This is a genomic window from Sphingomonas mollis (genome assembly GCF_016427505.1).
In the GTDB taxonomy this organism is placed as follows: domain Bacteria; phylum Pseudomonadota; class Alphaproteobacteria; order Sphingomonadales; family Sphingomonadaceae; genus Sphingomonas; species Sphingomonas mollis.
Genome location: NZ_JAELXS010000012.1, coordinates 1 through 56,891 on the forward strand (window position 1 = coordinate 1; position 56,891 = coordinate 56,891).

The 56,891-nt window shown below is 67.1% G+C and carries 41 protein-coding genes; 26 read left to right on the forward strand and 15 right to left on the reverse strand.

All coding sequences use genetic code 11. The features are described 5' to 3' along the window. Positions 1 to 318: 318 nt before the first annotated feature. From JAO74_RS16660 to JAO74_RS16670, 3 genes are all read right to left on the reverse strand, one after another. The gene (locus tag JAO74_RS16660) at positions 319 to 921 is read right to left on the reverse strand and encodes an anthrone oxygenase family protein (protein ID WP_199040796.1); all 603 of its coding nucleotides are present in this window, start codon (positions 919 to 921) and stop codon (positions 319 to 321) included. 317 nt (positions 922 to 1,238) lie between these two features. Beyond that, positions 1,239 to 2,369: a CaiB/BaiF CoA transferase family protein gene (locus JAO74_RS16665; protein WP_199040799.1), complete on the reverse strand. Its 1,131-nt coding sequence runs from the start codon at positions 2,367 to 2,369 to the stop codon at positions 1,239 to 1,241. Next, positions 2,366 to 3,478, reverse strand: coding sequence for a type 2 periplasmic-binding domain-containing protein (locus JAO74_RS16670; protein WP_199040802.1), 1,113 nt, complete (start codon positions 3,476 to 3,478; stop codon positions 2,366 to 2,368). The genes JAO74_RS16665 and JAO74_RS16670 overlap by 4 nt, the downstream gene beginning before the upstream one ends. A gap of 121 nt (positions 3,479 to 3,599) precedes the next feature. Here JAO74_RS16670 and JAO74_RS16675 point away from each other — a divergent pair, with 121 nt between their 5' ends. From JAO74_RS16675 to JAO74_RS16730, 12 genes are read left to right on the forward strand one after another with little or no spacing between them, the layout of a single operon-like run. Further along, complete coding sequence (locus tag JAO74_RS16675; protein ID WP_332908836.1) at positions 3,600 to 4,793, forward strand: CaiB/BaiF CoA transferase family protein; 1,194 nt, start codon at positions 3,600 to 3,602, stop codon at positions 4,791 to 4,793. Then, positions 4,790 to 5,242, forward strand: coding sequence for a MaoC family dehydratase (locus JAO74_RS16680; protein ID WP_199040805.1), 453 nt, complete (start codon positions 4,790 to 4,792; stop codon positions 5,240 to 5,242). The genes JAO74_RS16675 and JAO74_RS16680 overlap by 4 nt, the downstream gene beginning before the upstream one ends. A 2-nt stretch (positions 5,243 to 5,244) precedes the next feature. Further along, entirely contained in the window at positions 5,245 to 6,240 is a 996-nt protein-coding gene (locus JAO74_RS16685; RefSeq protein WP_199040808.1) for a sugar ABC transporter substrate-binding protein, read from the forward strand. Continuing rightward, positions 6,240 to 7,712 (forward strand): sugar ABC transporter ATP-binding protein, encoded by a 1,473-nt coding sequence (locus JAO74_RS16690; RefSeq protein ID WP_233151121.1) that lies wholly within the window; start codon positions 6,240 to 6,242, stop codon positions 7,710 to 7,712. The genes JAO74_RS16685 and JAO74_RS16690 overlap by 1 nt, the downstream gene beginning before the upstream one ends. After that, positions 7,709 to 8,845 carry an ABC transporter permease gene (locus JAO74_RS16695; protein WP_199040811.1) on the forward strand — a complete coding sequence of 379 codons (1,137 nt, stop codon included), beginning with the start codon at positions 7,709 to 7,711 and terminating at the stop codon, positions 8,843 to 8,845. Before JAO74_RS16690 ends, JAO74_RS16695 begins: the two co-directional genes overlap by 4 nt. Next, entirely contained in the window at positions 8,842 to 10,032 is a 1,191-nt protein-coding gene (locus tag JAO74_RS16700; protein WP_199040827.1) for an extracellular solute-binding protein, read from the forward strand. Before JAO74_RS16695 ends, JAO74_RS16700 begins: the two co-directional genes overlap by 4 nt. Further along, on the forward strand, positions 10,032 to 11,090 hold the full coding sequence (locus JAO74_RS16705) for a Gfo/Idh/MocA family protein (protein WP_199040829.1): 1,059 nt from the start codon (positions 10,032 to 10,034) through the stop codon (positions 11,088 to 11,090). Before JAO74_RS16700 ends, JAO74_RS16705 begins: the two co-directional genes overlap by 1 nt. Beyond that, entirely contained in the window at positions 11,087 to 11,815 is a 729-nt protein-coding gene (locus JAO74_RS16710; RefSeq protein ID WP_199040832.1) for an SDR family oxidoreductase, read from the forward strand. Before JAO74_RS16705 ends, JAO74_RS16710 begins: the two co-directional genes overlap by 4 nt. Positions 11,816 to 11,817: 2 nt before the next feature. After that, on the forward strand, positions 11,818 to 13,869 hold the full coding sequence (locus tag JAO74_RS16715) for a beta-galactosidase (protein WP_199040835.1): 2,052 nt from the start codon (positions 11,818 to 11,820) through the stop codon (positions 13,867 to 13,869). Continuing rightward, a complete protein-coding gene (locus tag JAO74_RS16720; protein ID WP_233151122.1) occupies positions 13,866 to 15,467 on the forward strand; it encodes an alpha-L-fucosidase in 1,602 nt (533 codons plus the stop codon). Before JAO74_RS16715 ends, JAO74_RS16720 begins: the two co-directional genes overlap by 4 nt. 2 nt (positions 15,468 to 15,469) lie before the next feature. Then, the gene (locus tag JAO74_RS16725; protein ID WP_233151123.1) at positions 15,470 to 17,527 is read left to right on the forward strand and encodes a beta-galactosidase; all 2,058 of its coding nucleotides are present in this window, start codon (positions 15,470 to 15,472) and stop codon (positions 17,525 to 17,527) included. Next, the gene (locus JAO74_RS16730; protein WP_199040840.1) at positions 17,527 to 18,717 is read left to right on the forward strand and encodes an SGNH/GDSL hydrolase family protein; all 1,191 of its coding nucleotides are present in this window, start codon (positions 17,527 to 17,529) and stop codon (positions 18,715 to 18,717) included. Before JAO74_RS16725 ends, JAO74_RS16730 begins: the two co-directional genes overlap by 1 nt. Positions 18,718 to 18,739: 22 nt before the next feature. On the opposite strand, the gene JAO74_RS16735 is transcribed toward JAO74_RS16730, so the two are convergent. After that, positions 18,740 to 19,864, reverse strand: a complete 1,125-nt coding sequence (locus tag JAO74_RS16735) for a glycoside hydrolase family protein (protein ID WP_233151124.1) — start codon at positions 19,862 to 19,864, stop codon at positions 18,740 to 18,742. 152 nt (positions 19,865 to 20,016) lie between these two features. Between JAO74_RS16735 and JAO74_RS16740 the strand changes: the two genes are divergently transcribed. From JAO74_RS16740 to JAO74_RS16760, 5 genes are all read left to right on the forward strand, one after another. Then, a complete protein-coding gene (locus tag JAO74_RS16740) occupies positions 20,017 to 22,713 on the forward strand; it encodes a TonB-dependent receptor (RefSeq protein WP_199040842.1) in 2,697 nt (898 codons plus the stop codon). Positions 22,714 to 22,836: 123 nt separating this feature from the next. Further along, positions 22,837 to 23,655 carry an IclR family transcriptional regulator gene (locus JAO74_RS16745; protein ID WP_233151125.1) on the forward strand — a complete coding sequence of 273 codons (819 nt, stop codon included), beginning with the start codon at positions 22,837 to 22,839 and terminating at the stop codon, positions 23,653 to 23,655. Positions 23,656 to 23,776: 121 nt separating this feature from the next. Beyond that, complete coding sequence (locus JAO74_RS16750) at positions 23,777 to 27,838, forward strand: glycosyl hydrolase (RefSeq protein WP_332908837.1); 4,062 nt, start codon at positions 23,777 to 23,779, stop codon at positions 27,836 to 27,838. Then, entirely contained in the window at positions 27,835 to 28,665 is an 831-nt protein-coding gene (locus JAO74_RS16755; protein ID WP_199040849.1) for a GDSL-type esterase/lipase family protein, read from the forward strand. Before JAO74_RS16750 ends, JAO74_RS16755 begins: the two co-directional genes overlap by 4 nt. A 93-nt stretch (positions 28,666 to 28,758) precedes the next feature. Beyond that, a complete protein-coding gene (locus JAO74_RS16760; RefSeq protein WP_332908838.1) occupies positions 28,759 to 29,484 on the forward strand; it encodes a FadR/GntR family transcriptional regulator in 726 nt (241 codons plus the stop codon). On the opposite strand, the gene dld is transcribed toward JAO74_RS16760, so the two are convergent. Further along, on the reverse strand, positions 29,441 to 31,216 hold the full coding sequence (gene dld / locus JAO74_RS16765) for a D-lactate dehydrogenase (protein WP_233151126.1): 1,776 nt from the start codon (positions 31,214 to 31,216) through the stop codon (positions 29,441 to 29,443). The genes JAO74_RS16760 and dld overlap by 44 nt on opposite strands. Positions 31,217 to 31,361: 145 nt before the next feature. Between dld and JAO74_RS16770 the strand changes: the two genes are divergently transcribed. From JAO74_RS16770 to JAO74_RS16780, 3 genes are read left to right on the forward strand one after another with little or no spacing between them, the layout of a single operon-like run. Further along, positions 31,362 to 33,149 carry a beta-L-arabinofuranosidase domain-containing protein gene (locus tag JAO74_RS16770; RefSeq protein ID WP_199040855.1) on the forward strand — a complete coding sequence of 596 codons (1,788 nt, stop codon included), beginning with the start codon at positions 31,362 to 31,364 and terminating at the stop codon, positions 33,147 to 33,149. Then, positions 33,149 to 34,417, forward strand: a complete 1,269-nt coding sequence (locus JAO74_RS16775) for a ribulose-bisphosphate carboxylase large subunit family protein (protein WP_199040858.1) — start codon at positions 33,149 to 33,151, stop codon at positions 34,415 to 34,417. The genes JAO74_RS16770 and JAO74_RS16775 overlap by 1 nt, the downstream gene beginning before the upstream one ends. Beyond that, positions 34,414 to 35,703: a four-carbon acid sugar kinase family protein gene (locus JAO74_RS16780; protein WP_199040861.1), complete on the forward strand. Its 1,290-nt coding sequence runs from the start codon at positions 34,414 to 34,416 to the stop codon at positions 35,701 to 35,703. Before JAO74_RS16775 ends, JAO74_RS16780 begins: the two co-directional genes overlap by 4 nt. 18 nt (positions 35,704 to 35,721) lie before the next feature. Here the strand turns inward: JAO74_RS16780 and JAO74_RS16785 are convergent, their stop codons facing one another. The 6 genes from JAO74_RS16785 to JAO74_RS16810 all read right to left on the reverse strand — a co-directional run bounded on the left by JAO74_RS16785 (position 35,722) and on the right by JAO74_RS16810 (position 44,080). Then, a complete protein-coding gene (locus JAO74_RS16785; protein ID WP_199040864.1) occupies positions 35,722 to 36,984 on the reverse strand; it encodes an MFS transporter in 1,263 nt (420 codons plus the stop codon). Then, complete coding sequence (locus tag JAO74_RS16790; RefSeq protein WP_199040867.1) at positions 36,981 to 37,649, reverse strand: aspartate/glutamate racemase family protein; 669 nt, start codon at positions 37,647 to 37,649, stop codon at positions 36,981 to 36,983. The genes JAO74_RS16785 and JAO74_RS16790 overlap by 4 nt, the downstream gene beginning before the upstream one ends. Before the next feature lie 16 nt (positions 37,650 to 37,665). Continuing rightward, positions 37,666 to 40,800 carry an alpha-L-rhamnosidase gene (locus JAO74_RS16795; protein WP_199040870.1) on the reverse strand — a complete coding sequence of 1,045 codons (3,135 nt, stop codon included), beginning with the start codon at positions 40,798 to 40,800 and terminating at the stop codon, positions 37,666 to 37,668. Beyond that, positions 40,797 to 42,188, reverse strand: coding sequence for a glycoside hydrolase family 140 protein (locus JAO74_RS16800; protein ID WP_233151127.1), 1,392 nt, complete (start codon positions 42,186 to 42,188; stop codon positions 40,797 to 40,799). The genes JAO74_RS16795 and JAO74_RS16800 overlap by 4 nt, the downstream gene beginning before the upstream one ends. A 30-nt stretch (positions 42,189 to 42,218) precedes the next feature. Next, a complete protein-coding gene (locus JAO74_RS16805; RefSeq protein ID WP_199040876.1) occupies positions 42,219 to 43,199 on the reverse strand; it encodes a sugar phosphate isomerase/epimerase family protein in 981 nt (326 codons plus the stop codon). Positions 43,200 to 43,267: 68 nt separating this feature from the next. Beyond that, entirely contained in the window at positions 43,268 to 44,080 is an 813-nt protein-coding gene (locus JAO74_RS16810; RefSeq protein ID WP_199040879.1) for a DeoR/GlpR family DNA-binding transcription regulator, read from the reverse strand. A gap of 338 nt (positions 44,081 to 44,418) precedes the next feature. On the opposite strand from JAO74_RS16810, the gene JAO74_RS16815 reads away from it, so the two are divergent. From JAO74_RS16815 to JAO74_RS16830, 4 genes are read left to right on the forward strand one after another with little or no spacing between them, the layout of a single operon-like run. Further along, positions 44,419 to 45,207, forward strand: a complete 789-nt coding sequence (locus JAO74_RS16815) for a transketolase (RefSeq protein ID WP_233151128.1) — start codon at positions 44,419 to 44,421, stop codon at positions 45,205 to 45,207. Further along, a complete protein-coding gene (locus tag JAO74_RS16820) occupies positions 45,204 to 46,151 on the forward strand; it encodes a transketolase family protein (protein WP_199040882.1) in 948 nt (315 codons plus the stop codon). The genes JAO74_RS16815 and JAO74_RS16820 overlap by 4 nt, the downstream gene beginning before the upstream one ends. Continuing rightward, positions 46,151 to 47,617, forward strand: a complete 1,467-nt coding sequence (locus JAO74_RS16825; RefSeq protein WP_199040885.1) for an FGGY family carbohydrate kinase — start codon at positions 46,151 to 46,153, stop codon at positions 47,615 to 47,617. Before JAO74_RS16820 ends, JAO74_RS16825 begins: the two co-directional genes overlap by 1 nt. A 57-nt stretch (positions 47,618 to 47,674) precedes the next feature. Further along, positions 47,675 to 50,794 carry a TonB-dependent receptor domain-containing protein gene (locus JAO74_RS16830; protein WP_199040888.1) on the forward strand — a complete coding sequence of 1,040 codons (3,120 nt, stop codon included), beginning with the start codon at positions 47,675 to 47,677 and terminating at the stop codon, positions 50,792 to 50,794. 72 nt (positions 50,795 to 50,866) lie between these two features. Here JAO74_RS16830 and JAO74_RS16835 read toward each other — a convergent pair whose 3' ends face one another. Beyond that, positions 50,867 to 52,204 carry an MFS transporter gene (locus tag JAO74_RS16835; RefSeq protein WP_332908839.1) on the reverse strand — a complete coding sequence of 446 codons (1,338 nt, stop codon included), beginning with the start codon at positions 52,202 to 52,204 and terminating at the stop codon, positions 50,867 to 50,869. 77 nt (positions 52,205 to 52,281) lie between these two features. On the opposite strand from JAO74_RS16835, the gene JAO74_RS16840 reads away from it, so the two are divergent. Further along, positions 52,282 to 53,889, forward strand: coding sequence for a DUF5060 domain-containing protein (locus tag JAO74_RS16840; RefSeq protein ID WP_233151129.1), 1,608 nt, complete (start codon positions 52,282 to 52,284; stop codon positions 53,887 to 53,889). Between the two features lie 393 nt (positions 53,890 to 54,282). On the opposite strand, the gene JAO74_RS16845 is transcribed toward JAO74_RS16840, so the two are convergent. Together JAO74_RS16845 and JAO74_RS16850 are read right to left on the reverse strand one after the other, a co-directional pair. Next, positions 54,283 to 54,990: a transposase gene (locus JAO74_RS16845; RefSeq protein WP_199040893.1), complete on the reverse strand. Its 708-nt coding sequence runs from the start codon at positions 54,988 to 54,990 to the stop codon at positions 54,283 to 54,285. A 286-nt stretch (positions 54,991 to 55,276) separates the two neighbouring features. Beyond that, the gene (locus JAO74_RS16850; RefSeq protein ID WP_233151130.1) at positions 55,277 to 56,026 is read right to left on the reverse strand and encodes a Crp/Fnr family transcriptional regulator; all 750 of its coding nucleotides are present in this window, start codon (positions 56,024 to 56,026) and stop codon (positions 55,277 to 55,279) included. A gap of 163 nt (positions 56,027 to 56,189) precedes the next feature. Here JAO74_RS16850 and JAO74_RS16855 point away from each other — a divergent pair, with 163 nt between their 5' ends. After that, positions 56,190 to 56,498 carry a hypothetical protein gene (locus JAO74_RS16855; protein WP_199040896.1) on the forward strand — a complete coding sequence of 103 codons (309 nt, stop codon included), beginning with the start codon at positions 56,190 to 56,192 and terminating at the stop codon, positions 56,496 to 56,498. A 50-nt stretch (positions 56,499 to 56,548) separates the two neighbouring features. Here JAO74_RS16855 and JAO74_RS16860 read toward each other — a convergent pair whose 3' ends face one another. Continuing rightward, on the reverse strand, positions 56,549 to 56,761 hold the full coding sequence (locus tag JAO74_RS16860) for a hypothetical protein (RefSeq protein ID WP_199040899.1): 213 nt from the start codon (positions 56,759 to 56,761) through the stop codon (positions 56,549 to 56,551). Between the last annotated feature and the right edge of the window lie 130 nt (positions 56,762 to 56,891).

Here is a 56,891-nt window from a genome sequence, read left to right on the forward strand (position 1 = left end):
GTCGGGATCGAGCACCTCTTGTGCCCACAGCGGAGTGGCCGTGTGAAGCAGCAGAACCGCAGTAATGACGCGGAGCAGCACCTTGTTCAGCACGCCGAACGTCTTTCGTTTTCCCATGGACTGCGCGTGCAGCATCCTCACACGCGATGCCAGCCTCAACCTTGCAGGCGGCTGCTATCGGAAGGCCGGAAGGGGCAAAAAGGGCTGCGACACCAAAGTGAACGAACGGCGGAAGTTGGGAGGGCTCGGCGGCACCGAGAACGGCCGGTTGTGGGTCGTCCTGCCGAGATGTTGCCGAGCAGGCGTCTCTCGGTGCAGTCATAGATTCGACACGAACCACACGACGAAAGCGGCCACTCCGAGAAATGCGAGCGCGAGCGCAACGCGCACTAGAGGCGGGTCTTTCGGAGCGGCGTCTTGCGGCCACGGCAAGGTGAGCGCTCGCAGGGGCGCCACGAAGGCAGCTGTCGCGCCCGCTACCCGAACCCAGTCCAGCGTCACCCAGCGTTGCGCCATCGCGATCGACTGTGCGTCCGTGATGGTGTCTTTTGTGGACGCGATGCCGTGATAGTAGAGCGCGGCGTTCATCGGCCAGAATGCGACAACTGTCAGGATGAGTAGGAGCAAAATGCCGAGCGAGGGGAGACAGAGCAGCCATCGGTAACGCCACGGAGTTCGCCAGCCGCCTATAAGTGCCCCGAACCCGGCGACCAGCATTCCTGCCGAGAACGGAATGAAGAACATGCCCGTATCGACCGGCCAGGCCTTGCCGTAAGGCATCATCGCAAGAGAGGCAGGCGGGTGGGCACTCCACGCGCCAGCAAGAACGAGAAGGTCGAACAGCTTGGCGCCGAGCAGTGGCCCTCCAACCAGCACGGCAAGCCACAGGAATGCTCGCGTGATTCGTTCCCTGCTCGCCATGCCGGCCCCCGTCGAGCGCGAACATTACGTTCGCTTCCTTCGGACCATCTCCTGAAATCGGCGAGGCCGCAAGCCACCCCCTGACGCGTTCCGAGGGCTTGGCGAGACCTAATCCCTGTTCACGCCGAGATGAACGAGCGGCTGCTTTCGGGAAGCGACCCCAGCAGCTCGAACGACCGCAACTGTGGGTCAAAATGTGCGGGAACGGGAGCTGCGGAGGTCGAAAACGGGCCCTGCAACGCGTGGCGTTCTCCCGCCGTCCTGTATCACGGACTTCCAACCTTCTATCCAGAGAAAGCCGGAGACCGGCACGCGTGTCAAAGCAAACTAAACTCGGTAATAATGTCCATGGTGTTCTGCCCAATACTTGGCGCGCTGATGCAGCTCTCGGCACGATGCCCATCGATCCGGATCGGTGTGCGGGTGGTGGTAATCGCGGCACCGTTGCGATGAACGCGCTGGATCATGTCCAGTCTCGCAAATCCTTCCTGCGCCAGCAAGGTCGGCCAGTCCTGAACCGCAACGCACCATACATCCTCGATGCGTAACAGCGCGAGCCAGTGGGCGGTGACGTTCGAGGAGAGTCGGTCCGCAATAAGCGCTTTCACGCCGTCACGCTCTGCGAAGGCGTCATGGCCGGCGATCGGCAGGTCGAGTATGCGTCCGAGGACGGGCAGGGGGGTCATCGCCAACGCGAGCCAGCCATCTGCGGTGGCATACACGCCATAAGGAGCGCCAAGATAGGCGTGCGCGCTGTCGTTCGACGCCCGCGGTGGCATACGACCACCGTCGTTGAGGTGCGTCGTTAGTACCTCGAACTGGAGATCGACCATGGCCTCCAGCAGGCTGGTTTCCACATGCGCACCTTCGCCGGTCATGCCACGTCGGATGAGCGCGGCAAGAATTCCTTCGACCAGAATGTGGCCCGCCAGCATATCGGCAACCGACAGGCCGAACGGAACGGGGCCGTCGCCATGGTCGCCGTTCAGCCACATCGCGCCGGACATGGCTTGGGCGAGGAGGTCCTGACCCGGCAACCGCGCCCATGGCCCATCGCCACCATAGCCCGAAATCTCCGCGACGATGAGGCTGGGGAAATCGCTACGAAGCCGGGTCGCGCCGAACCCCAGTCTATCGGCGACGCCCGGACGGAAATTCTGGATGACCACATCGGCCTGGGCGATCAGCCGCCGCAACAGCGCCGCATCGCCGACATCCTTCAGATCGACTGCAAAGCCTTCCTTGTTGCGGTTGATCGCGTGGAAGAGCGTCGAATCGCCCGCGACGTCGGTGTCGCTGAGGTATAATTGCCGGCAGATGTCGCCGCTGCCCGGCCGCTCGACCTTGATGACTCGCGCGCCCAGATCGGCGAGACGCAACGCCGCCGACGGGCCGGACAGGAACTGCGCCATGTCGATCACGAGCAGCCCGGCCAGCGGCGCGGTCATCGCGACTCTCCGTACAGGCGGTTGAGTGCGGCGATCACCTCTTGCGCGGACTCGTGGGCGCGCAACGCCTGTTCCAGCCGCTCCGATGCCGCACGCTGGAACTCCATGTAACCATCGTGGCGCGGGCGAAGCCAAGCCAGATCGAGCGTCCGGCGCGTGGCCGTATAGAAGTCTCCGGCGATCCGGTTCACCGCTACGCTGTCCCACGCCGCCGCATGGGCGGGCTGCCCGCCGGTCGTGCCGACCAGATCGCGCTGGACCGCGCCGCTGGCAATCCAGCCGGCGAACCGCGCCGCCCCGGCGGGATCGGCGCCGAAGCGCGATACCGCGATGCCGGTGCCGCCCAGCGCCGAGCCATAGGGCACAGTGCTGGCATCGGGGCCGGCATGGGGAAGGTCGCCGAAGCGGATGCGGGTGTCGCGAAAGCCCGGCTGGGCGTAGCTGACATAGCCGTAGATGAAGGGGGCGACGGCGACGGGGGATGCGGGTTGGGCCATCGCCTCGAACACGTCGATCGGGTCCATCGCCCATGCGCGGTCGTCCGCCGCATCGGCGAGGACCGACAAACGGTCATAGGCGACGGCCGCATCGTCGGGGAACAGCGCGTCCGCCGTCACGTCCAGCGCGATGCCGCCGAGGCCACATAGGGTGAACAGCGTCATCAGCGCGTGGGGTGCGCGCAGCGGGATCAGGGCGGTGCCGTCGCGGACCAGCGCGGGCAGCGCCGCGGGATCGGCCGGCGGGGCACCGATGCGACCCGGCACCCACGCCATCACCTGCGCCGCGGCATCGATCGGCAGGGCCCATTGCCGCCCCGCCCAGCGATAGCTTTCGTACGAGCCGCCAATCGACCCCCGCGCCACATCGTCCAGCACATCGCGCCCCAGCACCGTATCGAGCGGGACGAGGCAATCGGCAGCGCAAATCTGCCCGACATGGGGATGATCGATCACGATCAGGTCGTAGCGGCGGGCGAGGTCCTCCACCGGATAGCTCTCGAAATCCTGTAGCGAGCGGCCCTCCCATTCGATGGCGACGCCGGTCAGTTCCTGCCACCGCGCCGATGCGGCGACGAGGGGATCGACGCCGCGGGGGTGGTTCCATGTCATGCCGCGCAAGGTTCGTCCTTCATGCCCGTCGAGTCGATCGCGATGGTAGCTGTTGACGTGTCATAATCAGGCTCATAACGTTTGCCAACAAACAACGAATCAATATGCAAACAGGAGAAGGGTGTTGGTGCCGATCGGTGGCCCGGATCATGCGGCGGACGGACCGCCCCCCGACGGCCTGCCCCTTCACGGGCTGACGGTGCTGGACCTGAGCCAGTATCTGGCGGGGCCGTCCTGCGCGCTGCGGCTGGCCGATCTGGGCGCGCGGGTCATCAAGGTGGAACGCCCGCAGGGCGGCGACGCCAGTCGCAGCCTGTATCTGGCGGGACTCGATTTCGACGGCAGCAGCGCGTTGTTCCACGCGATCAACCGCAACAAGCAAAGCTATACCGCGGACCTGAAGGACGCGGACGACGCGGCGGCGGTGCGTCGGTTGCTGACGATGGCGGACGTGGTGATCCACAATTTCCGGCCCGGCGTGATGGACCGGCTGGGTCTGGGCTGGGAGGCGGTGTCGGCGATCAACCCCCGTATCGTCTATGCCGGGGTCAGCGGCTATGGCGAGGCCGGACCGTGGCGCGACCGGCCGGGTCAGGACCTGCTCGTGCAGTCGCTGTCGGGCATGGCGTGGCTGTCGGGCGATGCGGGTGACCCGCCGGTGCCCGCGGGCCTGTCGATCGTCGACATGACGGCGGGCGCGCAGCTGTGTCAGGGCGTGCTGGCGCTGCTGGTGCGGCGCGGCGTATCCGGGCGGGGCGGCCGGGTCGACGTCAGCCTGATGGAGGCGGCGATCGACCTTCAGTTCGAACATCTCGCGGTGTATCTGAACGGCGGCGACGCCATGCCGCCACGCAGCGGGGTCGCCAACGGAAACGTCTATCTGGCCGCGCCTTATGGCATATATGCTACCGCTGATGGCTATCTGGCGCTGGCGATGACACCGATTGACCGACTGGGTGCGCTGATCGGGATGGAGGACGGGGCGGCGCTGCCCGCCGCCGACGACCTCGATGCGCGCGACGCGATCAAGACGGTGGTGGCCGACATCCTGATCCGGCGCGACACCGCGCACTGGCTGGCGATCCTGGAGCCGGCGGGCGTATGGGCGGCGCCCGTGCTCGACTGGCCGGCGCTGCTCGCGCATCCGGGGTTCGCCGCGCTGTCGGCGACGCAGCGGATCGCCGCCCCGGACGGCGCGACGCTGACGCTGACGCGCTGCCCGATCCGGGTCGATGGCCGGGTCCTTACCTCGTCCAGCGCGGCACCCCGTCTGGGTGCCGATCGCGCGGCGATCGATGGAGACATGGCGGCATGATCGTCGAACAATATTTCGAGGATTACGAGATCGGCAGCAGCCGGACGAGTTTCGGGCGCACCATCACCGAAACCGATTTCGTCGTCCACGCCGGCCATACCGGCGATTTTTTCCCGCATCACATGGATGCCGAATGGTGTGCGGGCGAGGAGATCGGCCAGCGGATCGCGCACGGCACGCTGGTGTTCTCGGTCGGGATCGGCCTGACCGCGACGACGATCAATCCGCATGCCATGTCCTATGGCTATGACCGGCTGCGCTTCATCCGCCCGGTCCATATCGGCGATACCATCACCACCGTCACCACCATCCGCGATATGCGCGATCACCCGAAACGGACGACGCACGGCGTCGTGACCGAGGGGGTCGATATCCGCAACCAGCGGGGCGAGACGGTGCTGGCGTGCGAGCATCTGTATCTCGTCACCCGGCGCGGGGCCGCAGGCTGACGATGCGGTGGCGGCCGTTTCCCGTGACGTGCTGGACGCTGGTGGTCGCGGTGGCGATCGTCTCGCTGGCGACCCTGCGCGGCACCGCGCGGGCGACAGCGGCGGCACCGCCCGTGGCGGTGGCGGGTGCGCCGCGATACGGACTGTCGACGGTCGGCCTGAGCTATCCGTTCGCCGCCGCGATCGCCAAGGGCTTCGCCGATGCAGCAACGCGAGACGGCGCCGCCGCCGTCGTCCTCGATGCGCGGGGCGGCGTGCAGAAACAGGCCAACGACATCGACGACTTGGTCGCGCAGGGCGTGAAGGGCGTGGCGATCATGCCGCTCGATTCGGTCGTGGCGCAGGGGTGGGTCGATCGCGTGCGCCAGGCCGGAGTACCGGTGGCGGCGGTCGCGGCACAGGTCGGCGATCCCCGCACCCGCCGCATCGACGACGTCTATCCGGGCCTGACCGCGCTCGTCTCGCAGGACGAGACGATGGCGGGGGAAGCAGCGGGCCGGCTGTCGGCATCGCTGCTGCCCGCCGGACGGACGGCGACGGTCGCGGTGATCGAGGGGGCGGCGGGCTTCCCCGAGGTGGAACAGCGCGCGCGTGGTTTCCGGCGCGGGCTGGACCGGGCGGGCGCCCGTTACCGGATCGTCGCATCGCAGCCGGGCAACTGGACCGCAGAGGGCGGCGAGGCGGCGTGCCAGAACATCCTGGCGGCTCGGCCCGATATCGACCTGTTCTTCAACGAGGCCGACGACATGGTAATAGGCTGCGCGCGCGCGGTCCGCGCCGCCGGGTCGGCGGCACGGCTGGTCGGCGTCGGCGGATCGAAGCTGGCCATCGCGTCGATTAGGGCAGGGGCGGTGGACGGGACGGTGTGCTTCAAGCCGGAGGCGCTGGGTGCGCTGGCCTTCGCGGCGCTGCGGGGCGGGGCAGGGTCGCGGTTCCGCACCTATGCCATCCCCGCCGTCACCCGCGACACGGTATCGCAATGCGTGGGGCAGTGGTGATGCTGACGCTCAGCGGGATCGAGAAGGTCTTCCCCAACGGCACCGCCGCGCTGCGCGGTGTCGACCTGACGCTGGTGCCCGGCCGGGTCCATGGCCTGCTGGGCGCGAACGGGGCGGGGAAGTCGACGCTCATCAAGATACTGGCCGGGGCGACGGCGCCGTCCGCCGGCACGATCATACTGGGCGACCGGCCGTGCCGCTTCGCCAGCCCGCGCGATGCCAAGGCGGCCGGCGTCGCCACTATCTTCCAGCATATCCCGCTGGTGCCGACGCTATCGGCATTCGAGAATATCGTGCTGGACGAGCGCGGCTGGCGGCGCGGTGGCGACCGGCGGCGGATCGCGGCGCTGGTCGCCACGCTGCGCGATCCGTTTCCGCTCGACGCGCTCGTCACCGATCTGCCGATCGGCGCACGGCAGATGGTCACGATCGCGCAGGCGCTGGCATCCGGTGCCGATGTGGTGGTGATGGACGAGCCGACCGCCTCGCTGGCGGGGCACGAGCGCATCGCGGTCTACGACACCGTCCGTCGGCTGGCGGCGGAGGGGAGGGCGGTGCTGTTCGTGTCGCATTTCATCGACGAGATCGTCGCCCTGACCGACGACGTCACCGTGCTGCGCGACGGGCGCGTGGTACTGGAGGCGCGAACCACCGACCTGACCGAGGGGCTGATCGCCGAGGCCATCGCCGGCCGTGCCGTCGCCGTGCTGGAACGGCCCGCACAGCCGCGGCGGCGTGGCCGGCCGCTGCTGACGGCGCATGGCCTGACATCGCCCGGCCGGCTCGCCCCCACCGACCTGACACTGCACGAGGGCGAGATACTGGGGCTGGCCGGGATGCTGGGATCGGGACGCAGCGAATTGCTGCACGCGATCTTCGGCGCGGACCGTGCCGCCGGGGGCGAAGTGGTGCTGGACGGCAAGCCGGTCGGTCGGTGGCCGGACGAGGCGGTCGCCGCCGGCATCGCGCTGGTGCCCGAGGATCGCGATACGCAAGGCTATGCCCCGCAACTGGGCATCGCCGCCAACATCGCGCTGCCGCAGACCGGCCGGCTGCTGATCGACCATGCGGCGGAGGCCCGCGCGGCGGCGGCGGCGATCGTGCGGCTGGGGATCAAGGCGACGGACGGCGACGCGCTACCCGTCGAACTGTCCGGCGGCAACGCGCAGAAGGTGGTGATCGCGAAGTGGCTGCGGCCGGCGACGCGCGTGCTGCTGCTCGACGAACCCACCGCGGGCATCGATATCGGCGCGCGGACGGACATATTGCGCCTGATCCGCGATCTCGCCGACGAGGGGCTGGCCGTCATCCTCGCCTCATCCGAGTTTTCCGAACTGGTCGCGGTGGCCGACCGCATCCTCGTGCTGCGCGACGGCCATGTCGTCGCGACGGCCGATCCCGCGACCTGTGACGAGGCTGGTCTGATCGTTCTGGCCGGCGGCGGGCGGCCTGCGCTGGAGAATGCGGCATGACCGACCGGCAACGGATATTCGGGCTGCGCGCGGCGGGGGTCTATTATGCCCTGCTGCTGCTGCTCGTGACGCTGGCGGCGATCGCCGCGTCGCGCGGGCTGCCCGCCTATCTGTCGGCCCAGAACCTCGGCAACATCGCCTATCAGGCGTCGCTGGTCGGGATCATGGGCGTCGCGATGACGGTGATGCTGATTACCGGCGCATTCGACCTCTCGGTGGCGTCGGTGGCGGCGCTGGCGGCGGCGGTACTGGTGGGGCTGGCAGGGCGGATCGGCTTCGCGCCCGCGATCGTCGCGGCATTGTGCACGGCGGCGACGGTCGGGCTGGTCAACGGCGTGATCGTCCAGTTCGTCGGGATCAACGCGTTCATCGTTACGCTCGGCACGCTGACCGCGGTGCGCGGGCTGGTGTTGATCCTGACCGACGGCCGGTCGCTGATGGTGGAGGACCCGGTGGTCCTGCAACAGATGCTTGCCTTCGAGAGTACACGCGTGCCGCTGTTCTGGCCGTTGCTGGCCGTCGCCGCTCTCCTGCTGGCCGGGGGCGTCGCGAAGCGGAGGACGCCGGCGATCATGGCGGGCGGCATCGTTGCCGCGCTGGCATTCCTGGGCGGGCGGGGGGCGAGCGTGGCGGCGCCGGTCGTCTATCTGGCGCTGTTCACCGCCGCGGTCGGCTTCATGCTGCGCTTCACCGTGATCGGCCGGCGCCTGTATGCGGTGGGCGGCAATGCGGAGGCGGCGCGGCTGTCGGGCATCAACGTCCATGCCTACCGTCTGGGCGCGTTCGTGCTGTCGAGCGTCGCGGCGGGCTTTGCCGGCGTGCTGTTCGGGTGTCGGCTGGGCGCGATCAACCCGACCGCGTTGCAGGGGACGGAACTGACCGTGATCGCCGCCGCCATTCTGGGCGGTACGTCGCTGTTCGGCGGCGCGGGCAGCGTGGTGAAGACGGTGGTGGGCGCGCTGCTGCTGTTCACGCTGACCAACGGGTTCAACATCCTGAACCTGGGGGCCAATTACCAGGGGCTGATCGAGGGGATCGTGGTGGTCGCGGCGGCGGCGATCTACACCGTCGGCGGCCAGCGCCGACGGGCCTTCACCCGCGTCGACACCGCCCCGGCGGAGGCGACGGCATGACCGATACGTTGCGGATCGCCGTCCGTGCCTTCGTCCCGTTCGAGCGGGCGATCGCGCGGCAGTTCGACGATTTCGTCCGCACCACGGGCGCCGATGCCGCGCTGGACGCGGTCGCGATGGACCTTAACCCGCTGCATCACGCGACGATCGGCAGCTGCGGGCTGGCGAATGGCGAGTGGGATATCGCGCTGCTGGCGACCGACTGGCTGGCGGAGGCGCAAGCGGCGGGTGCCTTGGAGAATCTGGTGCCGCATCTGGCGCGCGCGCCGATCCAGGATTTCCCCAATGCGTGGAGCCCGTCGCTGCTGACGATGCAGCGGTTCGGCGGCGGATTCTGGGGAATGCCCTATCACGACGGGCCGGAATGTCTGGTCTATCGACGCGACCTGCTGGCGGCGGCGGGGCTCGCGGTGCCGACGACGTGGGACGATTTCCATGCCGCCGCGCGCGCGCTCCATGCGCCGCAACAAGGGCGGGCGGGCACCGTGCTGGCGCTGTATCCAGACGGGCACAACGGCTTCTACGATTTCTGCATCCAGATCTGGTCGCGCGGCGGCGAGCCGTTCGATGCCGCCGGCCGGCCGGCGTTCACCGGCGATGCGGCCATGGCGGGTCTGGATTTCCTGCGCGCGCTGGCCGCGGATGGCGATGCGATCATGCCGGGATGTCGTGGCCTGGACAGCGTGAAATCCGGCATGGCGTTCGCGCAAGGCAAGGTCGCGCTGATGGCGAACTGGTTCGGCTTTGCCGCCTATGCCGATACCGCGCCGGACAGCCGGGTGAAGGGGCTGGTCGATGTGGCGCCGCTGCCGGCCGGGCCGGGCGGCCGCAGCGTGTCGCTCAACGTGTTCTGGGTGCTGGCGATCGGCGCGGGGTCGCGGCGCAAGGAACTGGCATGGGAATTCCTGCGCCACTGCGCGACCGCGCCCATGGACCGGCTGACCACGACCGAGGGGGCGATCGGCGTGCGGCGATCGACCTGGGCGGACCCGGCGGTCAACGCGCTGGTTCCCTATTCCCACCGGCTGGAATGGCTGCATGACCATGCGCGCCAGATGCCGCTGACGCCGACGCTGGCCGCGATCTCGCACATCGTCGACGATCTGATGACGGCCGCGACCACCACCGACCGGCCGACGCGCGACCTGCTGGCCGAGGCGCAAGCGCGTGCGGAGGCGCTGTCGTGATGGTGGAGGCGCGCCACTGGCCGATGCCCGCCACGCCGCGCCCGATCGTCATGGTCGGCACAGGCGGCATCGTGCGCGACGCGCATCTGCCCGCCTATCGCAAATACGGCTTCACCGTCGCCGGCCTGTACGACACCGATCGCGATCGGGCGGTGGCGCTGGCGGGGGCATGGGGCATCGGCACCGTATTCGGATCGTTGGGCGAAGCGGCGGCGGCCGATGCGGTGTTCGACATCGCCGCGCCCCCCGGCGCGCATGACGCGATCCTCGCTACGTTGCCGAGGGGGGCGACGGTGCTGCTGCAGAAGCCGATGGGGCTCGATCTGGCGATGGCGACCGCGATCCGGCAGCGGTGTCGTGATCGCGGACTGATCGCGGCGGTCAATTTCCAGCTGCGCTATTCGCCGATGATGCTCGCGCTGGCCAATGCCGTGGCGCAGGGGCGGCTGGGCGATCTGGTCGAGATCGAGGTGCATCTGAACCTCGTCACGCCGTGGCACCTGTTCCCGCATCTGAAAAACGACACGCGGGTCGAGATGGTGTCGCATTCGATCCATTATCTCGATGCGATCCGCGCGATCGCGGGCGATCCGGCGGGGGTATTCGCGCGCAGCTTCGGCCATCCGCAAAGCAAGTTGGCCGACACGCGCACCACCGCGATGCTGGATTACGGGGACACGCTGCGCGCGACGCTGTCGATCAACCACCATCACGATTTCGGCCGCCGCTTTCAGGATGCGTCGTTCCGCGTGGAGGGCACGCGCGGCGCGGCGATGCTGAAGCTCGGGCTGCTGCTCGACTATCCGGCCGGCGAGCCCGACGAACTCTGGCTGGCCGAACGTGGTGGCGACTGGGCGCCGGTGCCGCTTGGCGGCGGCTGGTTTCCCGACGCCTTTGCCGGCCCGATGGCCAATCTCCAGCGCTTCGCCGCGGGCGAGGACGCCGTTCTCGCGACCCATGTCGAGGATGCGTGGAAGACCATGGCGCTGGTCGAGGCCGCCTATGCATCCAACCGGGCGCCGATGGCGCCGATCCCGACCGAAGGACCGACCCTGTGATCGACTTATCCGGCAAGACCGCCCTCGTCACCGCCGCCGCGCAGGGGATCGGGCGCGCCGCCGTCCTTGCCCTGGCCGAGGCGGGCGCGCGCGTGATCGCCACCGATCTGAACGCTGCGGCACTCGACGACCTCACGGTGCCCCGCGTTACCGCACAGGCGCTCGACGTGCTCGAACCGGATGCGATCGCGCGGGTGTTCGGTGCGGCGGGGCCGATCGACATCCTGTTCAACTGCGCCGGTGTCGTCCACGGCGGCAGCGTCCTGGAGGCGAGCGACGACGATCTCGACTTCGCCTATGCGCTGAACGTCAGGGCGATGGCGCGGACCTGCCGCGCGGTGCTGCCGGGCATGATCGACCGCGGCGACGGCGCGATCATCAACATGGCGTCGGTGGCGTCCAGCGTGAAGGGCGTGCCCAACCGCTTCGTCTACGGCGTCACCAAGGCGGCGGTGATCGGGCTGACCAAGGCGGTGGCGGCCGACCATGTCGGACAGGGCGTCCGCTGCAACGCGATCTGCCCCGGCACGGTCGAGACGCCGTCGCTGAACGAGCGGCTGGCTGCCGGCTGCGATTACGAGAATACCCGCGCCGCCTTCATCGCGCGCCAGCCGCTGGGGCGGATGGGCCGGCCGGAGGAGATCGCCGATCTAGTCGTCTATCTGGCGGGGGCGACCTACACGACCGGGCAGATTCACAATATCGACGGGGGCTGGTCGCTGTGAGGATGCTTGCCGCCGCCGCGCTGGCGTTGTCCGCGCCCCTGTCCGCCCATGCCGCGCCTGCTGCGGCGACCAGCGCGCAGCAGCAGTCGGAGCGGCTGTGGCTGGGGTCGGCCTGGTATCCCGAGCAATGGCCCGAGGAACGCTGGGCGGAGGATCTGCGCCTGATGAAGGCGCACGGCGCCAATGTCGTGCGCATCGGCGAGTTCGCGTGGAGCCGGATGGAGACCGCCGAGGGCGCGTACGACATGGGCTGGCTGGTCCGCGCGACGCGGCTGGCGGCGAAATACGGGATCAGCGTGGTCGTCGGCACCCCCACCGATACGCCGCCCGCCTGGATGACGCAGCGCTACCCCGATGTGCTGCGCGTCGACGGCGACGGCCGGCGGCTGGGCCATGGCGGGCGGCGGCAATTTTCGATCTCATCGACCCGCTACCGGCAATTGTCGCGCGCGGTGGTCGCCAAGATGGCCGAGGCACTGGGGCAGGAGCCCAACGTGATCGGCTGGCAGATCGGCAACGAATATACCGACGAAAGCTACGATCCCGATGCCAGGACCGCCTGGGTCGCCTGGCTGAAGCAGCGTTACGGCACGCTCGACAAGCTCAACGACGCGTGGACCACCGCCTATTGGTCGCAGACCTATGGCGGCTGGGAACAGGTGCCCTTCAATACCGAAAAGGGCAATCCCGGCCTGATGCTGGAGCAGAAGCGCTTCATCACCAGCCAGTGGATCGCGTTCCAGAAGAACCAGCTCGACGCGATCCGCGCCACCGCAAGCCCACGCCAGTTCATCACCACCAATCTGGGCGGGCTGGGCTGGGCGAACCGGTTCGACCGCTATGCGATCAACCGCGATCTCGATTTCGCGTCGTGGGACAATTACGTTGGGACGGGTCATCTCCAGCCCTATCGCAACGGCGCCACCCACGATCTGGTCCGCGGGTGGAAGCGCAAGAACTTCTGGGTGATGGAGATCCAGCCCGGCTTCGTGAACTGGGCACCGGTGTCGAACATGCTCAGCCCCGGCGAGACGCGGGCGATGGCGTGGCAGGCGATCGGCCACGGCGCGGACGGCATCCTGTACTGGCAATGGCGCAACGCGCTGAACGGGCAGGAGACGATGCACGGATCGATCCTGGGACCGGACGGCACGCCGCTGCCTGTCTATCCCGAAGTGACGCAGATCGGGCGCGACATGGCGAAGGCGAGCACGGCGGTGGCGGGCACGCAACCGGTGTCGCCCGTTGCGATCCTGCAGGATTATCCCAGCCGCTGGGCGATCGATTTCCAGCTGCACCACAAGGATTACGACCAGATCGAGGTGCTGCTGGACTATTACCGGCCATTGAAGGACGCGCTGGGCGCGGTCGACATCGTCGAGGCGGCGGCGGCACCGCTGGCCGGATACAAGCTGGTCGTCGCGCCCAGCCTGAACGTCATCACCGACGACATGGCGGCGCGGCTGGCGGCCTATGTCCGTGGTGGCGGGCACCTGATCCTGGGGCCGCGATCGGGCATGAAGGACGGGTTCAACCGCCTTGCCGTCCAGCGCCAGCCGGGGCCGCTCGCCGATCTGCTCGGCGGCCGGGTCGAGCAATTTTATGCGCTCGACGAACAGGTTGCGGTCGACGGCGGCACCGCCTCGATCTGGGCGGAGGACCTGTCCACCGCCGCGCCCGATACGCAGGTGCTGCTGCGCTACGGCAAGGCGAATGGCTGGCTGGACGGGCACCCCGCCGCGATCACCCGCGCTGTCGGCAAGGGGCGCATCACCTATGTCGGCGCGCTGTTCGACGATGCGGTCATGAAGGGGCTGATCGACCGCGCGATGGCCGATGCCGGCATCGCGCGCGAATTCGCGATCCCCGCCGATGTCGAGTTGATGACGCGCACGGGTAAGGATCGCGAGATCGTGATCCTCATCAACCACGGCCGTGAACCGCGCGACGTGGCGCTGCCCGGCGCGATGACCGATATCCTCGCCGGCGGCCGCAAGACCGCCCTGACGCTGGCGCCCGAGGGCGTCGCCGTGCTCGAACGGAAGGCCCGATGATGAAGACGTTGCTGCTCGCCGCCACCGCATTGATGGCGGCCACCACCGCCACCGCGCAGACCAAATCGCCATGGCCGATGGATTATCAGGCGAAACCGGTCGAGGCGCAGCTCGCTAAGGTGCGGCAGGGCGTGGCGAACGGCCCGTTCCGTGCCGAATGGGCATCGCTCCAGAAGTTTCAGGTGCCCGAGTGGTTCCGCGATGCCAAGTTCGGCATCTTCATCCACTGGGGCGTCTATTCGGTGCCGGCCTTTGCCAACGAATGGTACAGCCGCAACATGTACGTACCCGGCAACGCCGCGTACGAACATCACCTGAAGACCTATGGCCCGCAGTCGAAATTCGGCTACAAGGATTTCATTCCCCAGTTCAGGGCGGAGCGGTTCGATCCGGCGGCATGGATGCGCCTGTTCGGCGAGGCGGGGGCGAAATATGTCATCCCCGTCGCCGAACATTGCGACGGTTTCGCGATGTACGCGTCCGACTTCACCAAGTGGGACGCGGCCGACATGGGGCCGAAGCGCGACGTGACGGGCGAGATCGCCAAGGCGGCACGGGCGGCGGGGCTGCATTTCGGCCTGTCGTCGCACCGGGCGGAGCATTGGTGGTGGTATCACAAGGGCCGCAGCTTCCCCTCCGATGTCAGCGACCCGCGCTATGCCGGGCTGTACGGCCCCGCCGCGCCGACCGGGCTGCCCGCCGATGCGCCCGATGCGTGGCCGGACAGCGACCTCCTCCAGAACTGGGGACCGCCCGATCGCCCGTTCCTGAACGACTGGATGGCGCGCACGTCGGAACTGATCGACAAATACCGGCCCGAGTTGATCTATTTTGACTGGTGGACCTCGTCACCGCTGTTCGAGCCGCTGATGCGCGACACCGCCGCCTATTACTACAACCGCAGCGCCGGCTGGGGCGCGCCGGGGATCATCGCGTACAAGGGGTCGCAGTTCGCCGAAGGGTCGGCGATGTTCGATCTGGAACGCGGCAAGATGGATGCGCTGAAGCTGACGCCGTGGCAGTCTGACACGTCGGTCAGCATCAAGTCGTGGGGTTACACGAAGAACGACGAATACCGGACGCCCAAATCGCTGACCGCCGACATGATTGACATCGTGTCGAAGAACGGCAACCTGCTGCTGAACGTCGGTCCGAAAGCGGACGGCACGATCCCGGAGGAGATCGCCACCGTGCTGCGCGGCATGGGCGGCTGGCTGAAGGTGAACGGCGAGGCGATCTACGGCACCCGGCCGTTCAAATATTTTGGCGAGGGGCCCACCAAATCGGGCCATATCCGCCAGGCGGGCCAGTTCACCGAAAAGAACGTCAGTGCCTTCACCCCCGCCGACATCCGCTTCACGACCAAGGGCGACACGCTGTACGTGCTGGGGCTGGAACGGCCCGCCGACGGCGCGGTGCTGGTCAAGACGCTGTTCGCGGGCACGCCCTATCTCGATGCGCCGATCGCGGACATCGAGCTGCTCGGCACGGGGGCGGTAAAGTGGCAGCAGACGGCGAAGGGGCTGTCCGTCACCCTGCCGGCCGTCAGCGGCGATACGATGCCCTATGCCCTCAAGGTCAGGTTCCGGAAGGCATGACGATGCGGCGCTGGATCGTCGCGCTCGCCCTGTCGGCGGCGATGCCCGCTGCCGTGCCCGCCGCCGATTTTCCGCAACGCGCGCCCGCGTTCGCCGATCGCCCCGCGATCGCGGTCGGCGTGTCCTGGTATCCCGAACAATGGCCGGAGGATCGCTGGGCGACCGATCTCGACCTGATGAAGGATACCGGCTTCAACACCGTCCGCGTCGCCGAATTCGCGTGGAGCCGGATGGAGCCGGCGGAGGGGCGGTTCGATTTCGACTGGCTCGACCGCGCGATCGCCGCGGCACAGGCGCGCGGCTTCATGGTGGTGATTGGAACCCCCACCGCCGCGCCGCCGGCATGGCTGACGCAGAAATATCCCGATACGCTGCGCGTCGACGAGAACGGCACGCGCGCGGGGCATGGCGGGCGGCGGCAATTCTCGTTCGCCAGCGCCCGTTATCGCGACTTCGCCCGCCGGATCGCGACCGAGATGGCGAAGCGATACGGCCATCACCCCGCCGTGGTCGGCTGGCAGATCGACAACGAGGTCGGCCCCGCCTCGTTCGATCCGGAATCGGTGGCGGCGTGGCATCGCTTCCTGAAGATGCGTTACGGCAGCATCGCCGAACTCAACCGCCGCTGGACGACACAGTATTGGAGCCAGTCCTACGACGATTTCGATCAGGTGCCGTTGCACCAGACGGGCCAGCAGAATCCGGGCCTGCTGCTCGATTTCCGCCACTTCACCACCGCGACCTGGGTCGATTACGTCCAGAACCAGACGCGCGCGATCCGGCCGCTGGTCGATCCCCGGATGTGGATCACGACCAACACGATGTTCTGGAACGCCGGCTTCGACCATTTCCGGATGCACCGCGATCTCGATATCGCCGCGTTCGACAATTACATCCCCGATGGCCGGCCCGACTGGGTGGCGAACGGGGCCAACCACGATCTGGTGCGCGGGTACAAGCGGCGCAATTTCTGGCTGATGGAGACGCAGCCGGGCCGGGTCGACTGGGTGCCCGTCAACCGGGCGATGGACCCGGGGCAGGTGCGCGAACTGGCGTGGCAATCGGTCGCGCACGGATCGGACGGCGTACTCTATTGGCAATGGCGGCCGGCGCGCAACGGGCAGGAGACCTATCACGGTGCGGTGCTGGGTCAGGACGGCACGCCCAACCCCGTCCATGCCGAGATCGCCCGCGTCGCCGCCGATCTGACCGCCGCGGCGCCACTGCTGGCGGATACGGCGCCGGTCGCGCGTGTCGCGTTCCTCTATTCCTATGACAGCCGCTGGGCGATCGACCTGCAACGGCATCACCGCGATTTCGATCCGGTGCGGCAGTTCACCGATTTCTACCGCCCGTTCCGCATCCGCACGCAGGGCGTGCACGTGATCGCGCCCGATGCGTCGCTTGGCGCCTATCCGCTGGTGGTGGCGCCCAGCCTGAACGTCGTCACCGCCGATCAGGCGACGGCGCTCGCCGCCTATGTCCGGGGTGGCGGGCATCTGGTGCTGGGGCCGCGATCGGGGATGAAGGACGATGCCAACGCGCTGTGGCCGCAACGCCAGCCGGGGCCGCTCGCCGATCTGCTCGGCGCGCGTGTCGGGCAATATTATGCGCTGGATCAGGAGATCGGGATCGCCGGCATGGTGACCGGCAAGGTCCGTATCTGGGCGGAGGCGCTGGAGCCGCAGGCGCGCGACGTGCGGACGCTGGCGACCTTCACCGATCCCGGCGGCTGGCTGGACGGCAAGCCCGCGATCGTCACCCGCAAGGTTGGGCGCGGCACCATCACCTATGTCGGGGCATGGCTGGAACCGGCGGCGATGGAGGCGCTGGCGACGCGGCTGCTGGCCGATGCCGCGATCCGCCCGGTGGTCGCTGACGCGCACCCCGATTTGGAGATCGCGGAGCGGGCGGGCGGCGGACGGCGGGTGCTGATCGTCATCAATCATGGTGCTGAGGTACATTCCGTCGCACTGCCCGCCGGAACCGTGCCGGCGGGCGGCGACTGGCGGGACGGCCGGATCGCGGCGCACGGTGTCGCCTGGTTCAGGATGAAGTGATGCGTCTGCTCCCCCTTACGGCCCTGCTGCTCGTCGCTGCCAGTCCCGCGCCCCGCTGGGTGCCGGGGTGGAGCGCGCCACCGATCGGGTATGAACCCGCGATCCGCGACGGCCTCGGTCGCCCGTTCCGCGACGAGACGGTGCGGCAGGAAGTGCGGATCGGTACCGCCGGCCGTCAGGTGCGCCTGCGCCTGACCAACGAACTGTCCGACGATCCGCTGCGGATCGGCGCGGTATCGGTGATGCGGCTGGATGCGGCGGGTGCGCCGGTGCCGGGCAGCCTGACGCCGCTGCGCTTCGCCGGGGCGGCGGCGACGATCCTGCCGCCGCGGGCTGCGATGCTGACCGACCCGCTCGACTACCGCGTCGCCGCCGGCGAGCGCCTGGCCGTGTCGATCCATTATCCGGGCGAGGCGGCACCACCCGCCCATGCGCAGATGGTCGGGATCGCGGGCGGCAACGCCACCGGACAGGCAGCATGGTCCGCCCCGCGCCGTGCGCGCGCGGCGGGCGTCGTCAGCGCGGTGGACGTGTCGGGCACCGCCGCGACACGGGTGCTGGTGACGTTCGGCGATTCGATCACGGAGGGGGCGGGGTCGTCGCCGGGCAAGGCGATGAACTGGCCCGACCAGCTCGGTCGGATGCTGGCGGCGTCGCCGAATGGGCGCTGCTGGGCAATCGCCAATGCCGGGATCAGCGGGAACCGACTGTTGAGCAGCGGCCGTGGTCCGGCGGCACTGGCGCGGTTCGATCGCGACGTGCTGGCGGTGCCGGGCGCGACGCATGTCGTGCTGCTGGAGGGGATCAACGATATTGGCAAGGTCGCCGATCCCGCCACCCAGCGCCAGCCGGCCGCCGCCGAGCTGATCGCGGCCTGGGACCAGCTGCTCGTCCGCGCGCACGATCGTCGCCTGAAAGTGATCGGGGCGACGCTGCTGCCCTATGAGGGCGCGGCCTATGCCGATGCGGCGGGGGAGCAGCGCCGCCAGACCGTCAACCGCTGGATCAGGACGAACGCGGCGCGGTTCGATGCGGTGATCGACTTCGACACCGCGATGCAGGAACCCGGCCGGCCGACGGTGATGCGCCTGTCCGACCAGATCGGCGATCACCTGCACCCCAACGACGCGGGCTACACCCGGATGGCGCGGGCGGCGCTGCCCGTGGTGCTGGGGCAGGGGTGCCGATAGGCTCCACCGCGCCGCTACGGCATCACCACGGTGTCGACCGGGCCACCGCCAGTCCACGCACGTCGTTCGGCCATTTGCCGCTGACCGCGCAGTAGAAATGGTACAGCGCGCCATCGTGCCAGATCACCGACGGCTTGTGCGCGAACTTTTCGTCGATCGTGCCGGGCGCGCCGACATCGACCAGTATCTCGGGCACCTTGGTGAACGCGGTCGGCGTCCGCCCGATCGCGAGCAGGTCGCGCGCGAACCCGTCCTGCCCCAGCCCGAAATAGAACATCCCCCACCGGCCGCGATGCGACACGACGACGGGGTCGCTGGCGAAGCGGAAATCGGGCGATCCCGCCGGGCCGTTGCGCAGCAGCGGACTGGCGGGGTGGCGGGTCCATGTTTTCAGGTCGGTGGAGGTGGCGAGGCCAGTCTGCTCCTTCCACGGCGTGCCGGCGGTCTTGGCATTGTAATAGAGGTGATAGACCCCGCCGATCCGCACCAGATAAGGCTTGTAGAGGCCGCCGCGCTCCCATTCCGCGCCGTCCTCCGCACGCAGGATCACCGGGCCGCGCTGCCAGTGCATCAAGTCGTCGCTCCACGCGAGGCCGATCACCGCCGGGCCTTCCTCGTACCCCGCGCTGGGATAGGCGTGCCAGGCGGCAACGTAGCGGCCATCCACCTTCACCAGCCGGCCGGGTGAGGTCAGCTCGTTCTCGCGCAGGATCGACGCACAGGCGATGTTATGACGGGTGACGGGATCGGCGGGGTCGCGCGCCAAGATCACTCCCTTGCGTCGCCAGTGCAGCAGGTCGTCCGACTCGCACAGCCCGGTCTGATAGCCATGCCCGTCGAACCCGACATAGGTCAGGTAGAATTTTCCGTTCGCGCGGAACACGAACGGACAATCCACCGCCTTTTCGTCGAAACTGCCGGCCTGTCCCGAACCGGCGAGGATCAGGCGGGGATATTTGTACGGCGTTCGGAATGCGGCGACCGGATCGGCCGGTGCAGCCACCGCGCGGGTGCCGCCGGCCATCGCCGCCCCGCACAGCGCGGCATTGGTCGCGAGGAAATCGCGGCGGCTGATCTCGCCCATCACTGAATCCTCTCCCACGATCCCGCCGCCCTGTTCGAGGTCGCTAAAAAAAACTGCTTTCATGTTTGTATGCTCATGATATGTTTGCTGGCGAACGATATCGCGGTGGCGTGACACGCACAAGCCGGAAGGCGACGATCAAGTCGCCTCGGCACCGTCGATCGAAGGGATGCCAACGTCGCCGGTCAGCGCGACGATCGGGAGGATGGGCTGAAATGAAGAATTCGATGTTCCTGTGCACCACGGCGATGGTGTTCGTCGTTGCCGCCACGGTTCCGGCCGCCGCGCAGACGGTGCCGCCGGCCGCCCCCTCGGCCACCGTCGACCCCGCGTCGTCGGAGGCGCAGGCGGAGGATACCGACATCATCGTCACCGGCGTCCGCGCCAGTCTGGCATCGGCGCAGAACATCAAGCGCAACGCCGACTCGATCGTCGATTCGATCGTCGCGGAGGATATCGGCAAGCTGCCCGACAACAACGCAACCGAGGCGTTGCAGCGCGTGACGGGCGTGCAGGTGTCGCGTGACGTGGGCGAGGGCGGCAATATCGCCATCCGTGGCCTGCCGCAGGTGCAGACGAACATCAACGGCCGCCAGACCTTCACCGCCGGGGCCGGACGATCGTTCAACCTGCAGGATCTGCCCGCCGAACTGATCGCGCGCATCGACGTGTTCAAATCGCCCACCGCCGACCTGATCGAAGGCGGTCTGGGCGGCAGCGTCGACATCCGTACCCGCCGCCCGATGGATTTCGCGGGCTTCACTGCCAGCGCCACGCTGCGCAACAATTATGCCGACTCGGTGAAGAAATCGGCGCCGAGCGCCTCTCTGCTGCTGTCGAACCGCTGGGAAACAGGCATCGGCGAGATCGGTTTGCTGGGTGCGGTGTCCTATCAGGAGCGGAAGTATCGGCAGGACCTGAACAGCACCGGCGCGCCCCTGCCGCGCAACGATGCCATCGCCGGCCAGAGCGTGTTCGCGCCCAACGGCGCCAATCAGGTGCTGGTGGTCGGCAAGCGCGAACGGATCGGTGGCAACGTCGCGCTGCAATGGCGGCCGACCCCGGAACTCGAAATGCTGCTGGAAGGCCAATATCAGCGGTTCAAGACCACGCAGGACCAGTTCAATGCGAACGTGACCACGGCGGGCACCACCGTGATCGGCGGCAGCGCCGCATTGTTTTCCGGCACCAACAACGCGCAGCAGATCAGCTATGCCAACGTGCCCATCGTGGTGGGCGGCACCGCGCGCGACTTCAAGGACGAGAACAAGTCGATCGCGCTCAATACGCGGTGGAGCCGTGGCGCCTTCACGCTGGTCAGCGATGCGATCTATACCGAATCGACCAACGACCTGTTCTACACCGAACTGGATCTGACCACGCGCCTGCCGGTATTCTCGCAGAATCTGGGGAGCAACCCGCCCTCGACGACGGCACCTGGCTTCGATCTGGCCAACCTGGCGGGCTATACGGTCGCCGGCCTGACCCGGAACGAGAATCATTTCATCGGCAACGAGAAGGCGTTCCGCGTCGACGGCACCTATGACGTCGGCTCGTTCATCAAATCGATCCAGACCGGGTTCCGGTACAGCCAGCGTGAGATCGAACAGCGCGATCCGCTGCGCTATGTCGGCCGGACGACCCGGACCAATCCGGCGCTGTATCCTGGCCTGTTCCAGGCGAACGGGTTCAACGATTTCTACGCGATCGAGGCGCCGTCGGGCAATTTCCTGCGCAATTACCCCTATGCCGCCACCGGCCCGCTGCGCAACCAGTTCGCCGATGTACTCAGCCAGCTGGGGCTGACGGGCGCGCTGGCCCCCACGCCGACCGCGATCAATGCCCGGCTGGCGGCGTTCAGCGCCGACGAGGAAAATTACGCCGCCTATGCGCTGGCGCGGTTCGATGTCGATGTCGGCATCCCGATCGACGGCAATGTCGGCGTGCGCTGGGTGAAGACGGTGCTGTCGATCAGTGGCAACCAGTTGCAGACGACGCGCAACGCGCAGGGCGTCCTGACCCCCGTCGTCCCCAACATCGTCGAGCCGGTGACGGTGGACAGCAGCTACGACAATTGGCTGCCGAGCGGCAATATCCGCGCCCGCCTGACCGACAAGCTGCAGTTCCGCCTTGCCGGATCGCGCACCCTGACCCGGCCGGACTTCAACCAGCTGTCGCCCGCGCTCACCGTCGTGCCCGGACAGCTGGCCGCCAGTCAGGGCAACCCCCAGCTCAGCCCGATCCTGTCGACCAATGCCGATGCGTCGCTGGAATGGTATTTCGGGCGGTCCAGCTCGATCTATGCCGCCGGTTTCTACAAGCGGGTGAAGGGCTTCATCTTCACGCGGTCGACGCCCAACGTCACGATCGGCGGCCTGCCCGGCTACACGCTGTCGCAGCCTGAGAATGCCGGCACCGGCACGGTGAAGGGCGCGGAGATCGGCTATCAGCAGTTCTTCGACTTCCTGCCCGGCGCCCTGTCGGGGCTGGGCGTGCAGGCGAACTATACCTATGCCGACAGTTCGGCCCCGACTTCGCTGGTCGGCTTCACCGCATCGCTGCCGCAACTGTCGAAGCACAGCTACAATTTGACCGGTATCTATGAGAAGAGCGGGATCTCGGCGCGGGTCGCCTACAACTACCGTTCCGATTTCCTGTCGAGCATTCTTGCGGGGGCGTTCACGCCGCCGGGCGGCAGCACCGTGTCCTACGTCTTCCCGGTGAAGACGGCGGGCTATGGCTGGCTCGATGCGTCGCTGAACTATGACGTGAACGAGCGGCTGACGCTGAGCGTCGACGCGCAGAACCTGCTCAGGACCCAGATCCGCCAGTTCTACGAAACGCCGACCCGGCCGGGCCAGTACACCGTCGATGATACGCAGTACATGGTCGGCGTCCGCATCAAGCTGTGATCCGGCCCGCCCATGTCCCGTTCCCCGCGACGCCAACGATGGCGTGGCGGGGCGACGGGCCGCCGCCAGCGGATGCTTGGGGTTGCGCTCCGGTCGCGATATGGATCCTCCATCGATGCGCCGATGGGGAACCAGCTCATGACCGACCAGCCGCTGTCCTCCGACGAGCGTCGGCAAAAATATGCGGTGCCGGCGCTGGAGAAGGGCCTCGATATCATCGAGCGGCTGGCGGACGAGGCGGTGCCGGTGACACAGTCGCAACTGGCGCGCGCGCTGGGGCGGCAGCCGGGCGAACTGTTCCGGATGCTCGCCTGTCTGGAAGGGCGCGACTATGTCCGCCGCGATCCGGCGACGGGCGGCTATATGCTGACGCTGAAGCTGTTCGAACTGTCGCGCATCCATTCGCCCTACGAGGCGCTGTTGACCGCGGCGCGCCCGTACATGCGGCAACTGGCCGATACGGTGCGGGAAAGCTGCCACCTGAGCGTATTGAACCGCAACCACGTACTGGTCCTGGCTCAGGAGGAAAGCCCCAAGCCGTTCCGCTTGTCGGTCGAGGTGGGGTCGGTGCATTCGGCGCTGCGCACCAATTCCGGCCGCTTGTTGCTGGCGTCGCTGCCGGTGGCGGAGCGGGCGGCGCTGCTGGCCGACGAACCCGAATGGGCGAAGCTGGCGGTCAAGGAACGCCGGGCGCTGGATGGGCGGTTGCAGCAGATCGCGGAGACGGGCGTGGCGATCTCGATCGGGGAACGGTTTACGGGCGGTGCCGATATCGGCGTGTTGGTGGGCGGTGCGGGCCATTCGGTCGCGGCGGCGCTGACGATCGCGGTGCTGGTCGATGCCGGCAAGGATGCGGACGTCGCCCATCTGGTCGAACCGCTGCGCGAGATGGCGCAGGCGATCAACCGCACCATCGGGCTGGAGCCGACCGCGCCGCGCTGACCCCCGCCGGCGCCACTGTACCGGCCGATCATTACCGGAGCGGCGCGCGCATGCGCCCGCTCCCTGTCGCCTGCCGCCTGCCGTGGGCGGGCGGTGCGGCTATCATCGGTGGAGAGACGATGTGAGAAAGTTCACGCTGTGGACGGCCGGCTGCGCCATGGGCGTGCTGGCCGTCGCCGGTGTTGCGGCGCAGGACCGGACGGCCACGCCACCCGCTGCCGACGAAGGTCCCGATCCCGCTACCTTCCGCGATCCCCCCGTCGAAGTGCGGCCGCAGGCGTTGTATTTCTGGATGAACGGCAACGTCACCGCCGCCGGGATCGATGCCGATCTTCAGGCGATCCGCGATGTCGGTCTGGGCGGCGTCATGATGTTCGACGGCAGCAGCGACGTGCCCAAGGGACCGGTCGACTATCTGGGCAAAGAATGGCTCGGCCTGATGACGCACATGATGGACCGGGCCGGGGCGCTGGGGCTGAAGGCGGGGCTGCACAACGCGCCGGGCTGGTCGTCGTCGGGCGGCCCGTGGATCGCGCCGGCGCAGGCGATGCAGCAGATCGTCTGGACCGAGACGACGGTGGCGGGCGGCGCGCCAGTGGCGGTGACGTTGCCGCAGCCCTATACCAAGAACGGGTACTACCGCGACGCCGCCGTACTCGCGTTCCCCGCGTCGCTCGGTGACGACAGCGCTTATCGCGGCCTGATCGCATCGATGCGGACCGACCGGCCCGTCGCGGTCGCCGGGATGGTCGACCGCGATCTCCACACCGGCGTCACGATCGCGCCGACGATGCCACTGGTCGTGACGATGACGCGCCCGTTCGTGGCGCAGGCGGTGACGCTGTACGCCGGCCCCGAGGCGCCCGCCTTCTCCGCGACGGTCGAGGCATCCGACGACGGCGTCCGCTGGCGCGTGATCGGCAAGGTGACGGTGGGGGGCGAACGGGGGATCGAGACGCCCGGATCGTTCAACTTCCCCGCGACCACCGCGACGCATTTCCGCATCACCCCCAATACCCGCACCACGCTGACCGAGGCGCTGTTCCACGTAACGCCGCGGATCGATCACTGGACGTTGAAGGGTGAGTTCGACACCACCCGCGGCGCGATCGACCGGCCCGCGACCGGGCCGCTTCAACAATATGCGATCGATCCGACGCGGATCGTCAATATCACGGCCAGGGTCGATGCCACCGGCCGGGTGAACTGGACCCCGCCCGCCGGACGATGGACGATCCTGCGCTTCGGCCACACGCCGACCGGCAAGCTGAACGTCGCCGCATCGGATTCGGGGCGCGGGCTGGAGGTCGACAAGTTCAGCCGCACCGCGGTCGACCATCAGTTCGACAGCACGGTCGGCCGACTGGTTGCCGCCGCCGGCGCGCAGGCCGGCAAGGCGTTCGACATGCTGGAGATCGACAGTTTCGAAGCCGGCCTGCAGAACTGGACCGCGACGTTGCCTGCCGATTTTGCACGGCGCAACGGCTACGACCCGGTCCGCTACCTGCCCGCGCTGACCGGCCGGATCGTCGGCGATGCCGATACCTCCAACCGCTTCCTGTTCGATTTCCGCCGCACGCTCGCCGATCTGATGGCCGACAATTATTATGGCCGGATGCAGGAACGCGCGCGCGCTGCCGGGTTGCGTCTGCACGTCGAGGGCTATGGCCCAGGCGCGTTCGACAATGTGCAGGTCAGCGGTCGTGCCGATGTGCCCATGACCGAATTCTGGTCGCGCACGCCGTGGACCGACAACCGCACGGTAAAGATGGTCGCGTCCGCCGCGCATGTCTACGGCAAGAACGTCGTCGCCGCCGAGGCGTTCACCGGCGAGGCGGAGACCAGCCGCTGGCAGGATTATCCCTATGCGATGAAGGCGCTGGGCGACCAGATGTTCGCGCAGGGGTTCAACCAGGGCTTCTTCCATCGCTACGCGCATCAGCCCAATCCGCTGGCGTTGCCCGGTATGGCGATGGGTCCGTGGGGCATCAATCTGGAACGCTCCAACACCTGGTTCGCGCAGGCGCGGCCATGGATGGATTACCTCGCGCGCAGCCAGTATCTGCTGCGTCAGGGCCATTACGTCGCCGACATCCTGTATTTCGTCGGCGAGCAGAGTCCCAATCAGGCGGAATATGTCCGCCCCGACGTGTCGCCCGACACCAATCCGCTGATCGGTCATGCATTCACCCCGGTGGTGCCCGCGGGCTATCACTATGATCTGGTGAATGCAGAGGTGCTGCTGACCCGCGCCACGGTGAAGGACGGGCGTATCATGCTGCCGAACGGTGCTGGCTACCGCGTGCTGGTGCTGTCCGACAGGCTGGAGGGGATGACGCCGCAACTGGCCACGCGCCTGCATCAGCTGGTCCGCGCCGGTGCCACCATCATCGGGGCGGCACCGGTCCATCCGATGACGCTCGCCGGCAAGGCGGAAGGGGACACGGCGTTCAGGGCGGCGGTAACGGCGCTGTGGCCCGCCGATGACCGAGCGGATCGCACCGTCGGCCGCGGTCGCGTCTTCGCCAGGGGCGACATCGCGGCGGCGCTGTCGCAGATGAAGGTGGCCCCCGATGCGCAATGTCGCACCGGATCGGCGGATGGTCAGGTCGCGTGGCTGCACCGCCGGATCGGTGTTCGCGACCTGTATTTCGTCGCCAACCGCCAGCGTCGCCCCGAAACCGTGACCTGCACGTTCCGCGTCGGCGATGCCGCGCCTGCGCTGTGGGATGCGGAAACCGGCACGATCCGCGATCCCGCGCTGTTCCGCTCCACCGCGCGTGACACAGTGACGACGTTTGATCTGGGGCCGGCAGGGTCGACCTTCGTGATGCTCGATCCCGCGGCACAGACGAAGGACGGCGTGGAGTGGGTGGCACGCGACGGCGTCCGCATCACCGAAGCCGCCCCCGCCGCCCCCGCCAGAGTGGCGGCGCCATCGGACAGTTTCACGATCATGGGCTGGGCCAAGCCCGATATCGACCTTCGCCTGATGCCGGACGAAACGGTGGCGGGACGCATCAACGAGACGGGCAAGAACTATCTGGTCCCGGCGCGGTCGGGCCGCGACATGCACGGCGATGGCACTGCGGTGGCGGGGCTGGCACTGGGGCGCAACGGCGCGTTCGTGATCGAGCGCGTGTCCCCTGACAGCGTGCCGGCGGTGCTGGTCAGCCATGCGCCGGTATCGGGGTGGACGCATGTCGCGCTGGTCTATGATCGCGGCACGCCCAGCCTCTATCTGAACGGCCGGCTGGTGCGGACGGGCAAGCGGAGCGGCCGCACCGTCTTTGCCGGCGGCGGCGATCCGCCATCGGCCAACGGCGTGACCTATTTCTTCGAGGGGAACGCGACGCCGATGCAGACGATCGCGCGCGCGCTGTCCGCGGTCCAGATCGCGCGCACCGCCGCCGCGGGGCCGCCCGCGCCGATCGTCGCCACGACGCCGGTCGAACTGACGCGGACGGCGGGCGGCGGCCTGACCGCGCTTGCCTGGGAGAGCGGACGATATGCACTTAGCGGCGGGCGATCCTTCACCGCTGCGGTGCCGACGCCGCTGACGATCGATGGCGCGTGGACGGTGGATTTCCAGCCGGGGCGGGGCGCACCCGCGCGCGTCACGCTGGCGGGGCTGTCGTCGCTCAGCCGGCATCCGGACGCGGGCGTGCGGCATTTCTCGGGCACCGCGACCTACCGGCGCAGCATCGACGTGCCGGCATCGCTGATCGGCAGCGGGCGGCGGCTCTATCTCGATCTCGGCCGGGTCGAGGTACTGTCCGGCGTGAAGGTCAACGGCCGCGATCTGGGCGTGGTGTGGAAGGAACCCTACCGTGCCGACATCACCGATGTCGTCCATGCCGGCGCGAACAGCATCGAACTGGCGGTGACCAATCTGTGGGCCAACCGCATGATCGCGGATGCCGCGCTGCCCGAGGAGGGGCAGTTCGTCGATGCCGAATGGCCGGTCGGGGAGCGCTTCGACGCGAAGGGCGCGCGGACGGCGATCCCCGCGCGCAAGATCACCGCACTACCCGACTGGTATCGTGCGGGCAGGGCAAAACCGCCGGGCGGGCGTGTCACCTTCACCCCTTGGACCTTCTACCGCGCCGACGAGCCGCTGCTCGATTCAGGGCTGCTCGGCCCGGTGCGGCTGATCGCCGCGCAGGAAGTGACGGTGCGATGAGGATCGCCGCCATCGTCGTCGCGATCGGATCGATGCTGCCGGGGATCGCGGCGGCGCAGGGCTCGCCCCGCACCGTCGCGGACATGGCGTGTCCGCCGATGCCCGTGGTCAGCGCAGCACGGACCGCGCTGGTGGTCGACGACCAGCCGCATATCGCCCCGATGCCGCCGGCCGGCGCAGCGGATCGCGCGGCATTCATGCGGTGGTCGACGATCGATCCGGACGGCCTGTGCCGCTACCGGGACGCGAACCGCGCGCTGCCGCCCGCCGGCCCCGGTCGCGTGGTGTTCATCGGCGATTCGATCACCGAGACATGGGCGCCGGCGATCCCCGCACTGTTCACGGGCGACACGCTCGATCGGGGCGTATCCGGGCAGACGACGACGCAGATGCTCGCGCGGTTTCGTATGGACGTGCTCGATCTGCATCCGGCGGTCGTCCATATCATGGGCGGCATCAACGATATCGCGCGGCCGCCCGGCACCGCGCTCACCCGGTCGAACATCGAATCAATGGTGGAACTGGCCCGCGCGCGGGGCATCGCCGTGGTGCTGGGATCGGTCACGCCGTCGTCCCGCTTCCAGGGATCGCCCGAACTGAAGCCGGGGCCGCATATCGCCTGGCTCAACCGCTGGCTGCGGGACTATGCCGCCCGCAACGATCTGATCTTCGTCGATTACCATGCGGCGCTTGCGGACGCAGAACTGGGGATCAGGGACGGGCTGTCGAACGACGGTCTCCATCCCAACCGGTCGGGCTTCACGATCATGACCCCGCTGGCCCAAGCCGCTGTCCGCCAGGCATTGGCGAGCCGGGCGCCGCGCTGAACGATCCGCACGCTACCTTGGTGCCTGCGCGAATGCGCTGGCATCGGCCCGGCATTGCGGTAGGGAGGCGGCCGAGGGTCGCCGATGAACAATGTGAGTTCCTTTTCCCGGTTCGACAACGGTCCGATGTCCGCGCATGGCCATGTCGCCCGCACGATCGGGATCGACATCATGGCCGGCACCTATCGTCCCGGACAGCGGCTTTCCCACGAAACTGAGTTGCTGGCGCAATTCGGCGTATCGCGGACGGTGCTGCGCGAGGCGATCAAGACGCTGGCAGCCAAGGGGCTGGTGGCGGCACGGGCGCGGACGGGCACCGTCGTGACCCCGCCCGAGCAATGGAACATGTTCGATGCCGACGTGCTGTCGTGGAAGACCGCGCAGGGCATGGACCAGCAGTTCCATGGCGACCTGACGGAGATCCGGCTGGCGCTGGAATCACGCGCCGCCGCGCTTGCCGCCCGCCATCGCGATGACGGCGATCTGGCCGAGATGCGCGCGGCGATCGACCTGATGCGGAGCGCCACCGGTTCCCGCCGCCAGTTCGCTGAGGCGGACCTTGCCTTCCATCAGGCGATCGCCCGGGCGTCGGGCAACGTACTGCTCCGCTCCATGTCCGCGGTCATCGAAACTGCGCTGGTCGCGTCGTTCACGATGAGTTCGCCGATCCACGACATGGCGCTGCACGAACTGAACGTGTCGAGCCACGAACGCATCGTCGACGCGATCGAGGCGCGATCGGAAGAGGATGCCGCCGCCGCGATGCTCTCCGTCATCAAGGGGCTGGCGCACTGGCGGGACCTGTCCGACCGGGATTAGCGGCCGCCCACCATTTCCGTTTCGTCGTCCCGCCGATGCCGGGGTTGAACGCGTTGACGGGATCGAGCGACCGGTAGAAATCGGCCAGCACCGGCTTGGCCTTGTACAGATGGCCGACATTGTGTTCGGCTGGATATTCTGCCCCGCGCGCGTCGAGCAACGCGCACAGTTCCTCCTTGATCGCGCCCGCATCCTCGCCGCGCCGGACGATATAGTCGGCGTGGAAGACGTGGCAGAGGAAATGGCCGTAATGGAGCTTGTGGACGATCCGCGCGTCCAGATCGGCGGGTAGTTCCTCCTGCCAGTCGCGTTCGTTGCGGGGCAGGGCGAGGTCGAGTGCGACGATATCCTCCACCGCATCGCCGTGGACCGCGCGGTAGCGGTTGGCTGCGCCCGCCGCCACGAAGCGATGGCGGAACGCCGCCTCGCTCTCCGCCGAGTCACATTCGAAGAAGCCGGCGGTGGCGGGGGGACATTCGCGGGCCAGCAGGTCGCGCATCTCGGCGATGCCGGCGCCGGCAGTCTTCAGCATCAGGTGATGTTCGAACCGGTCGCGATAGTCGAGCATCCGCGCCGGCAGATGCTGGCCCGCGAACCGCGACAGCCATTGCATCGCGCGGTCGGTGGGATGGTCGGGCAGGATGCGGAGCAGTGACGCGAGATGGTCGACGCGCGCCTTCCACCGGTACAGCGCGGGCAACCGGTCGGTGCCGAGCCGGCCGATCGCGACATAGGTGTCGCGGCCATAGGTGGCGGTGATGTCGAACGCCTCGCGGTGCATATATTCGCCGCTGATCGGCAGGGTCGCCCCGTCGGCCAGTATCCGTCGACGCAGCCGCGTCAGGTCGGCGGGGTCGTTGGTGCCGACATAGAAGACCCGCGTCTCCTCTTCCCGCACGAAGGTGTCGAGGCGCACCGCGAACACGACGACGCGGCCGGCGCTGCCCGATGCCTCGAACAGGCGTGACGGATCGGCATTGAAGCGGGCGGGCGTTGCCTCGTCGACCTGGCGGACATGCGTTTCATAGGCGCCGTCGGAGGCACGCCGATTGCCTGCATCCTCGACATCGGCATCGGTGAAATCGCCCTGTTCCAGCCGGCGCAGGATCGTCTCCGGGTCGTTGCCCAGCCTGACGCCGAGGTGATTGACGAGGATCAGCCGCCCCGCGGCATCGATGCGCGCGAAGATCGCCAGTTCGGTGAACGCAGGCCCTCGCCGGATCAGCGAGCCGCCGGAATTGTTGCAGAGTCCGCCGATCACCGACGCGCCGATGCACGACGATCCGATCACCGAATGGGGCTCGCGTCCGAACGGCGCCAGCAGCCGTTCCAGATCGTACAGCGTCGATCCGGGCAGGCAGATCACCTGCCGCCCCTGATGGATCACGTGATTGCCGTTCAGGCGCAGCGCGTTGACGATCACGACCGGGCGGTCGTAATCCTCCCCGAACGGGGTCGATCCGCCCGTCAGCCCGGTATTGGCCGCCTGCATGATGATGATCGCGTCGTGATCGACGCAGGCATGCACCACGCGCCATTGCTCTACCAGCGATCCCGGTCGCACCACCGCGACGCAGGGGCCGCCGCCGAAGCGGATGCCACGGGCGTAGGGCCGGATGCCGCCCTCATCGCGCAGCACGTGCCGCCGGCCGACCACCGCTTCCAGCCGTGCGATCAGGTCGCCATCGGCTGAGGCACGGCGGCTGGTGCGGAAGGGCAGGAAACGGCGCAAACTGAAATCCGATCGACGATGCGCTTGTCATCCAAGCTGCAAAAGTATTATGATATGAATAAGGTCGTCGGCAAGAGGCGATCATGCAGTGGATGAGGACGAGATGATGCAGGGCCGGGCCACTAACGCAGTTTCGAGACGCGCCGTGATCGGTTGCAGCATCTGCGGGGCGGCGGGTGCCGCGATCGGATCGGGGTCGCTGGCATGGGCGGCGGAGGCCGCCGGCCCGGCCGCCCGCGGGCGCGAGGTGCTGCGCGAGTTCGCCTATCGCAAGGTCCGGCTGACCGGCGGCCGGATCAAGGAACATTACGATCATATCCAGGCGCATTATCTGGCGCTGGACAACGACCGCGTGCTCAAGGTCTTCCGCCAGAATGCCGGACTGCCGGCCCCGGGACCCGACATGGGTGGCTGGTACGACAAGGACGGGTTCGTGCCGGGGCTGACGTTCGGACAATATGTCTCCGGCCTCGCCCGCATCGGTGCCACCACTGGCGACGCCATGGTCCATGCCAAGGTAGCGGCGTTGGTCGACGGGTTCGGCAAGGCGATGGTGCGATCGAAGAACCCCTATGCCGGCCCCAAGGCGCAGGAGCAGTGGGCAGCCTATACGATGGACAAATATGTCGTCGGGCTGATCGACGCCTATCAGTTGAGCGGCGTGGAACAGGCCAAGACGCTGCTGCCGATCGTGATCGACAAGTGCATGCCCTATATCTCCCCCGTCTCGCGCGACCGGATCGGCAAGACCGAGCCGCCCTATGACGAAACCTACGTACTCCCGGAAAACCTGTTCCACGTCGCGCAGATCACCGGCGATGATCGCTACCGGCAGATGGCGGTCAAGTATCTGCTCGACCGCGAATGGTTCGATCCGCTGGCGGCGGGGCAGGACGTGCTGCCCGCCAAGCACGCCTACAGCCACACGATCGCGCTGAGTTCGGGCGCGCAGGCCTATCTCAACCTCGGCGATGCGAAGTACCGCAAGGCGCTGGAGAATGCGTGGACCTTCATGGAGTCGCAGCGCTTCGCCAGCGGCGGCTGGGGGCCGGAGGAACAGTTCGTCGCGCTGCATCAGGGCAATCTGGCCAAGAGCCTGAAGACGTCGACCGCGCATTTCGAAACGCCGTGCGGCAGTTTCGCCGACATGAAGCTGGCGCGCTACCTGACGCGCTTCACCGGCCGGCCGGTCTATGGCGACGGGCTGGAACGCACGCTGTACAACACGATGCTGGCGACGCGGCTGCCCGACAGCGACGGCAATTATCCCTATTATTCCAGCTATGCCGCCGATGCGGACAAGAAATATTACCATCAGAAATGGCCGTGCTGCTCGGGCACGCTGGTGCAGGGTGTCGCCGATTACGTGCTGAACCTGTATTTCCACGATGACGATGCGCTGGTCGTGAACATGTACACCCCCTCCGAGGTCGACTGGGATCGCCCCGGCGGCGCGGTGAAGGTCGTTCAGACGACCGACTATCCAGCGGCGGACAGCGTGCGGCTGACCGTGCGGCAGCCGGGCAACGGCCGCTTCGCGATGAAGCTGCGCATCCCCGCCTGGGCGGCGGGCGCGACCGTCGCGGTCAATGGTCGCACCCAGCCGGCGGCGCCTGGCACCCATGCGGTTCTCCAGCGGACGTGGAAGGCGGGCGACACCGTCGACCTGATCCTGCCGCAGGCGCCGCGCACGGTGCCGATCGACGATCGCAACCCGAACCTCGCGGCGGTGATGCGCGGGCCGGTGATGTATGTCGGCCTGAACCCGTGGGACGGGATCGAGGACCACGCGCTCGCGCTGCCCGCTGCGCTCAAACCGATGCCCGGCAATCCACAGGTGCTGCGCACCGATGTCGACGGTCGCAATCTGGTGTTCGTCCCGTATTTCGACGTCGAGACCGAACGCTACAACACCTATTTCAAGACCGTCTGATGACCGTACCCCGCATCCTCGCCCGCTACACGATCGAGACCGCCTATCCGCTGGAACAGGCGGCGACGACGATGGCGGGGGAGCAATCGACCGGCACTTTCGTCCGCGTGCCCGGCGAGACCGACGAACTGCGCGAGGCTCATGCCGCCCGCGTCGAGGAACTGGTCGAACTGGGCGAGGTCGCGACCCCGTCGCTGCCCGGTTCGGGCTTGCCGAAGGGCGGCGACGGTCGCCGGCGCGTGGCGGCGGTCACGCTGTCGTGGCCGGTCGCCAATATCGGCCCCTCGCTGCCCAACCTGCTGGCCACGGTTGCCGGCAATCTGTCGGAGCTGAAGGCGTTTTCCGGGCTGAAGCTGACCGATCTGGTGCTGCCGCCGGTGTTCCTAGACCGGTATCAGGGGCCGCAGTTCGGCGTCGCCGGCACCCGCCGGCTGGCCGGTGTCCATGACCGCCCGATCATCGGCACGATCATCAAACCCAGCGTGGGCCTGTCGCCGGAGGCGACCGCCGAACAGGTGCGTGTGCTGGTCGGCGCGGGCGTCGATTTCATCAAGGACGACGAACTGCAATCGGACGGCCCGCATTGCCCGTTTGACGCCCGCATCTCCGCGGTGATGCGCGTGATCCGCGATCATGCGGAGCGCACCGGCAAGCTGGTGATGTACGCCGCCAACCTGACCGGCGACATCGACGAGATGCTGGCGCGCCACGACCATGTCGTGGCGGAAGGCGGCACCTGCATCATGGCCAGCATGAATTCGATCGGTCTGCCGGCGATGAAGATGCTGCGCGCCCATTCGCAATTGCCGATCCACGGCCATCGCAATGGCTGGGGGATGCTGGGCCGCTCGCCTGCGATCGGCATGAGCTTCATCGCGTACCAGAAATTGTGGCGGCTGGCGGGGATCGACCACACCCATGTCAACGGCATCGACAACAAGTTCTGCGAGCCGAACGACAGCGTCATCGCCTCTGCACGGGAATGTCTGACGCCGATGTTCGACCCCCCGCACCCGGGGTGCGAGATCGTGCCCGTCTTCTCGTCCGGCCAGTCGGCGCGGCAGGCGGCGCCGACCTTTGCCGCGCTGGGGTCGGTCGACTGCATGTTCGCGGCCGGCGGCGGCATCATGGCGCATCCCGCCGGCCCGGCCGCCGGGGTCCGCGCGCTGCGGCAGGCATGGGATGCGGCGGTCGCCGGCGTGCCGGTGGACGAGGCCGCCCGCGCCGCGCCCGAACTGGAGGCGGCGCTGGCGGCGTTCGGCGGGTGAGCCTGCTCTACGCCTTCTACGGCGACGATTTCACCGGCTCGACCGACGTGTTGGAGCAATTGGCCGAGGGCGGGGTGCCGGCGGTCCTGTTCCTGCGCCCGCCCGACGATGCCTTGCGCGCGCGATTTGCCGATGCGCGCGCGATCGGTATTGCAGGCGACAGCCGCAGCCGTCCGCCGGGCTGGATGGAGGCGCATTTGCCCGCCATCTACGCCGCCTTGGCGGACGGCGCGGTCGTGCATTACAAGACCTGCTCCACCTTCGACAGCAGCCCCCACACCGGATCGATCGGCCGGGCGCTGGAGATCGGGCTGCGGCAGTTCGACGGTCCCGCCGCGATCGTGGTCGGCGCGCCGCATCTGCGTCGCTACGTCGCATTCGGCAATCTGTTCGCGGCGGCCGGCGCAACCGTCCATCGTATCGACCGCCATCCGACCATGGCGCACCATCCGGTCACGCCGATGCGCGAGGCCGACCTGATCCGTCATCTGGCAGCGCAGACCGATCTGCGCATCGGGCTGGTGCCGATCGATCGTATTCAGGCGGGGGGGGCGGCGACCGCCTATGCTGCCGCGTGCACCGGCACAGACGCGGTGCTGTTCGACGGCATCGCCCCCGGCGACCTCGCCGCCACCGGCCGGATCATGCTGGCGGAGGGGGTGCGCTTCGCGGTTGGCAGTTCGGGCGTCACCCGCGCGCTGGTGATGGCGTGGCAGGCGAACGGATCAGTCGATGACGCACCGGCGACCGCCGCGACGACGGCGGTCGATCGCCTGCTGGTCGTCAGCGGCAGCTGTTCGCCGGTGACCGCGCGCCAGTACGAACGCAGCCTCATCGATGGCTTTGCAGGCAGCCGCGCGGATGTGCCCGCCTTGCTGGCGGGATCGACGGCGGAGGAGGAGCGGCTGACGGAGGCCGCGCTGTCGGCGCTGGCGGAGGGGGGCAGGGCGGTGATCCACACCGCCGAGGGGCCACTCGGCCCGGACGCCGCCGCGGCCGGCGACCGGCTGGGCATGGCGCTGGGCCGGATAGCGCGCGATGTGGTCCGTCGCACCGGTCTGCGCCGCATTCTGTTCGTTGGCGGCGACACGTCCAGCCACGGCGTCGCGCAACTGGGCGCTGATGCGCTGAGCTGGGCCGCCCCGATCGAACGCGGCGCGCCGCTGGTGCGTGCCCATGCCGCCGATCCGGCGATCGACGGCATCGAACTGGTGCTGAAGGGCGGCCAGATAGGTGCCGACGATTTCTTCGAGACCGTCCGGCGCGGCGGCATCCCGGCCGTATAGGGCGGGGGTGCCGGCCGGTCAGACCGGCTGTATTCCGCCCGGCGCGGGCTTGTGGTCCAGCCCCTTGGTGCAGTCGATCACCCCGAACAGCCCGGCCGAAATCAGCACCATCAGCGCCACACCCTGCAACGGCAGGCTGTAGTCGCCCGTGCCTGCGATGATGTAGCCAATCGCGACGGTGCAGACGAACCCACCCAGATTGCCGGCGGTGTTCATCACTCCGCTGGCGGTGCCGCCATAGCGTCCGCCGATCGCCATGCACATCGCCCAGGCGGCGGGCAGCATCAGGTCCATCACCGCGAACGCCGCGCCTGCCAGTACGACGATGGCCAGCTTGCCGCTCGCCAGGCTCAGCATCACCAGCAGCACGGCGGTGATCGTCAGGCAGCTGCTCGCGATCAGGCGGTACGCGTTGCGGATGCCGATCCGCGCCGCCAGCCGGTCGCACAATACGCCGCCCGCCAGATTGGCGACCACGCCGAGCAGGAAGGGAATCGATCCGTACAGCCCCATCTCCGCGACGGAGAAACCGGCCCCCTTTACCAGCCAGGTCGGAAACCAGTTGAAGAAGAACCAGCTGCCGAACGCGTAGAAGCAATAGGCCAGCGCGATCAGCCATAGTTGCGGCAGGCCGAGCAATCGTCGCCACGGTGTGCCGGCATGGCCCCCCGCCTCGTCGCCGCCGATATCGGCCACCTCGTCCGCGCCGATGCCGGGGTGATCGGCGGGGCGGTCGTGAAACCGGCTCCGCCACGCGATCGCCCAGGTCAGGCCGATCAGGCCGAGGATCGCGAAGGTCGCACGCCAGCCCAGGGTCGCCTGCAGCGGCACCAGCAGCAACGGCGCCAGCGCGCCGCCGAACCGGCTCGCGGCCCAGATCACGCCTTGCCCGCGCGCCCGCTCACGCGCCGGCAGCCACCGGTAGAGGACGCCGGACATGTTGGGATAGGCACCCGCCGCACCCAGCCCGAACAGGAACCGAGCCGCCGTCAATTGCCAGAAATTGCGGCACAAGGCGGTCGCGGCGGTGAAGAACGACCACCAGATCGTGATCCGGGTCAGTTCCTTGCGATAGCCATGCGCATCGCCCAGCGCGCCCGACGGTATCTCGAACACCGCATAGGCGATGACATAGGCACCCAGCACCCAACCCCATTGGTCGGGCGTGATGCCCAGATCGCGCTGGATGGCGGGGCCGGTGACCGCGATCGCCATCCGGTCGATGAAGGTGATGATCGACAGCGCGGCGAGCAGCGCGATCACGCCATGGCGCTTCCTCATCGCGGCAGGCTGGCCAGCACGTCGCGCGCGCGGGTCACGCCCAGTTCGGGGCTGGAGAAGACCGGCACGGTCACCGCGTCCGCCGGCAGCGTCGTCAGCACCCGCGCCATCGACGCCTGCGCCAGCACGATCGCATCGACGCCCTGCATGGCGCGCATCAGCCCCTCGCCGACGATCCGGTCGTGGGTGGCGGCGTCGCCTGCCATCACCGCCTCGAACGCGCCTTCGCACAGATGCTCGGCGATCTCGACCGGGGTGCCGCGTTCGGCGGCGACGGTGCGGACGAGGTCGGCGGTGGGCTTCAACGTCGTGGACAGGGTGGCGAGCACGCCGATCCGCGATCCGGTCACCAGCGCCTGCTCCGCCATCGGGCGATCGACGCGCAGGACCGGCCGGTCGTGCAGCTGCGCCGCCATGTCGACCGCCGGGCCGATCGATGAGCAGGTAACCAGCGTGGCGTCGGCTCCCGCATCGAAGGTCGATCCAATCAGATCGATCAGCCGCCGCATCGTCGGCTTTTCCAGCCGGCCGGCGGCGATCGTGTTCTTGATGAGGCTTTCGTCGACGAAGTGCAGCACCCGCACGCCCGGCAGGATGCGGGCGGTCAGCTCGTTGAACATCGGGCTGAGCGTGGGCGAGGTGTGAAGCAGGGCAAGCGTCTGCATGGTCGGTTTCCTGAAGTCAGAGCGTGAAACGATAGGTACCGGCGCCGATCTCGAACCGGACGTGGTCGCCGGACAGGTCGAGGCGACGGATGTCGGGATGATCGGCGATGGCGCAGGTGCCCTCACGCCATCCGCCACGCGCCGGCAGTTCGACATCGGCGATGCTGTTGGCGGGCACGGTGATCGTGAAGGCGGTCAGCCCCGCCCCGTCGCCCTCGGTCGCGGTGGCAATGGTGCCGACGCAGGAATCGTACCGCGCCGTCACCCGCCCGACTGCCGGCAGCCACAGCGGCCGCGCGGCGATGCGCAGGAACCCCGGCGCGCCCGGCGCGATCCCGGCCAGCCGGCGATAGAAGAAGCCGACCACCGCACCGAAGGCATAATGGTTGTAGCTGTTCATCGCGACGTCGCCGATATCGCCGTTCCACCGTTCCCACATCGTCGTGGCGCCGGTGGCGGGCATGTAACCCCAGCCCGGATAGCCGGTCTGGAGCAGCAGCGCCGAAACCGCCTTCAAGCATCCCGCCTCCGCCAGCACGTCGAGCAGATAGGGGGTGCCGAGGAACCCCGTCGACAGCGTCATGCCGCGCTGGCGGATATCGGCGGCGAGGATGTGGGTGGCGGCGGCGCGGCGATCGTCCGGCACCAGATTCATGTGGAGTGCCAGCACTTGGCAGGTCTGGCTGCCATTGCCGGCGGTGCCGTCCTCCGCGATGAACTCGGCGGCGAAGGCGTCGCCGATCGCGGCGCGCAACGTGCGATAGCGCACGGCGTCGTCGGCCCGGCCGGTGGCATCCGCCATCTGCGCCATCAGATCGGCGCTCCACGCCCAATAGGCGGTGGCACACAGGACGCGGGGCGTCGTCTCGTCATCCGGCTTGATCGCGTCGACCGACAGCCAGTCGCCGAGGTCCAGGCCGCGATCCTCCCGCCAGACATGGTCGGGATTGTGGCGGGCGACATAGGCCATCCATGCCTCCATCGCCGCCCAGTTTTCGTCGATGATGCCGGTGTCGCCATAACGCTGCCAGATCTGCCACGGCAGGATGATGCCCGCCTCGCTCCACCCCGCCGTGACCACGTCGGGAAAGGACAGCGGCTGGGGCACGACGATCGGATAGGCGCCGTCCGGCCGCTGCGCGGCACGCGCCTCCAGCAGGAAGCGTCGGATGAACGGTCCCACCTCCATGTTGAACGCGGCGGCGTCGAGGAAGACCTGGATGTCGCCCATCCAGCCCATCCGCTCGTCGCGCTGTGGGCAATCGGTCGGCACCGCGAAGAAGTTGGAACGTTGGCTCCACAACGCGTTGCGCCAGATCGTCTGGAGCAGGGGCGCGTCGGCGAAGGTCATCGACCCGGTTTCGCGGCAGGCGCTGTGGACGACGATGCCCTGCACGTCGTCCGCTGTCGGGATGCCGGGATAGCCGGCGATCTCGACATAGCGGAACCCGTGATAGGTAAAATGCGGCTCGAACGTCTCCTCCTCGCCGGTGCCCGCCAGAACGATGGTGTCGGTGGCGCGGGCGAGACGCAGATTGGCCATGTCGACCGTGCCGTCGGGATGCAGCAGTTCGGCGAACCGGGCAGTGATGGTGGTGCCGGCGGGGCCGGTCGCCGCCAGCCTGATCCAGCCGGAGAAGTTCTGGCCGAAATCGAATACATGGCGGCCGGGCAACGGCTCGGTCACTAGGGCTGCGGGCATGACGCCCATGCGCTCGATCGCGGGCGATGTCTGGGCGACCAGCCGGGCGGGGGGTGTCCGACCCACCGGCGCGCGCTGCCACCCGCTCGCGTCAAAGCCGGGGCGGTCCCAGCCGGGCGTCGCCAGCCGCGCGTCGATCGTCTCGCCGTCGTAGATTTCGGACATCAGGATCGGCGAGCGATGGGTCCGCCAGTCCGGCCCCGTCGTCACCCACTGCGTCTCGCCATCGGCATAGTCGATCCGCAATTGCGCGCGGACGCGGCGTGGTGCCGGGCCGAAGCCGTAACGCTCGATCCGCCATCCGAACGGACTGGCGTACCAGCCGTCGCCGACGAGCAACCCCAGCACGTTGTCGCCCTCGGCGATCAGGTCGGTCACATCGTGGACCTGATAGAGCAGGTGGTCGGTCGCGACGCTCATTTCCGGCGCGAGGATCGCCTGCCCGACCGGGCGACCGTTGATGCTCGCCTCATAGGCCCCCAGCGCGGTCGCATAGAGGCGCGCGGAGACGACCGGACGCGTGGCGCGGAAGCCGGTGCGCAATTGCATGACCGGTTCGGCGGGACGCGGATCATTGTGGACGTTGGCGCGGCTGACGACGGCCTGCTGCCACCCCAGCGTGTCGAACGTTGCCTCCGTCCAATAAGCGGGCGGTTCCGGCCGGACACGCCAGCGCGGACCGCTGACGATGCGATCGATCCGGCCACCGGCGCGGTGAAGACGGATCAGCGCGGCGAAGGCACCGCCGTCGACGGGAAAGAAGCCCGTCGTATCGGCCTGCACCAGCGCACAGATGCTGTTGTGGCCGGCGCGGACATCGCCCTCGAACGGGCAGAGCGATCCCCAGAAGGGCAGATCGCTGTCATAACCGAACGACCAGGGCAGGGCGGCGGGAACGCCGTTGATCCATATGCCGCGCAGATGGTCCTTGCCGGCCAGCAGGATCTCCGCCCGGTTCAGATCGCCGGGCGCATGGAAATCCAGACGAAAGGCATGCAGCCGCTCGTCGAGCGGCCGGCCGCTCCAGATCCATTGCAGACCGGCCTTGCGATCGCTTGCGGCCGGATCGTCCTCCGCCTCGATCCAGTCACCCCGCCAGTCGCCCGGCGACATCAGTCCGGCCTCGAACCACGATGGCAGCGAGCTCACGGTGCGACCGGTATCGTCCGTCACCTCGACCAGCCACCACACCCGCTCCATCGAGGTGAGAGCCGGCCCGCCATAGCGGATATCGAACGTCGCATCTGATTCGACGATGCCGCTGTCCCATGACAGGCTCTCGGCGCTGGCAAGGCGATCGGGCGATTCGGCGGCGCGGATGCGGTAGCGGGCCTGCCGCACGCCGCGTTCGGCAGCCTCGATCCGCCACGACAAGGCGGGATGCGCCACCTCGGTGCCAAGCAGCTCGACGGTGTTCTCTGCGCGGAGATCGAGAACCTGCAATGTCAAAGCGCCGATCCTCGCGATCGCGTGGCGTCGTCCAGCACCAGCACCCAGTCGTTGCCGGGCGACGGCGTGCCGGGCGGCTGGAAACGATGGCTGCCGCTGTTGGCGATGGTGCCGATGGCGACCGAACGGCCGTCGCGCGGCGAATACCAGCTTGCCGTCACGCTGGCGCCGGCGATCGTCCCCAACCGCATCGAAAAAGGCCGGCCGGTATAGCTGTAGGCGAAGGCGTACCCCGCCCCCCGGCTGGCGAGAATCCGGTCATAGCGGACGCCGTTGTCCAGGATCAGCGATTGGTCCGGCACTCGCTCCAGCATCGGCCGGCTTTCGATCAACGTACGCAGACGGCGCATCTGGCCGGCGCCCGGTGCCGCCAGCATCTCGCTCCACCGCCGGTCCGCCGCAAAGCTGGGCTTGTCGCGGCCGGGCCGCAGCATCTGCATGACGTTGTTCTCGCCATAGGTGTGACCGAACGCCCCGGCCATCACCGCCCACCATGCGTAGCGGCGGACGTCGGCGGCGGTCCAGCGCGGCGCGTCCGCACCGTGCAGGCCGTGGGGAATATTTTCGTAGGAAGGTTCGCCGTCGATCACCGGCTTGGCCGGTCGCCGTCGCCAGTCCTCGGCGATGTAATGCCAGTTGTCCTCGCCCCGCGCGTTCGGCCCCTCCTGCGCATAGGAGCGGTGGCCGGACTGGATCATGTTGAAGTCGAGCCAGGGCGCGTCGTGGAACTGCCACGCGGAATCGGTGCGACCGATCGGGTGGAAGGTCATCAGATGGTCGGGATCGTCGCGCTTGATCGCGGTGCCGAGCAGATCCCACATTCGGGTATGCGCGTCGGCATGGGTATCGCCGCCGTTCAGCCAGACGATGTTGGCATGGTGCCGATACCGGCGTGCGAGGAAGCGGCCATAGCCTTCGGCGTTGCGCTCGTTCAACTCGCCGCCATCGGCCAGCGACCCCCAGGCGGGCACCAGCGCGACATGGATGCCGTGCGCGGCCGCCCGCCCCACCACCCAGTCGAGATGATCCCAGAAATCATATTGCTGCGGCCTGGCGGGATCGGCACCCGGCGTGACATGGGGTCGGGCTGGATCGTCACCCTCCAGCGCCGGCACGCCGGCCACGGTCGTCATCTGCGGGGTATGCAGGATCATCACCTGCACCACGTTGAACCCCTGCCGCTCGCGCATGGCGAGATAGCGTTCGGTCTCGGCGCGATCGAGGCGGCTCAGGAGCAGCCAGCCGGTGTCCCCCATCCAGAAGAACGGTTTGCCGCCCGCCAGCAGATAATGGCCGCCGGGCGCGACCGTCAGTCGTGGTGGTACGGGCGCCGCCGCCTGCGTTCCTGTGGCGACGGCGAGCAGCCCGGCGGCGACGGCGGCTGCCATTCGTTGAAGCATCAGCGGCATGGCGGGCGATCAATAGGAACTGAACAGCGCCCGGCGCGCCAGATCGAGCGCGGCGACCGCGTCCTGCCGATCCTGCGCGGCCTGCATCGCATCGAAATCCAGCTTGTCCAGCGCGCGTTCGATCACCTTCAGGAACCCGATCGCGGAATTGGCGGCGGCGACGCTGTCCTCGCGGAAGGGGAACTGATCGAGCTGCCACACGCCTTCCCACTTATTCTTGCGCAGCGTGTAGAAGAATTCGAACAATTCGATCGGATGGACCGAACCGGCGATCAGGTCGTCGTCCCAGCCGCGGAAATTGTCGTTCACGTCCATCCCGAACAGGCGGCCGTGATCGATCGCCAGCTGCGCGGCATCGGCCGGGGATTCGCCGCCGTAGAGAGAGTGGCCGAAATCGAGCAGGATGCCGATATTGGGCAGCCCGATCTTCTCGATCCCCAGCAGCGTCCGCGCCACGCTGTCGTAGCTCATATGCGCGCGCGGTTCGCGGGGCTTGTATTCGATGACGAACCTCAGGTCGGGATTCTGGTCGGCCAGTTCGCCGACGCCGTCCATGCTCATCCGCCACAGCTTGCCGTGATCGACCTGGAACGGATAATCCCAGCCATCCTGTCCCGGCCACAGCTTGACGTAGCTGGCGCCGAAATGACGGACCACCTTGGCGGCGTCGTTGACCATCTCGTTGGCGAGGCGACGGATGCCGGCGTCGGGGTTGGTGAAGGCGCCGCGTGCGAACTGGCGGGTGTAGATTTCGGGCGTGATGCCGATCACCGACAGGTTGTTGCGCTTCAGCGCCGCGCCGACCGTATCGAGCGACAGGTTCGGATCGACGAAGGGATAGTTGATGTCGACGACGCTCAGGTCGTCGACCTGCCCGGCCAGATCGATCATCTCCACCAGCGACCGGGGTGGTCCGTAGCCATCGGTGGCATAGCGATCGACATAGGTGGCGAAGTGCCAGATTCCGGCGCCGTAGCGTTGCGTGCTCATGATCCCGTCCTCGTCCCGTTCTTGTGATTGCTGGCGGGATGCGGGCGGGGGGCCTGCGATCCCGGATGTCAGGCGACGATCACCTCCACGCCCGCCGCCGCGATCGCGCGGCGATCGGCCTCGGCGATGCCGGTGTCGGTGATGAGCACATGGATCAGATCGAGTCCGCCCAATGCCGTGAAGGATCGTGCGCCGATCTTGCTGGAATCGGCGACCAGGATCACCTTTTCCGCCGCTACGATCATCGCGCGTTTCACCGCGATGTCCGACAGGGCAGGGTAGGTGAGGCCGGCTTCCAGACTGATCGCCGCAGTTGCGAGAAACAGCTTCTGCACAAACAGTCCCTGGAAATAGTCCGCCGATCGTTCGCCGCTCAGCGACAGGGTGGGCGCCTTGAAATGGCCCCCGGTCATGTGGACGTCGAACCCCGGTTCGGCACCCAGCGCCAGTGCGATGTTCAGCGCGTTGGTGATGACCGTCATGTCGCGGTGGCCGAGGATGTTCGCCGCGACCTCGGTCGTGGTCGAACCAGAATCGAGAATGATCGTCTCGCCATCGTTGACGAGGGCAGCCGCGGCGCGGCCGATCCGGCGCTTCGCGTCCATGTTCTCCAGATGCTGGAGCGCCATGGCGCGGACCTGTTGCCGCACCGACTTCAGATAGGCGCCGCCATATTCGCGGACGATGTGTCCCTCGGCTTCGAGCTTCTCCAGATCCTGACGAACCGTGACCTCGGACACCGAAAACGCCTCCGCGAGATCGCGGACGCGCGCGCTGCCTTCCTCGCGAAGCCAGTCGAGCATCTTGCTGCGGCGGGTTTCCGCCAGCGCCCGCGAGCGGGTCGCCGTGGTGGAAGTCGGGGTTGATCGGGAGTTTGCCATGCGCACGCTATCGATCGGGAAGGGAGTCGAAAGCAAGCGATGAACGTTGCCGTCAGCTCCCACGTCCTTTCCTCCTCTCCAGCCGGTTGCCGACATCGGCGAACACGTTGCCCGAACGATGAAGATGGCTTCGTTATATGTCAATTGCTCTCGGAATTTTTTATAAACCGAAAGCAAACGAAAGAAACATCTTGCGAAACGGATGGCCTCATCGCATTGATGCGATGAAGGAGAGGATGTCGATGGGGGAGTCTGATGCTGCCATGCGGTCTGGTGAGGGCGTTCGACCCGACGGGTTTGGCGCGCGGGTAAGCCATGTCGCGGGCCAGGCGAGATGGATGCGGCGCCGGTTGCTGGGGATGATCGTCGACGCCGGTCAGGGGCACCCCGGCGGCGACCTTTCCGCAACGGACATCATCGCTTCCCTGTATTTCGATGTTTTGCGAATCGATGCGGCGAACCCGGATGCTCCGGATCGCGATCGCTTCGTCATGAGCAAGGGGCATTGCACCGGCGCGCTGTACACCGCGCTGGCGGCGGCCGGCTTCTTTCCGGAAGCGGAGCTGGACACCTATCTGAAGCCGGGTTCGCGGCTGAACGGGCATCCGAACCGCACCTATCTGCCGGGAGTGGAAACCAACACCGGGCCGCTGGGCCATGGCTTTCCGGTCGGCGTCGGCATCGCGGTGGCGGGGCAGATCGACCGGGCGGACTACCGCGTGTTCGTTCTGACCGGCGACGGCGAATTGCAGGAGGGCAGCATGTGGGAGGCGGCGATGTTCGCCGGGCATCGGGCCTTAAGCAACCTGACCGTCATCGTCGATCGCAATGGGCTGCAACAGGGGGCGCTGACCGAGGATACCAACACGCTGGAGCCGCTGGGCGACAAATGGCGTGCGTTCGGCTGGGAAGTGGTCGGGGTGGATGGCCACGATCATGCCGCGCTGCTTGCCGCGTTCGACGATGCGGTCCTGCCGCGCAACAAGCCACGGTGCATCATCGCCACCACGGTGAAGGGACAGGGTGTCAGCTACATGCAGCATCAGGCATCGTGGCACCACGGCGTGCCCAGCCGCGATCAATATGATCTGGCGCTGAGAGAACTTGAGATGGAGATCACCCGATGATCCCCGCCGCGCCCGCGGGCCTCTTCGACTGCCGAGATGCCTATGTCCGCACGGTGGAAGAATTGGCCGTCGCCGACGACCGGATCGTCGCGGTGGTCAACGATTCGATCGGATCGTCGAAACTCGGCAAGTTCCGGGACCGGTTCCCCGACCGGCTGGTCAATGTCGGCATCGCCGAACAGAACATGATCGGCGTCGGCGCCGGGCTGGCCAATGGCGGCAAGGTGCCGTTCGTCAGCGGCGCGTCCTGCTTCCTGACCGCGCGGGCGATGGAGCAGATCAAGGTCGATTGCGCCTATAGCCGCGCGAACGTGAAGCTCTGCGGCATTTCCAGCGGGGTCGCGTACGGCGAACTGGGCGCCACCCATCACAGTATCGAGGATGTCGCCTGGTTGCGCGCGATCGACGGGCTGGTCGTGATCGTGCCCGCCGATCCATGGCAGACGGCGGCGGCGATCCGGGCGGCGGCGGCGCATGACGGGCCGGTGTTCGTGCGGATCAGCCGGATGCCGGTGCCCGAACTGGCGCGATCCGCCGCGATCTTCACGATCGGCAAGGCGGAGGTGCTGCGCGAGGGCGGCGACATCGCGATCGTCGTCAACGGCACGCTGGTCCACCACGGCCTGGCCGCGGCGGCGCGGCTGGCGGACGCCGGGATCGAGGCGCGCGTGGTCAACATGGCGACGGTTTCGCCGATCGATACCGATGCGATCGCCGCCGCCGCCGCGACGGGGGCGATCGTGACGGCGGAGGAGGGGCTGGCCAAGGGCGGCCTTGGCGGGGCGATCGCGGAATATTGTGCGGAACATGCGCCGGTGCGGATGCGGATGCTGGGCTTTCCCGGGTTTGCGCCGACCGGCTCGGCGGCATGGCTGATGGAGCGGACGGGACTGTCCGCCGATGGCATCGTGCAGGCGGCGCACGATCTGCTCAGAACCCGCTGATGCGCGAACCGGTCATCCTGTCGGTCGATCAGGGTACGACCAACAGCAAGGCGGTGCTGATCCGCGCGGATGGCACCATCCTGTCCAACCGGTCGAAGCCGATGCGCGTGCATCATCCGCGACCGGGCTGGGCGGAACAGTCGGCGGCCGAGATATGGGAGGCGGTGGCCGCGCTGATCGACGATCTGGTCACGGCGGCCCCGCAGGCGGTGGTGAGCGCCATCGCCATCGCCAATCAACGTGAAACGATCGTCCTGTGGGACGCCGCCACCGGCCGCGCGGTGGCGCCGGCCATCACCTGGCAATGCGCCCGCTCGGCCGATCGCTGCGAAACGCTGGCGGCGGCGGGGCATGGTGAGGCGATCGCGGTGCGGAGCGGCCTTGCCCTCAACCCGATGTTTTCGGCCGGCAAGCTGGCATGGCTGCTCGATGAGGTTCCCGATGGCCAGCGCCGCGCCCAATGCGGTGAACTGCGGGCTGGTACCGTCGACAGCTGGCTGCTGTGGAACCTGACCGGCGGTGCCGTTCATGCCACCGATCACGGCAATGCGTCGCGCACGCAGCTGCTGAACCTCGACACCGGCACATGGGATGCGGAACTGGCCGCGCTGTTCGACGTGCCGCTGACGATCCTGCCGCAGGTGATGTCGTCCGACGCGTGTTTCGGCACTACGGCTGCGGGTGCTACTGCCTTGCCGCCGGGTACGCCGATCCATGCGATGATGGGGGACAGCCATGCCGCGCTGTTCGCGCACAGCATCACCGGGCCAGGGCGGGTGAAGGCGACGATCGGCACCGGTAGCTCGCTGATGACCGCCACCGACAGCCGCGTGCATTCGACCCATGGCCTGTCGAGTACGATCGCGTGGAGCCGGGGCGGCACGGTGCATCATGCACTGGAGGGGAACATCACCGTCTCCGGCCATGCCGCCGCCTTCGCGACCTCGCTGCTCGGGCTGGCGGACGAAAGCACGTTGACCCGGCTGGCGGAAAGCGTCGACGGCAGCGAAGGCGTGGTGTTCGTGCCAGCGCTGGCCGGGTTGGGCGCACCGCATTGGGCGGCGGCGGCGCGGGGCACGATCACGGGCATGACGCTGGCGACGACGCCCGCGCATATCGCGCGCGCGACGATTGAGGCGATCGCGCTCCAGATCGGCGACGTACTGGCGGCGATGGAAGCAGACCTGTCGCTCCGGTTCGCCGCGCTGTCCGTCGATGGCGGGGCATCGCGCAGCGATCTGCTGGTTTGGTGCCTCGCCGATTTGACCGACCGGCTCGTGCTTCGCCCGCATATCGCCGAAGCGAGCGCGCTGGGAGCCGCCCGGATGGCAGCGGATGCATTGGGGATGCCCGAATGGACGGCCGCGTCACCGCCCGACCGTTTCGCCCCGACGCTGCCGGAGGACCGTCGCACAGCCATCCGGCAGGCATGGCGACAGGCCGTCGCCCGCACCGTTTGGCCGTAACCGGGAGCCCGTTCCAAACACCGTCCAATCACAAAAAACGATAGGGGAGTCTGAGAGATGCATGGAATCAAAGAGGGTTCGTTCGCCATTGCGGGGATGAAGGGCGTCTTGCTGGCCGGCACCAGCGCGGCGACGCTGTTCGCCATGGCCATGCCGGCCTATGGGCAGGCGTCGGCCACTATCCCGCAGGGACAGGCGGTCGCGACTACGCCGGCAGAGGCGGCCGCGCAGGTCGATGGTGCCCGAGCCGACGACGCGCCGACCGATCAGGCGATCGTCGTGACCGGCAGCCGTATCCGCAGCCCGACATTGACCTCGCCATCACCGTTGCAGGCGATCACGGCGGTGGACATCGCGCGGACCGGCCGCATCGACGTGCAGGAGGTGTTGCAGCAGAACCCGGCGTTCGGCGTGCCGGGCCAGTCGCGCAATACCTCCAACTACGGCGCGCTGAGCGCGGGTCTGGCAACGGTCAACCTACGCAATCTGGGACCGAACCGCACGCTGGTGCTGATCGACGGCCGCCGCGTGGTGGCGGGCGTGCCGGGATCGGCGCAGGTCGACCTGACGATGATCCCCAGCCCCTTCGTGGAGCGGGTGGACGTGCTGACCGGCGGCGCGTCCGCCGTCTACGGCTCGGATGCGATCGCGGGTGTCGTCAACTTCATCTACAAGAAGAATTACGAGGGGTTGCAGCTCAATGCGCAGACCGGGATTTCCCAATATGGCGACGACGATCAATATGCCGTCAACCTGACCGCGGGTACGAATTTCGCCGATGATCGCGGCAATATCATCCTGTACGGCGGCTGGCAGAAGCAGGGGACGGTTCCCTCCTACGCCCGGTCGCGCAGCGCCAACGACCAGACCAGCGTCGGCGCGCTTCAGCGTAGCAACAACCGGACCGATGCCAACCTGACGGCGGCGCAGAACCTGTTCAGGGCGCAGTACAATCCGTCGAGCGTGGTGCCCGCCAGCACGTTCAACGCCGGCACGGGTAACTACATCGTCGATGGCAGCGGCATCGTCCGCCCCTTCGCGATCGGCACTGACGGCTTCAACCGCACGCCGTATGACGCCATCTCGACCCCGCTGGAACGCCGCAACTTCGCCGCGCGCGCGAATTTCCAGGTAGCGCCCGCGATCAACGTCTTCGCGGAAGGCACATATGGCAACGTCACCTCGCGCGCGCTGCTGGAACCGTCGCCGCTGGTGCCGACCGGCGGCCTCGGCCTGTTCCGGCAGGGCAATGGGCGGTACAATATCGAACAGCGCGTGGTGAACCCGGCCAATGCCGCGCAATCGCAGATCGTGCGCAATCCGCTGGTGCCGGCCGGCCTGTACAATGTCGCCACCGATACCAACGGCGACGGTTTCCGCGATGTCGCGGTGTCGCGACGCCTGACCGATTTCGGCACCCGCGTCGGCGATTTCGACCGGACGAACCTGCGCATGGTCGTCGGCGCGGACGGCAAGCTGGGCAAGTGGGACTGGGAAGCGTCCTATAGCTGGGGCAAGACCAAGGCGGCCAGTACCTTCGGCGGACTCATCAATCAGGATCGCGCGGTCCAGGCGCTCGACGTGATCGCCGACGTGTACGACGTCAACCGCAACGGCAGCACGACGGATGCGATCTGCGCCAGTGCGGAGGCGCGCGCGCAGGGGTGCGTGCCGTGGAACGTCTATGGTGCTGGCAGGGCGTCGCCGGAATCGATCGCCTATCTGGCGGCGGTGTCGACCCGCGACGCATCGCAGACGCTGAACGTCGCTGCCGCCAATCTCTCCGGCTCGCTGTTCACGCTGCCGGCCGGCGATGTCGGCGTGTCGATCGGCGCCGAATACCGCAAGGAGGCCAGCCGCGAGGTGTTCGATCCGCTGTCGAACGCCGCGCGCAATTCATATCTGCAACAGACCAACACCGCCGGCAGCTTCGACGTCAAGGAAGCGTATGGTGAGGTGATCGTGCCGCTGATCCACGACACGCCGTTCATCAGGCAGCTGACGGTCCGGGGTGCGGCACGCGTGTCCGATTATTCGACGGTCGGCACCTTCTATGCCTATAACGCCGGGATCGAATGGTCGCCGGTGCAGGACATCCGCATCCGCGGCGTCTATGCCCATGCCGTTCGCGCCCCCAATATCGGCGAGCTGTTCGCGGCGGCCACCGTCACCGTCGGGTCGGTCAACGACCCCTGCGCCGGGGTCACGCTGACGACGACGGGTACGACCAGCACCGTCTGCCGTGCCAATGCCGGTGTGCTGTCGAACATCCAGGCGAATGTCAGCGCGGCCAACCCCAACGGCCTGTTCGTGCTCAACCAGTCCGATCAGCAGGGCGTCGGTGGTCTCAACGTCTCCAACCCCAATATCCGCGAGGAGACGGCGCGGACCTATACGCTGGGGGCGGTCATCAACCCGATCTCCATCCACGCCCTGCGCAACCTGACGCTGACGGTCGACTATTACAACATCAAGCTGGACGACGCGATCGCCCGCACCAGCCGCGATTTCATCCTGCAACAATGCTATCTGAACAACGATCCGGAGTTCTGCTCGCTGATCTCGCGGCGGTCGATCGCATCGGGGCCGTACAGCGCGGGATCGATCCAGCAGGTGGATTCCGCCCTCATCAACAGCGGCGGCCTGTCGACGGAGGGTATCGACACCACCTTCTCCTACCGGCAGAATCTGCAGGACTGGGGCATGGGCGGCACCGCATCGCTGTCGGTCAGCTATACCCATCTGATCCGGCAGGGCGGCACCCCGTTGACCGGCGCCGCCTTCGACCGGACGGACGGCGAGATCAACAATCCGGCCGATCGCGGCCAGATCGTGCTCGCCTACGACATCGACGACTTCGGCATTTCCTTCAACGGCCAGTATATCGGCGCGTCATATCTGGACGACCAGTATCGCGCCCGCTTCCTGCTGGCCGATGGTTCGCTGCCCAACAAGAAGCTGTTTCGCGTCGATTCCAAATTCTATCTCGATACGCAGATCCGCTATAATATCGGCAAGACGTATCAGTGGTATTTCGGCGTGAACAACCTGCTCAACACGCAGCCGGCACCGGTCATCACCGGCTTGACCGGCAGCGTGACTGGGACGGAGACGGCGGCCGGCACCTATGATCCGATCGGCCGGCGTTTCTACACCGGTGTTCGTCTGAACTTCTGATCCGGGGGCACCATGAAAAAGGGCGGCGTTGCGACGCCGCCCTTTTTTCGTATTCGGTGCATCCGTTCGAGGTCAGGCGAGCGCGATCCGCTCCGCCTCGATCTCCTCCAGCGATTTTCCCTCGTTGCGGGGCGCGCCCCAATAGCCGATGATCCCGCTCAGCACGAGGAACCCGGTCAGGATCCAGGCCAGCGTGTGGAAGCCCGTGGCGGTCAGCACCGGCACGAAGAAGCTCCAGAAACCCAGCACGATGCGGACAACCGCAAACATCACGCCCTGCGCGGTGCTGCGCAACAGCGTCGGGAACAGTTCCGAACTCCACAGCTGGAAGAAGCACTGCGCGCCGAAGCCCTGTCCGATCGCCATCAGCAGCACGTGGATGATCGCCAGCGGCAACGTCAGCGGGAAAATCGCCAGCAACGCCATGCCGACGACCTGGATGATCGCGGAGACAAGGAACAACTTTCGCTGGTTCACCCTGTCCGACACGCGCATGAAGATGAACGCGATCGACAACATGCCGATCAGGAAGCTCAGCGTCTGCACTGCGACGGCGGTCGCTTGGCTCTGGTCGCCGACCGTACGCAGGATATAGGGAAAGAAGAACCCGTTCGTCCCGGCCCACAGGTTCCAGAACATGTACATGCCGACCAGAAACGCCATCGATCTGATGTGCTGGCGGGTGAACAGGTCGCGGACGCGCACCTTGGGTTCCGCGGCGGTATCCGGGCCGGTGGCGACGGCCCATTGCGCTTCCACCCAGCGCGGCGATTCATGCATCTTCGAACGCAGGAACGTCAGCGCGATTGCCAGCACGGCAAGATGGGCGAAGACGATGCGGGCGCCCAGGAGCCCCAGCGGCGTCAGGACGAGGAACATCAGCAGCACGACGACCGGCCCCATATACCACAGGATCTGCGCCACGCCGCTATGTTTGCCGCGCTGCTTGTCCGGCGCCATCTCGGCGATCAGCGACCATGAGGCGGGAATGTCGGCGCCGACGGCCAGCCCCACCAGAAAAAAGCCGATGACGACCATCCACACGTTCATGGCGAACACCAGCCACATCATGCCGAACGCGTAGAACAGCATGTCGTACTGGTAGATCCGCTTGCGGCCGAACAGGTCGCACAGCCGGCCGCCGATCAGCGCACCGACGCCTGCGGATATCGCGTTTGGCCCCAGCGCGGCGATCAGGCCCACCAGATTGTTGCTCATCCGGTACGCCTCCATCCAAAGTGCCAGCGCCGCAGCGCCGGCAACGATCGAGCCGGCGTCGATATAGTTCGCCAGTCCCGCAAGGATGGTATTCTTCCAGTCCGCGGACTGTTGCACGGTGGGCCGTTGCGCCAGTGTCGTCATCCCTGCTTCTCCCTTGGCGGCGTTACCGGTCAGGACGGGTCCTGCCACACTCGCGACAGGCATTCGCATATAATAGTATTATTGGCGGGTCTAGGCAGGTAGCATATTCCGGCTGGACGGTCGCGATGGCGAACCGGATCATGACGGAGGGGCAGATGAACATCACGCGACGGGGAATCCTGCAAGGCAGCACGGTGGTCGCCGCCGCCGCGTCGAGCGGGGCGATGGGGGCGGGACGAGCCGACCGCACCGAACGATGGGGACTGTACGAGATCGCGCTGACCGGTCCTGCATCGGGCAACCCGTTCGACGATGTCCGCGTGTCCGCGACCTTCACCTGCGATGGTCGCCCGGTTCGCGTGCCGGGATTCTACGATGGCGACGGTACGTACCGGGTGCGGTTCAGTCCGCCCGATCTCGGCCTGTGGCGGTGGACGACGACGAGCAATGCCACCGCGCTGGATGGGCAGACCGGCAGCGTGCGCGCAGTCGAGCCGGGCCGGGGCAATCACGGGCCGGTCCGCGTCACGCGCGACGGTTTCCACTTCGTCCATGCCGATGGCACGCCGTACCGGCAGATCGGGACCACCAGCTATTCCTGGGCGCTGCAATCCGATGCCAAATGCGCGCAGACATTGGCCACGCTGCGCGCATCGCCGTTCAACAAGATGCGGATGTGCGTATTTCCCAATGTGCCCTCGGCGGTGACCGACCCGTTCGTCCGTACCGGTCCCGGTGCGGCGAACTGGGACCCGGCGCGCTTCGATGTCGCCTATTTCCGACGGTTCGAGGATCGCATCCGCGCCTTGTGCGATCAGGGCATCCAGGCCGACATCATCCTCTATCACCCCTATGACGAGAAACGCGGCTATTCGGACATGACCCGCGCCGACGACGAGCGGTATCTGCGCTACGTCGCCGCGCGGTGGGGGGCGTATCGCAACGTCTGGTGGTCGATGGCCAACGAATATGACGCCATCAAGAGCAAGTCGGTCGCCGACTGGGACCATCTGTTCGGCGTGCTGGTCGCGGCCGACCCGCACGACCGGCTGCGGTCGATCCACCAGATCAACACCTATTACGACCACCGCAAACCGTGGATCACCCATGCCAGCGTCCAGAATGGCGCTGCCGTGCTGGACGATAACCGCGCCGAGCTGCACCGGACGATGACGGGCAAGCCGGTGATCTTCGACGAGGTCTGCTACGAGGGGAACTCGACCAAGCGCTGGGGCAACCTGACGGGCGAGGAGATGACCGAGCGTTTCTGGTGGGCGACTGTCGGCGGCACCTATGTCGGTCATAGCGAAACGACCGAGCCCAATCGAAACGCCGATTTCTCATGGCTGGGGCAGGGGGGCAGTCTGGCCGGGACCAGCGCACCACGCCTCGCATTCCTGAAGCGGATCATGGAGGAGGGGCCAGGCACCGGTATAGATGCCATCCAGCCCTGGTGGGGATATCATTTGGGAGGGCAGGAATATGCCTGGTATCTGCGCTATTTCGGGCAGGAAAAGCCGGATGTCTGGCAGGTCCGGTTGCCGGGCAAGGGGCCTGAGTCGTTGAAGCGATATCATCTCGACATCATCGACACGTGGAACATGACGATCGATCGCGCCGACGGACATTTTTCCATGGCACGGGCGAGCGATTATGACGTTCATGATTTCAATCGACCAAGCATCGCGCTGCCGGGGCGACCGTATATGGCGATCCGGATGGTTGCCGTGTGAAAAGAAGCACGATCCCTTACGATCAAGTGCAGTGAAGCAAGGCGGCCGCCGGGGTGGAACTTGCGAGAACCGAAACGGCCGCTTTGGACTGCTCGACATGTTCAAGCAGCGCTCACTCCTTGAATACCCCGCAGCTCCGTCAAACCAATGCACCGGCTGGTTTAAGTAGTGGGTTAGGATACGGCAAAGACCGAGGTGCATCGTGAGGAGAGCGGTTCGCGTTAGACTGACAGCTCCGCCACACCGTCCCGATCAGGACGTAAAGCATCAGATTTAATCATTGCAGCGTAGGCGCTTGGTGCGGATTGGTGGCGTCGATAGACGCGCCAATCTGGCGCACCTGGCCTTGTTCAGGGCTCATGCGTTTACAGTTGGATCTCAGAGCCCGACTCGTCATTCGAGTTTGACGATACGGCGCGTCATTCGCCTGATGGATGAGACGATCATCCAAGCCTCGGACAAAGCGATGGATGCCTCCCAGTCTTTGGCGAGACGCCGACACCGGTTGAGCCATGCCATGGTGCGCTCGACGATCCAGCGCCGGGGCAGGACGACGAAGCCCGTCAGGTCGGAGCGCCTGATGATTTCGATCGTCAGCCGATCGATATGCGCGACCGCTGCCCGGAGCTTTTGCCCGGCATAGCCACCGTCGGCGAGCAGCCTGATAATGGCAGGATGCGTATCGCAGGATCGCTCGATCCGACCCGGGGCTCCGTCGCGATCCTGAATACCGGCAGCGTGTACCACCCCTTCGAGCATATTGATCACTATGTGGCGTTTGCGCCCCGTTACCAGCACCGCGTTGACCGCATCGAGCAGGCCGTTGTCGCGCATCCCGTAGAAATGATCCTGCACCGTGGTGAAGGGTGGGAAGTCCTTCGGCAGTTGCGCCCACGGGCACCCCGTTGCGGCGATATACTGGATCGCATCCCACAACGTCCGTGCCTTGCGGTTGCGCGGACGTCCCACCCTTGAGGTTCGCCTCGACAAGGGCCGGACCACAGCCCAGTTCCCGTGCCCCAAGTTCAGTATAGGCTCGTGCCAAAGCGCGCGCCGTGACGCCTGCCTCCTCGACTGCTCCGCCCAAAGCCCTGCGACCACAAACTGAATTCAGCGCCGAAGCCATCTGGGCAAGGTTATTGGCCCGGTGCAGGGCATCGGCTGCCCAGAGCGGCGCCAATGCTACGGCATCGCTTGTCGGCAGCATTGCTACATGTGGCGCAGGGGGCAGGCTGAACAGGTCAATTAGCGTTCGAACCTGTGCTGACGATGATGCTTGGTCTGTGGTGCGTGAGACTTGTTGTCGCGACATCGCTCATCCCCATTCGCACCAAGTTATAGCTTCCGCTGTCTCACCCCATGTTATTGTAGATCAACATTGCGATCTTTAATCGTGGCCGCTTTCCGCAGTTGCAATCACTGGCTGACCAAGCCGGCGGTGCAGGTAGTTCTCATCGAAGCCGGCAATCTGGACGAGCCGGATCGGGTCGATGATCGTCAGACTGCCACGGGCCAGTTTCATGGCGCCGGCGAGGCGCAACTCCTTCAGCACCCGGTTGATGTGCACAGGCGTCATCCCCAGCGTATCGGCCAGGATGATCTGGGAGAGCGGCAAGGCAAACTCGCTGCCGGTGACCAGTCCGCTGCCGTGAGCGCGCAGATAGAGCTCACATACCAGGTGCGCGATACGTTCCACGCTGCTGCGCCGGCCCATGCTGACGATCCAGGCGCGCAAGGTCGCCTCGTCGACCAGCTGTGCCATGTACATGGCGCGGGCGATGCCGCGATGCTTTTCCATCATCCGGTGCATGTCGGCTTGTGGGATCACCGCCACCCGTGCCGGTGTCAGCGCCTGAATGCTGTGATCCATCTCCGGAAACATGCCCATGTGCAGATCGCAGGCATCACCCGGCAACAGGAATGCCATGATCTGGCGCGTCCCGGCGGGCAGGATCTTGTAGCGGCATACCCAGCCATCGAGCACGACGAATACCGGTCCCGGCGTATCGCCCTCTCGAATGAGGTCCTGACGGGCGTCAAAACGGCGGGGAAAGGCGGTCGCTTCGCGCAACACGGAGATTTCATTCGATGTCAAGTCGACGAAGCCCGTCAGCTTGTTGATGAAGCGGTTAACCATGAATAACACAATAAACCGATATGCATCGGAATATATTGTATCTGAATATTGTCGAAAGTTAATATCAGGGTGGCGTTCTTCAAGTGTAGAGCTATAGCCGTTTTCATCGTCGGCGTAGGCACGGGCAACGGCGGTTGGAGGTACGATACCTTCGCATTGCTGCTTGGGACGGCTGGTGATGTATAGGGATGAGCTGCACGAGCACGATCCGTTTCGGGCCGCGACCTCCGCGCCGGGACGGGCAGCGCTTCTCTTGGTGGAAAGTCTGATCCACGAACTGGTGGCGGTCGGTATCCTGCCGCTTAGTCGGGCCATCGCGGTCGTCGACATTGCGATCGACACGGCGAGCGAGATCGCCTCTGCTCAAGTAGAAGGGCAACGGGATGACGACCGGGTAGGTCAATTGCTTCAGGCGATCGCCCAGACATTGTCGCTGGACGCGGGCGACCAGACTGCAGTCGGGGATAATTGATCATCACCAGCCGAGCCGCATTGATGGCAGGGATGGTGGAATGCCTCTGCCTATTGAGAGGTCTGCACGGTTGTTTGGTTAGGCTGGCTCATCGACCGTGCCGCTATGCTGGCCGTCAACATTTCCGCCCGCCGGAGCATCAATTGGTTCTCCGCCATGTGAAGAGGGTGGGAAATTGACGCGACCCGACACGTGTCGCCTTCCTCGATCATCAGGTTCAGCGCGATGTTCAGGGCATTCAGCGTTTCAGCGTAGCGGTGCATATCGGTCCCCCTCGCGGTGAAGGATGCCAAAATTTCGTTTGGTAGTGTTAACATAGATTACTGCATCGCTCGTGAATGTCGCCGACCCTTTCGCCATGAATTGTGAAGCTGAACCATGACCGGCAACCCG

Coding starts and splice junctions, on each gene's coding strand:
- JAO74_RS16660 (WP_199040796.1), bottom strand. CDS start 921: ATGGCGAGCAGGGAACGAATCACGCGAGCATTCCTGTGGCTTGCCGTG.
- JAO74_RS16665 (WP_199040799.1), bottom strand. CDS start 2,369: ATGACCGCGCCGCTGGCCGGGCTGCTCGTGATCGACATGGCGCAGTTC.
- JAO74_RS16670 (WP_199040802.1), bottom strand. CDS start 3,478: ATGACATGGAACCACCCCCGCGGCGTCGATCCCCTCGTCGCCGCATCG.
- JAO74_RS16680 (WP_199040805.1), top strand. CDS start 4,790: ATGATCGTCGAACAATATTTCGAGGATTACGAGATCGGCAGCAGCCGG.
- JAO74_RS16685 (WP_199040808.1), top strand. CDS start 5,245: ATGCGGTGGCGGCCGTTTCCCGTGACGTGCTGGACGCTGGTGGTCGCG.
- JAO74_RS16690 (WP_233151121.1), top strand. CDS start 6,240: ATGCTGACGCTCAGCGGGATCGAGAAGGTCTTCCCCAACGGCACCGCC.
- JAO74_RS16695 (WP_199040811.1), top strand. CDS start 7,709: ATGACCGACCGGCAACGGATATTCGGGCTGCGCGCGGCGGGGGTCTAT.
- JAO74_RS16700 (WP_199040827.1), top strand. CDS start 8,842: ATGACCGATACGTTGCGGATCGCCGTCCGTGCCTTCGTCCCGTTCGAG.
- JAO74_RS16705 (WP_199040829.1), top strand. CDS start 10,032: ATGGTGGAGGCGCGCCACTGGCCGATGCCCGCCACGCCGCGCCCGATC.
- JAO74_RS16715 (WP_199040835.1), top strand. CDS start 11,818: ATGCTTGCCGCCGCCGCGCTGGCGTTGTCCGCGCCCCTGTCCGCCCAT.
- JAO74_RS16720 (WP_233151122.1), top strand. CDS start 13,866: ATGATGAAGACGTTGCTGCTCGCCGCCACCGCATTGATGGCGGCCACC.
- JAO74_RS16725 (WP_233151123.1), top strand. CDS start 15,470: ATGCGGCGCTGGATCGTCGCGCTCGCCCTGTCGGCGGCGATGCCCGCT.
- JAO74_RS16730 (WP_199040840.1), top strand. CDS start 17,527: ATGCGTCTGCTCCCCCTTACGGCCCTGCTGCTCGTCGCTGCCAGTCCC.
- JAO74_RS16735 (WP_233151124.1), bottom strand. CDS start 19,864: ATGAAAGCAGTTTTTTTTAGCGACCTCGAACAGGGCGGCGGGATCGTG.
- JAO74_RS16740 (WP_199040842.1), top strand. CDS start 20,017: ATGAAGAATTCGATGTTCCTGTGCACCACGGCGATGGTGTTCGTCGTT.
- JAO74_RS16745 (WP_233151125.1), top strand. CDS start 22,837: ATGGGGAACCAGCTCATGACCGACCAGCCGCTGTCCTCCGACGAGCGT.
- JAO74_RS16755 (WP_199040849.1), top strand. CDS start 27,835: ATGAGGATCGCCGCCATCGTCGTCGCGATCGGATCGATGCTGCCGGGG.
- JAO74_RS16775 (WP_199040858.1), top strand. CDS start 33,149: ATGACCGTACCCCGCATCCTCGCCCGCTACACGATCGAGACCGCCTAT.
- JAO74_RS16785 (WP_199040864.1), bottom strand. CDS start 36,984: ATGAGGAAGCGCCATGGCGTGATCGCGCTGCTCGCCGCGCTGTCGATC.
- JAO74_RS16790 (WP_199040867.1), bottom strand. CDS start 37,649: ATGCAGACGCTTGCCCTGCTTCACACCTCGCCCACGCTCAGCCCGATG.
- JAO74_RS16800 (WP_233151127.1), bottom strand. CDS start 42,188: ATGGCAGCCGCCGTCGCCGCCGGGCTGCTCGCCGTCGCCACAGGAACG.
- JAO74_RS16805 (WP_199040876.1), bottom strand. CDS start 43,199: ATGAGCACGCAACGCTACGGCGCCGGAATCTGGCACTTCGCCACCTAT.
- JAO74_RS16810 (WP_199040879.1), bottom strand. CDS start 44,080: ATGGCAAACTCCCGATCAACCCCGACTTCCACCACGGCGACCCGCTCG.
- JAO74_RS16815 (WP_233151128.1), top strand. CDS start 44,419: ATGCGGCGCCGGTTGCTGGGGATGATCGTCGACGCCGGTCAGGGGCAC.
- JAO74_RS16820 (WP_199040882.1), top strand. CDS start 45,204: ATGATCCCCGCCGCGCCCGCGGGCCTCTTCGACTGCCGAGATGCCTAT.
- JAO74_RS16825 (WP_199040885.1), top strand. CDS start 46,151: ATGCGCGAACCGGTCATCCTGTCGGTCGATCAGGGTACGACCAACAGC.
- JAO74_RS16830 (WP_199040888.1), top strand. CDS start 47,675: ATGCATGGAATCAAAGAGGGTTCGTTCGCCATTGCGGGGATGAAGGGC.
- JAO74_RS16840 (WP_233151129.1), top strand. CDS start 52,282: ATGGCGAACCGGATCATGACGGAGGGGCAGATGAACATCACGCGACGG.
- JAO74_RS16850 (WP_233151130.1), bottom strand. CDS start 56,026: ATGGTTAACCGCTTCATCAACAAGCTGACGGGCTTCGTCGACTTGACA.
- JAO74_RS16860 (WP_199040899.1), bottom strand. CDS start 56,761: ATGCACCGCTACGCTGAAACGCTGAATGCCCTGAACATCGCGCTGAAC.